Source organism: Paenibacillus sambharensis, assembly GCF_003233845.1.
Taxonomy (GTDB): Bacteria; Bacillota; Bacilli; order Paenibacillales; family Paenibacillaceae; genus Paenibacillus_I; species Paenibacillus_I sambharensis.
The window spans coordinates 57672-115342 of the sequence record NZ_QKRB01000041.1 but is presented as its reverse complement, the minus strand read 5'-3'; the positions used below and the strand labels follow the sequence as shown (position 1 = coordinate 115342).

General features: G+C 53.7%; 47 protein-coding genes (2 of these 47 cut by a window edge). 39 read left to right on the top strand and 8 right to left on the bottom strand.

The annotated features are described in order from the left end of the window. On the bottom strand, positions 1 to 56 hold the beginning of the coding sequence (locus DNH61_RS08855) for a nucleotidyl cyclase domain-containing protein (protein WP_111146293.1). It extends 709 nt beyond the left edge of the window; only the first 56 of its 765 coding nucleotides appear in the window; it begins with the start codon at positions 54 to 56; the stop codon falls past the left edge of the window. Between the two features lie 269 nt (positions 57 to 325). Between DNH61_RS08855 and DNH61_RS08850 the strand changes: the two genes are divergently transcribed. The 5 genes from DNH61_RS08850 (at position 326) to DNH61_RS08830 (ending at position 5251) form a co-directional block, all read left to right on the top strand. After that, on the top strand, positions 326 to 1132 hold the full coding sequence (locus tag DNH61_RS08850) for an alpha/beta hydrolase (protein WP_245948066.1): 807 nt from the start codon (positions 326 to 328) through the stop codon (positions 1130 to 1132). Positions 1133 to 1310: 178 nt separating this feature from the next. Further along, the gene (locus tag DNH61_RS08845) at positions 1311 to 2186 is read left to right on the top strand and encodes a hypothetical protein (protein WP_245948064.1); all 876 of its coding nucleotides are present in this window, start codon (positions 1311 to 1313) and stop codon (positions 2184 to 2186) included. A 2-nt stretch (positions 2187 to 2188) separates the two neighbouring features. Then, a complete protein-coding gene (locus tag DNH61_RS08840) occupies positions 2189 to 2377 on the top strand; it encodes a DUF4177 domain-containing protein (protein ID WP_111146292.1) in 189 nt (62 codons plus the stop codon). 82 nt (positions 2378 to 2459) lie between these two features. Further along, positions 2460 to 3923: a serine hydrolase domain-containing protein gene (locus tag DNH61_RS08835; protein WP_111146291.1), complete on the top strand. Its 1464-nt coding sequence runs from the start codon at positions 2460 to 2462 to the stop codon at positions 3921 to 3923. Next, positions 3923 to 5251 carry a multi antimicrobial extrusion protein MatE gene (locus tag DNH61_RS08830; protein ID WP_245948063.1) on the top strand — a complete coding sequence of 443 codons (1329 nt, stop codon included), beginning with the start codon at positions 3923 to 3925 and terminating at the stop codon, positions 5249 to 5251. Before DNH61_RS08835 ends, DNH61_RS08830 begins: the two co-directional genes overlap by 1 nt. A 120-nt stretch (positions 5252 to 5371) precedes the next feature. On the opposite strand, the gene DNH61_RS08825 is transcribed toward DNH61_RS08830, so the two are convergent. Beyond that, entirely contained in the window at positions 5372 to 6253 is an 882-nt protein-coding gene (locus DNH61_RS08825) for an AraC family transcriptional regulator (RefSeq protein WP_245948070.1), read from the bottom strand. A gap of 173 nt (positions 6254 to 6426) precedes the next feature. Between DNH61_RS08825 and DNH61_RS08820 the strand changes: the two genes are divergently transcribed. The 8 genes from DNH61_RS08820 (at position 6427) to DNH61_RS08785 (ending at position 14518) form a co-directional block, all read left to right on the top strand. Beyond that, positions 6427 to 7257: an amidohydrolase family protein gene (locus DNH61_RS08820; protein WP_111146289.1), complete on the top strand. Its 831-nt coding sequence runs from the start codon at positions 6427 to 6429 to the stop codon at positions 7255 to 7257. Beyond that, the gene (locus DNH61_RS08815; protein WP_111146288.1) at positions 7254 to 8732 is read left to right on the top strand and encodes a tagaturonate reductase; all 1479 of its coding nucleotides are present in this window, start codon (positions 7254 to 7256) and stop codon (positions 8730 to 8732) included. The genes DNH61_RS08820 and DNH61_RS08815 overlap by 4 nt, the downstream gene beginning before the upstream one ends. Positions 8733 to 8736: 4 nt before the next feature. After that, positions 8737 to 10347, top strand: a complete 1611-nt coding sequence (locus DNH61_RS08810; protein ID WP_111146287.1) for a UxaA family hydrolase — start codon at positions 8737 to 8739, stop codon at positions 10345 to 10347. 34 nt (positions 10348 to 10381) lie between these two features. Further along, a complete protein-coding gene (locus DNH61_RS08805; RefSeq protein ID WP_111146286.1) occupies positions 10382 to 11332 on the top strand; it encodes an aldo/keto reductase in 951 nt (316 codons plus the stop codon). Between the two features lie 42 nt (positions 11333 to 11374). Continuing rightward, positions 11375 to 12430: a zinc-binding alcohol dehydrogenase family protein gene (locus DNH61_RS08800; protein ID WP_111146285.1), complete on the top strand. Its 1056-nt coding sequence runs from the start codon at positions 11375 to 11377 to the stop codon at positions 12428 to 12430. Between the two features lie 143 nt (positions 12431 to 12573). Next, positions 12574 to 13344: an HAD family hydrolase gene (locus DNH61_RS08795; RefSeq protein WP_111146284.1), complete on the top strand. Its 771-nt coding sequence runs from the start codon at positions 12574 to 12576 to the stop codon at positions 13342 to 13344. Beyond that, the gene (locus DNH61_RS08790) at positions 13341 to 14150 is read left to right on the top strand and encodes an alpha/beta hydrolase (protein ID WP_245948061.1); all 810 of its coding nucleotides are present in this window, start codon (positions 13341 to 13343) and stop codon (positions 14148 to 14150) included. Before DNH61_RS08795 ends, DNH61_RS08790 begins: the two co-directional genes overlap by 4 nt. Before the next feature lie 101 nt (positions 14151 to 14251). Then, complete coding sequence (locus DNH61_RS08785; RefSeq protein ID WP_111146283.1) at positions 14252 to 14518, top strand: DUF6171 family protein; 267 nt, start codon at positions 14252 to 14254, stop codon at positions 14516 to 14518. Between the two features lie 143 nt (positions 14519 to 14661). On the opposite strand, the gene DNH61_RS08780 is transcribed toward DNH61_RS08785, so the two are convergent. Further along, complete coding sequence (locus tag DNH61_RS08780; protein ID WP_111146282.1) at positions 14662 to 15543, bottom strand: LysR family transcriptional regulator; 882 nt, start codon at positions 15541 to 15543, stop codon at positions 14662 to 14664. A 112-nt stretch (positions 15544 to 15655) separates the two neighbouring features. On the opposite strand from DNH61_RS08780, the gene tkt reads away from it, so the two are divergent. The 11 genes from tkt to DNH61_RS08725 all read left to right on the top strand — a co-directional run bounded on the left by tkt (position 15656) and on the right by DNH61_RS08725 (position 27617). Next, positions 15656 to 17677: a transketolase gene (gene tkt, locus DNH61_RS08775; protein WP_111146281.1), complete on the top strand. Its 2022-nt coding sequence runs from the start codon at positions 15656 to 15658 to the stop codon at positions 17675 to 17677. Positions 17678 to 17769: 92 nt separating this feature from the next. After that, positions 17770 to 18426 carry a fructose-6-phosphate aldolase gene (gene fsa / locus DNH61_RS08770; RefSeq protein WP_111146280.1) on the top strand — a complete coding sequence of 219 codons (657 nt, stop codon included), beginning with the start codon at positions 17770 to 17772 and terminating at the stop codon, positions 18424 to 18426. A gap of 194 nt (positions 18427 to 18620) precedes the next feature. Further along, entirely contained in the window at positions 18621 to 19667 is a 1047-nt protein-coding gene (locus DNH61_RS08765) for a LacI family DNA-binding transcriptional regulator (protein ID WP_111146279.1), read from the top strand. Between the two features lie 96 nt (positions 19668 to 19763). Beyond that, entirely contained in the window at positions 19764 to 21956 is a 2193-nt protein-coding gene (locus DNH61_RS08760) for an alpha-galactosidase (protein ID WP_111146278.1), read from the top strand. Between the two features lie 68 nt (positions 21957 to 22024). Beyond that, entirely contained in the window at positions 22025 to 22963 is a 939-nt protein-coding gene (locus tag DNH61_RS08755; RefSeq protein ID WP_111146277.1) for a hypothetical protein, read from the top strand. A 178-nt stretch (positions 22964 to 23141) separates the two neighbouring features. After that, entirely contained in the window at positions 23142 to 23681 is a 540-nt protein-coding gene (locus DNH61_RS08750; RefSeq protein ID WP_111146276.1) for an orotate phosphoribosyltransferase, read from the top strand. Between the two features lie 40 nt (positions 23682 to 23721). Further along, positions 23722 to 24282 carry an NUDIX hydrolase gene (locus DNH61_RS08745; protein WP_111146275.1) on the top strand — a complete coding sequence of 187 codons (561 nt, stop codon included), beginning with the start codon at positions 23722 to 23724 and terminating at the stop codon, positions 24280 to 24282. Between the two features lie 35 nt (positions 24283 to 24317). Beyond that, entirely contained in the window at positions 24318 to 25163 is an 846-nt protein-coding gene (locus tag DNH61_RS08740; protein WP_111146323.1) for a VanW family protein, read from the top strand. Positions 25164 to 25243: 80 nt separating this feature from the next. Beyond that, positions 25244 to 25996, top strand: coding sequence for a phosphoribosylformimino-5-aminoimidazole carboxamide ribotide isomerase (hisA, locus tag DNH61_RS08735; RefSeq protein ID WP_111146274.1), 753 nt, complete (start codon positions 25244 to 25246; stop codon positions 25994 to 25996). A 136-nt stretch (positions 25997 to 26132) separates the two neighbouring features. Next, positions 26133 to 26738, top strand: coding sequence for an esterase/lipase family protein (locus DNH61_RS08730; RefSeq protein ID WP_111146273.1), 606 nt, complete (start codon positions 26133 to 26135; stop codon positions 26736 to 26738). Positions 26739 to 26960: 222 nt separating this feature from the next. Continuing rightward, positions 26961 to 27617 (top strand): SGNH/GDSL hydrolase family protein, encoded by a 657-nt coding sequence (locus tag DNH61_RS08725; RefSeq protein WP_111146272.1) that lies wholly within the window; start codon positions 26961 to 26963, stop codon positions 27615 to 27617. A 107-nt stretch (positions 27618 to 27724) separates the two neighbouring features. Here the strand turns inward: DNH61_RS08725 and DNH61_RS08720 are convergent, their stop codons facing one another. After that, on the bottom strand, positions 27725 to 28618 hold the full coding sequence (locus tag DNH61_RS08720; RefSeq protein ID WP_111146271.1) for an AraC family transcriptional regulator: 894 nt from the start codon (positions 28616 to 28618) through the stop codon (positions 27725 to 27727). A 125-nt stretch (positions 28619 to 28743) separates the two neighbouring features. Here DNH61_RS08720 and yicI point away from each other — a divergent pair, with 125 nt between their 5' ends. Then, positions 28744 to 31059, top strand: coding sequence for an alpha-xylosidase (gene yicI / locus DNH61_RS08715; protein ID WP_111146270.1), 2316 nt, complete (start codon positions 28744 to 28746; stop codon positions 31057 to 31059). A 99-nt stretch (positions 31060 to 31158) separates the two neighbouring features. Here yicI and DNH61_RS08710 read toward each other — a convergent pair whose 3' ends face one another. Then, positions 31159 to 31623 carry a DUF421 domain-containing protein gene (locus tag DNH61_RS08710; RefSeq protein ID WP_111146269.1) on the bottom strand — a complete coding sequence of 155 codons (465 nt, stop codon included), beginning with the start codon at positions 31621 to 31623 and terminating at the stop codon, positions 31159 to 31161. Between the two features lie 195 nt (positions 31624 to 31818). Between DNH61_RS08710 and DNH61_RS08705 the strand changes: the two genes are divergently transcribed. After that, positions 31819 to 32289 carry a hypothetical protein gene (locus DNH61_RS08705; RefSeq protein WP_111146268.1) on the top strand — a complete coding sequence of 157 codons (471 nt, stop codon included), beginning with the start codon at positions 31819 to 31821 and terminating at the stop codon, positions 32287 to 32289. Between the two features lie 110 nt (positions 32290 to 32399). Here the strand turns inward: DNH61_RS08705 and DNH61_RS08700 are convergent, their stop codons facing one another. The 3 genes from DNH61_RS08700 to DNH61_RS08690 form a co-directional block, all read right to left on the bottom strand. Continuing rightward, the gene (locus DNH61_RS08700; RefSeq protein ID WP_111146267.1) at positions 32400 to 35234 is read right to left on the bottom strand and encodes a glycoside hydrolase family 3 protein; all 2835 of its coding nucleotides are present in this window, start codon (positions 35232 to 35234) and stop codon (positions 32400 to 32402) included. A 39-nt stretch (positions 35235 to 35273) separates the two neighbouring features. Further along, positions 35274 to 38132 (bottom strand): glycoside hydrolase family 3 C-terminal domain-containing protein, encoded by a 2859-nt coding sequence (locus DNH61_RS08695; protein WP_245948059.1) that lies wholly within the window; start codon positions 38130 to 38132, stop codon positions 35274 to 35276. Between the two features lie 197 nt (positions 38133 to 38329). After that, on the bottom strand, positions 38330 to 39175 hold the full coding sequence (locus DNH61_RS08690; RefSeq protein WP_111146266.1) for an AraC family transcriptional regulator: 846 nt from the start codon (positions 39173 to 39175) through the stop codon (positions 38330 to 38332). A 113-nt stretch (positions 39176 to 39288) separates the two neighbouring features. Here DNH61_RS08690 and DNH61_RS08685 point away from each other — a divergent pair, with 113 nt between their 5' ends. From DNH61_RS08685 to DNH61_RS08625, 13 genes are all read left to right on the top strand, one after another. Beyond that, positions 39289 to 41328: a beta-galactosidase gene (locus tag DNH61_RS08685; protein WP_111146265.1), complete on the top strand. Its 2040-nt coding sequence runs from the start codon at positions 39289 to 39291 to the stop codon at positions 41326 to 41328. Between the two features lie 160 nt (positions 41329 to 41488). Continuing rightward, positions 41489 to 43288 carry a cache domain-containing sensor histidine kinase gene (locus DNH61_RS08680; protein WP_111146264.1) on the top strand — a complete coding sequence of 600 codons (1800 nt, stop codon included), beginning with the start codon at positions 41489 to 41491 and terminating at the stop codon, positions 43286 to 43288. Further along, complete coding sequence (locus DNH61_RS08675; protein ID WP_181438628.1) at positions 43263 to 44801, top strand: response regulator transcription factor; 1539 nt, start codon at positions 43263 to 43265, stop codon at positions 44799 to 44801. Before DNH61_RS08680 ends, DNH61_RS08675 begins: the two co-directional genes overlap by 26 nt. Before the next feature lie 220 nt (positions 44802 to 45021). Continuing rightward, positions 45022 to 45984, top strand: a complete 963-nt coding sequence (locus DNH61_RS08670; protein ID WP_111146262.1) for an ABC transporter permease — start codon at positions 45022 to 45024, stop codon at positions 45982 to 45984. A gap of 12 nt (positions 45985 to 45996) precedes the next feature. Continuing rightward, positions 45997 to 46905 (top strand): carbohydrate ABC transporter permease, encoded by a 909-nt coding sequence (locus tag DNH61_RS08665; RefSeq protein ID WP_111146261.1) that lies wholly within the window; start codon positions 45997 to 45999, stop codon positions 46903 to 46905. A gap of 101 nt (positions 46906 to 47006) precedes the next feature. Continuing rightward, complete coding sequence (locus DNH61_RS08660) at positions 47007 to 48728, top strand: ABC transporter substrate-binding protein (protein WP_111146260.1); 1722 nt, start codon at positions 47007 to 47009, stop codon at positions 48726 to 48728. A 95-nt stretch (positions 48729 to 48823) separates the two neighbouring features. Next, entirely contained in the window at positions 48824 to 51196 is a 2373-nt protein-coding gene (locus DNH61_RS08655; protein ID WP_111146259.1) for a glycoside hydrolase family 95 protein, read from the top strand. Between the two features lie 184 nt (positions 51197 to 51380). Beyond that, positions 51381 to 52259 carry an ROK family protein gene (locus DNH61_RS08650; RefSeq protein ID WP_111146258.1) on the top strand — a complete coding sequence of 293 codons (879 nt, stop codon included), beginning with the start codon at positions 51381 to 51383 and terminating at the stop codon, positions 52257 to 52259. 66 nt (positions 52260 to 52325) lie between these two features. Then, positions 52326 to 53750 (top strand): cardiolipin synthase, encoded by a 1425-nt coding sequence (cls, locus tag DNH61_RS08645; RefSeq protein ID WP_111146257.1) that lies wholly within the window; start codon positions 52326 to 52328, stop codon positions 53748 to 53750. A 163-nt stretch (positions 53751 to 53913) separates the two neighbouring features. Continuing rightward, positions 53914 to 56160, top strand: a complete 2247-nt coding sequence (locus DNH61_RS08640; protein ID WP_111146256.1) for an alpha/beta hydrolase family protein — start codon at positions 53914 to 53916, stop codon at positions 56158 to 56160. A gap of 170 nt (positions 56161 to 56330) precedes the next feature. Beyond that, positions 56331 to 57164 carry an MBL fold metallo-hydrolase gene (locus DNH61_RS08635; RefSeq protein ID WP_111146255.1) on the top strand — a complete coding sequence of 278 codons (834 nt, stop codon included), beginning with the start codon at positions 56331 to 56333 and terminating at the stop codon, positions 57162 to 57164. Positions 57165 to 57242: 78 nt separating this feature from the next. Then, positions 57243 to 57473, top strand: a complete 231-nt coding sequence (locus DNH61_RS08630; RefSeq protein WP_181438627.1) for a DUF7667 family protein — start codon at positions 57243 to 57245, stop codon at positions 57471 to 57473. Between the two features lie 12 nt (positions 57474 to 57485). Next, positions 57486 to 57671 carry the 5' portion of a DUF421 domain-containing protein gene (locus DNH61_RS08625; protein ID WP_111146254.1) on the top strand. Its footprint extends 510 nt past the window's final position, so only the first 186 of its 696 coding nucleotides appear in the window; its start codon is at positions 57486 to 57488; its stop codon lies beyond the right edge, outside the window.

Here is a 57671-nt window from a genome sequence, read left to right as displayed (position 1 = left end):
ACAGCAGCACCTACAGTTAAAATAAACAGCCATACGATTAGTCTTTCACGTTTCATCCGGTCACCTTCTTCATGTTGAGAGTTCGAACCATATTATCCAGCTAATTATAAATGAAATAACACACAAATCCCATCATAATTCGACAATTATTATCATTTTTTGTGGGGTTGAATGACCTTCTGCTACCAAAGGTCTAGTGAATAATGCCATGTCTCCAAAACGTGGGGTGATTAACAATGCGTACTAACTTACAAGGGTTTTTAAGCCAATGTGTAGAAATCTTAAACACTAAGAATTATTCTCATTGAGATGGGGGGCAGCGGAGATGAGGACACTTGGACCAAACGATCCTCACAGAAAGGAAGAATGGCAATTCCAATCCAGGTTTATGGGCTGCAGTTATACAATTAAAACAGCTGTACCGCTTCATCCCGCGTCAGCGGAGGGTTACCCGGTAATCTATGTGCTTGACGGCCACCAGTATTTCACAATCACTCATGATGTGGTGAGGCTTCAATCCCGAAATTCTGCCAAGACGTTTATCAGCCCGTCCATTGTTGTCGGGATATGCTTATCGGGAGAAGACAGCAGCATGTCGAAGCAAAGGTTCTATGATTTTACACCGGCAGCAGACCAGTATAAGTACCCCGAACGGCTGCAAAATAGGGAGCTCGGCAAGCATGGCGGTGCAGAACGGTTTCTCGAATTTTTGACACAGGAGCTCCAGCCGGAAATTGTGGGGCGGTATCCGGTTAACAGGTCCAGACAGACCCTGTTTGGTCATTCACTGGGAGGCTTGTTCACGCTCTACACACTGCTGGCAAAGCCGGATTCCTTCCAGTATTACCTCGCCTTCAGTCCCTCGATCTGGTGGAATGAACAGGATATCTACCGTTATATGAACAATCCCGGAGCTTCTGTTTCCAGGCATTCGCGTATTCCAGGCATATTCCTCACGGTTGGGGGCGAGGAAGGCTTCATGGTTGATGACGCCCGGCAGTTTGCCGAGCGATTGAGGAGCAGTCCGCTGGTGCCTGACCGGTTCGATTATTACGTTGCAGCTGACGAGAATCATGCCTCAGTTGTTCCGGCCGTTATGAGCCGGGCGATTAGGTTTACCGTGCAGAGCTGATGTGAAAGCCCAAAGCCGTTCATAATAATATGAATCAAGATTCCGGCACTACTGGCCGCTGGTCGGGGCTGCCGCCATGCCTGGGGCTGATCTCAAGAACCAACCAAGGTCTGATTAAGACGTCTTATCCTTCCTATAAGATGGAATTGAATAATCTTACAGGAGGAGGGTGTTTTAATTGGCTAATCGGGCAGTGCCGGAACGTACAGATGCAGTTAAATTGTTTCAAGGCGAGAAGTGGCTTTTGCTGACTGGGGTGCTGGGTTTAATCCTTGCTGGAATCTGCGCGGTCTGGGTGATGCTCTATGGCGGCCCGGTCTCGCCAGACGGCGATGTATCCAAGGCAGCATCGTTTAACGCGGCTCTAGGGATATTCCTGATCTCAACAGCTGCCATTGCTCCCTTGTCAGGAATGGGAAGAAGAAGCCTTGCCATCTTCCGCTGGACCTACATTATATTAGGCTTGTATGGCTACTTTACGGAAACGATACAAAACTTTCGCGGATTAAACCCGAGATTTACGGAAGGCGGCACGGTTCTGGACAGCTATATCAGCTTGCTGTTTGTCATCGATGCCTTACTTTTGGTACTCGTATATGCCTGGTTTGCTGTCCCGTTCTTCAGCAGCAAGGCTGCGGGGAAGCGTCCGCTGCTGGTCTTGGCAGCGCGATATGCCATCATGGCTACGATGCTGTCGTTTGCGGCCGGGATCTGGCTCTCGGTTAACCAGGGCCGGTTCACCGGAGCGGAGGGCAATATCATCTGGCTGCACGGCATCGGATTTCATGCACTGCAGGCAATCCCCTTGACGGCCTGGCTGGGAGAGCGAGCCGCGTTAAGCGACACTGCCCGCCGCTCGTTTGTCCGCTGGACAGGAATTGCATACATACTCGGCCTGCTGTTTATCGGCTGGCAGACCTATCTCGGCCAAGCGGTATTCGAGTGGTCTCTCTTGCCGGTTCTGGGCGCGCTGAGCTTCCTGGCAGCCCTGCTGCCGGTATTTATGTTGCTGCGAAGTATACTGATGGCTAACCATCATGTCATGGAGGGTTGACGATGTATGAATATATATATGTAGAAACTTCACTTGGAGGCTTTTTTACCGAAGCGACACACCGGGGGACGATAGACAAGTACGCAAGAGAAGGCTGGCGGCTCGTACAGGTGCTGCCGACTGACTATAACGGTCATGGCAAACCAACTGCTTACGAGATCATTTTCGAGCGGCCGGTTGAGAGCTCATAAGACACAGCGCCGCCATTGCCTGTTGCTGCTGAAGAACGTACAATAGAGGGGTCTGGACTAACTAGTGATCGGAGGATGTTTCATGAGCGAATCAAATCAACTGCCTCGCTGTACCCCGGAAGAACAGGGAATATCATCTGCTGATGTTGAAGCTTTTCTTGACGCGGTGGAAGCCAGCGGACAGGAGCTTCACAGCTTCATGCTGCTGCGTGGAGGAAAGGTCACTGCCGAAGGCTGGTGGCATCCATATACACCGGATTGCCTTCACCAGATGTTCTCGGTGAGCAAGAGCTTTAATGCGACTGCGATCGGAATAGCCGTTGAAGAAGGTCTGCTGTCTGTAGATGACAAGGTCCTGTCGTTCTTTCCGGAGAAAGCGCCTTCAGACCCTTCGGAGAATCTGCAGGCGATGCGTGTGCATGATCTGCTTGCGATGGGAACCGGTCACGACACGGATGTGACGGGGCCGATGATCCAGTGTGAAGACGGCGATTGGGTCAAGGCATTTCTGGCGCAGCCGGTCCAGCATAAGCCGGGCACGCATTTTGCCTATAACAGCGGTGCAAGCCATATGCTATCCGCGATCCTGCAGAAGGTGGCCGGCGTAACGCTGTATGACTATCTGCAGACGAGGCTGTTCCAGCCGCTCGGGATCACGTCAGCGACATGGGATGCATGCCCGCAGGGGGTTACAGTAGGGGGCTATGGATTAAGGACAACAACAGAAGCGATAGCCAAGCTCGGACAGCTGTACCTGCAGGATGGTGTCTGGAATGGCCGGCAGCTGGTTCCTGCGGAATGGATCAGACAGTCTTCCATGAAGCAGATCGACAATGGCAGTGATCCGGATAATGACTGGCACCAGGGCTATGGCTACCAGTTTTGGCTGTGCCGCTATAACGTATACCGGGCCGCGGGCATGTTCGGTCAGTATATCTTTGTTATGCCCGAGCAGAATGCTGTCGTAGCCATAACCAGCGGACTGCAGGACGAGAAGCCGATTCTGGATGCTGTGTGGGAGCATCTGCTGCCTGCCATGAAGGATCAGCCTCTGCAGCCTGCGCAGGCTGCGTACAGCAGTTTGGCAGCCAGACTTCGCAGCCTGAGCCTTGATCAAGGTCCGGTATCTGCAGATGCTGGGGTGCCGGTTAACCAGCCGGATGATGTGAAATCGATACCTGCGGGACAGACCTATCATTTTGATGGTGAACAGGGCTTTATGAAGACGTTTGAGATTCAGGTTGATGGTAGCGTTATAACGCTAATCAAGGATGAGAATGAGCGCTACGCTTTCGGACTGGATGATTGGGAGGAAAGCCGTGTAGATGCTGGGGTGATGAAGGGTGAATGCACGCTTGGCCGTGCTTTCGTATACCGGCAGGCAGGTCGCTCAGTGCTTGAGCTGAACTTCCGGTTCATTGAAACGCCGATGAGTCTGCGGATGGTCTGCAGGTTTGAGGGGAGGGAGCTGCAGGCTGCGATTTCCCAGAATGTCGGGCTGCAGCATGGAGTACCTGAGACAGTTAACGGAAGGCTTGCAGAATAATGCAGCCTGCCCCCCGTACAGCTGAGGAACCAGACATACGCTCCGAAGAACGTGTCAGCCTGCGGCGCATGCTGGCGTTCTTCGTACCGCTTGGCTTATCGGCAAGCCTGGTAGCCTTGTCGCATGTAATTGTTAACGGGACATTATCCCGCTCGTTAAATCCGGAAGCTACAATCGCAGGCTATACGATCGCCATGAGCCTGTTCATTATTACCGAGCGTCCGGTCGTCTTCCTGAGACAGACCTGTTCAGCGCTGGCAGGCGACCGGGTCGCATTCCGGGCGGTCGGGTGGGTGACGCTGTACCTGCTGCTGTTCACGCTGGTGTTCGGCTCGGTCATGTCCTACACGCCTCTTGGGGCTGCCTTGTTTCGTGGGGTGTACACGATTGGCAATGAGCTTGTGACAGAGGTGCTTAAGGGGTACCGCATCCTCTTCCTGGTAACGGTATTTTCAGCGATACGCTGCTTGTACCACGGTATTATTATCCGCAATATGCAGACCAAATGGCTGACGATCGGCATGGTTGTGCGGCTTGCAGTTATGTACCTGTTGTCATTGTATTTTATTCATTCCGGTCATGAGATAGATGGCCGTACAGGGGCGCTTATCTTCCTCGCAGGAATGATGGTGGAGGCGCTGGTCAGCTGGCTGGAAGGCAGGCGCATCTATAGGATGATGCCTGAGAAGCACGCTTCCTCCGGCGTCAGCAGGGTACGGGATGTGTTCCCGTTTTACCGTCCGCTGATTATGACTTCGTTCCTGTCGGTTCTGATAGGACCGTCGATTAATGCCATGCTGGGCAAGACATCACAGATCGAGCTCGCTATTGCATCGTATGCGATTGCCCTCAGTGTTACCACGCTGATTACGAGCTTTTATACGTATGTGCATCAGATTGTGCTTAATTTCTATCAAGCGGACCCCCGTGGGGTTTGGCGGTTCGCCATGCTGTTTCATGCCGTTCCGGCTCTGCTCGTAGCCCTGCTGGCTTTCACGCCTGTTGGTCCTGTTGTGGTGGGCTTTGTGATCGGTGGGGAAGGACAGCTGCTGGATGAAAGCCTTCGTGTGCTGCGCGTCTTCGTGCTGTTTGCGCTGGTATTCCCCTGGGTGGACTTCGGGAACGGGCTTGTCATGCTGCGCAAACGGACCCGGCTGATGGCGTTCTCCCAGCTTGGGAATGTCATCGTGACAATCGCGGCTCTGCTGGCAGTGGCTGCTGCTGTTCCCGGCTGGAACGGCATGGTCGGCGCTTTGGCGCAGTCCTGCGGCCTCGCTGCAGAAGGGCTTGTACTGCTTGTGCTGCTTCGGCGGATGGGGAGTAGATAATATATAGGTAGGAGGCCGCATCCGGTCCGTGAGAACTAATCATGGTCCCGATGCGGCTTCTTGCGCTTGGGCTTGAGGCCTTGAGGCGTAATAGGTTCAGGGAGCTTTGCCTTGGCGTGCTTACAGAGCGGGAGGCTGCGGCAGCGGAGCAAGATGCGACCGCTTGTATGCTGAAGGGGTCATGCCGCTAACCTTCTTGAACATCCGGTGAAAATGCGGCAGGCTCTCAAATCCGCACCGCTCAGCAATCTGGCTGACATTGTCATCGGTTGCAATCAGCAGCTCCTTCGCCAGAATAACCCGTTTGGCCGTCACATATTCAGTCACATTCATACCGGTCAGCTGCTTGAAGACCCTGGAAAAATGGGCTGGCGTGACAGCAGCCCGCCGGGCTAGCTCGTTCAAGCCCAGCTGGCCGCTCGGATTCTCATCAATATACTGCAGCATGCTTCTCATCCACAGCGGCCGGATTACATGCTCGGTTGAGAGCTCGCTGCCTGCTGGAGCCACCTGCCTGTTGATGAAGAGCAGAATCTGCTGAAGCAGCAGAAGCACGGCCTGCCGGTAGCCGGTCAGCTGCTGCTTATGCTCGGAATGGATAGCGTCAATCCACTGCTCAAGCTGCCGCTGGTCATCTGACTGCAGACGCAGGCGGTAGCTCTGCCGCTTGCGGGCATGCTCAAAGCAGCGCAGATAGGTAAAGGCTTCGCCAAGGGCGGGCTGCTGTACAAGGGCGCCGCTGAAGAAGATGGCGGTAGAGATTATCCGGTCATGCGGGTCCGGGAGGGAGCGGTGGATGGTATTGGACGGAAGCAGGAACAAGTCACCCTGCCGCATGTCATACAAGGTCCGGTCGACAAAGAACGAACCGCTGCCCGTATAGATATATACCAGCTCATACCACTCATGCAGATGGTCCGGCAGCTCGGTGAGCGGATGCTTCGGATCACGGTAGTTATATTCAAATGGAAAAGGAGTCTGCAGGTCAAACTGCTTGCGCATCGGCTTCAACAGACTAAACCTCCTTCGGAGTTAGCGGGATTACATCTAGGATATCAAAAAAGAGTATAAATGTGCGAGAATTCGTTATTTTATCCTGAATTTATTGCTTTATAATGAAGGTAGTTAAGTTAGTAAAGCGCTATCATGGCTGGGAAAGGAGCTGGAATGCCGCTATGCGTATTGATGCCCATCAGCATTACTGGTTGATTGAACGCGGTGATTACGGTTGGATAACGCCGGATATTCCGGTACTGTACCGGGATTATCTACCGGTGCATCTGGAGCCGGAGCTTGCCCGCCACCGGATCGACCGGACGGTACTCGTTCAGGCAGCGCCGACCGAAGCGGAGACGGAATATTTGCTTGGATTGGCTGAGCAGAGCGATTCCATCGGCGGAGTGGTCGGCTGGCTGGATCCGGCAGATCCAGCCTGTCTCTCTCTATGTAGCCGGCTTAGGCAGCATCCGAAGCTGGTCGGGTTTAGAGTCATGATACAGGAGATGAAGGATGCGGCGGATGTGCTGACTCCCATGTTTGTCGATCACATGAGCTATCTCGCCGAACAGAAAATTCCGGTTGATCTGCTTGTGACCGCATCCCAGCTGGATGATACGCTGCGGCTCCTCGAGCTGGTCCCTGGTCTTCATGGTGTGCTGGATCACTTAGGCAAGCCGCATATTGCGGCAGGGGAGCTGGAGCCGTGGCGCAGCCAGCTGGCCGCTGTTGCTGCCCACCCGGGCATGTACTGCAAGCTCTCGGGAATGGTTACCGAAGCGGATCACGCGGCATGGCAGCCGGATGATTTTGTCCCGTATGTGCGTCATGCGACTGAAGTATTCGGCTCTAACCGTGTCTTATTCGGCAGCGACTGGCCGGTATGCCGGATGGCGGCTGAATATGAAGAAGTGATGAGTGCACTGCTGTATGCTCTGCCGGAGAGCTGGGGAGAAGCCGAACACAGCCGTTTATTCGGACTAAACGCAAAGGAGTTCTACCAATTATGAGCGAACAGGTTCTGACGAAAAAGCTGCTGGATGCCGGTCAGCAGGGGCTGCACCCTGCAGTGAAGGACAGCCCGGTTACGATTTTGCAGATTGGGGAAGGCAACTTCCTGCGCGGGTTTGTGGACTGGATGATTCATGAGGCCCGCAGGCAGGGGCGGTATGAGGGAAGCATTGCTGTAACGCAGCCCCGTCCGTCAGGAAGCGCCAAGCTCGCTCAGCTGGCAGAGCAGGATGGCTTGTACACCCTTGTGACCCGGGGACTGGAGAATGGCAAGCAGGTGGAGCGGAAGGATGTCATCTCGGTTTTCTCGCAGGTCATTGACCCGTATGCGGATTGGGAAAGGTTCCTGTCACTGGCGGAGAGTGATGAGCTGCAGGTAGTCGTATCCAATACGACGGAAGCGGGCCTTGTCTACCGACAGGAAGAGCTGAAGGAGGGTGAGCCCATCCTCTCGTTCCCCGGGAAAATGGCTTGCTTCCTGTACCGGCGTTACCAGGCTTTGGGCGGAGCGCCTGACAAGGGGCTGGTGTTTCTGCCGTGCGAGCTGCTTGAACGCAATGGAGATGAGCTCAAGGCCTGCATCCTTCGCTACTGTGAGGATTGGCAGCTGCCGGAGGCTTTCATTCAGTGGGTGAACAGCTCCTGCCGCTTCCTGAACTCGCTGGTCGACCGGATTGTCACCGGTTACCCCGATGAGCAGGCAGAGCAGTGGTTCGAAGAGTGGGGCTACCGGGATGCGATGCTGAATACGGCAGAGCCGTATCACTTCTGGGCGATTGAAGCCGAGCCGGAGCTGGAGCGTCTGCTGCCTCTGCAGGCCGCTGGCTTTAATGTGGTATGGACCGATGATCTGAAGCCTTACCAGCAGCGGAAGGTGCGGATTCTGAATGGCGCCCACACCCTGATGACGCCAATTGCCATCCTGCACGGCTTCCATTATGTGCGTGAAGTGATGGAGGATGATACTTTTGGGCGCTATGTCCGTGAAGCGGTAAAGGAGGACATCATCCCGTCGATGCCGATGGACCGGGCTGAGCTGCTTGACTATGCGGAGACCGTATTTGAGAGGTTTGGCAACCCGTTCATCAAGCACCGGCTTGCGGATATTGCGATGAACAGCGTGAGCAAGTTTAAGGTGCGCCTGCTGCCGAGCATTGCCTACTATGCCGAGCAGGGCAAGCCGGTGCCTGACAGGCTGGCGCGTACACTGGCAGGCCTGCTCCGTTACGGTAAGGTTAAGCAGACTGGTGACGCTTATGAGGGGCGTACACTGGCAGGCGGGGTCTATATAATACGGGACGACGCACAGGTGCTTGAGCAGCTTGCAGCAGCTTGGAAGCGGGCGGAAGAAGCGGGACTTCCAGCAGATAAAACGGCTCGTGAGCTTCTGAGGCTGCCGATATGGGACGCAGATCTGTCTGAGTGGCCGGGACTTTCAGAAGCTGTCGGCCGCTGCCTGGAAGAATGGAGCTGATGAGATGAGCAGATGGATTCGTCTACACGATCAAGATCATGTCGTCATTGCGCTGGAGGAAATTCCTGCCGGATCAGTATTGGAAGGGCTAACTGCAGAAGAGGTGAGCAGCGAGGGCAGGCTGACTGCAGCTGATACCATCCCCAAAGGACATAAGATGCTGACACGCCGGGTGAGTGCAGGAGAGCATATCCTAAAATTCGGCTATTCCATCGGCGTCGCCAAGCAGGATATTGAGCCGGGCAGCTGGGTGCATACGCATAACATAACAAGCGGTCTGAAGGGTGTGCTGGACTACACATATGAGCCGGGTCAGGATGGGGCCAGCCGGTCCGCTGCAGAGACAGCAGCGGGCGTTTCGGCAGAGGCTTCGACCGGATCTGCTGACAGTACTGGAAGCACTGCTGCTGCCGATCCTTCGACTCTTGCGAACAGGCTGGCTTCCCGGACCTTTCAGGGGTACGTGCGCAGCAATGGCGAGGTCGGTATCCGTAATGAAATCTGGATCATTAATACGGTGGGCTGCATCAATAAGACCTGCGAGATTTTGGCACGGCGCGCCAGCACAATGTACGAAGGCCGGGTGGACGGGATACACCATTTTGCACATCCGTTCGGCTGCTCGCAGCTAGGGGATGACTTGACGTATACGCAGAAGCTGCTGGCTTCCCTTGTCAACCATCCGAATGCCGTAGGCGTGCTTGTGGTCGGGCTTGGCTGCGAGAACAACCAGATTGATTCATTCAAGGCTGTGATCGGCGATGCTGATCCCGAGCGGGTTAAATTTATGAGGTCGCAGGATGAAGAGGATGAGCTGGAAGCGGGACTTGAACTGCTGGAGGAGCTGGTTGCTTACGCAGAACGCTATCAGCGTGAGCCTGTGCCGGTCTCCAAGCTTAAGCTGGGGCTCAAATGCGGAGGTTCAGACGGCTTGTCGGGTATCACCGCCAATCCGCTCGTAGGCGCTGTATCCGACAAGCTGATTGCAGCCGGCGGAACAGCGATCCTGACCGAGGTGCCGGAAATGTTCGGCGCGGAGACCATCCTGATGAACCGGGCCGCGAATGAGCAGGTGTTCAGCCGGATCGTGGATCTGGTTAACGATTTCAAGCAGTATTTTATCCGCCATGGCCAGGAGGTCTACGAGAATCCGTCACCGGGAAACAAAGCGGGCGGAATCAGCACACTCGAGGAAAAATCACTCGGCTGCACACAGAAGGGCGGCCATGCGGCTGTTACGGATGTTCTGCCATATGGCGGCCGTGCTTCGCTTCCTGGTCTTACACTGCTTGAAGCGCCGGGCAACGATCTGGTCTCCGTCACCGCGCTGTCCGCAGCCGGTGCTCATATTGTGCTGTTCACAACAGGGCGCGGCACGCCGTTCGGCGGACCGGTTCCTACTGTGAAAATTTCGACGAACAGCGAGCTGGCGGCACGCAAGCGCAACTGGATTGATTTTAACGCAGGCAGGCTGCTGGAAGGGGAATCGATGGCATCGTTGACTGAATCGCTGTGGGATTACCTGATTTCACTCGCTTCCGGCGAGGCACAAACGCACAATGAAACCAACGGCTTCAAGGAAATTGCGATCTTCAAGGACGGCGTTATTCTATAGCGCAAGAACAGCATGACAGCGGGAGGGGTAACGGATGAAATACAGACCGCTCGGAAGCACGGGCGAGAAGGTGTCGGTTCTCAGCTTCGGGGCTTCATCACTGGGCTCCGTATTCCGGGAAACCGACGACCTGGAGAGCATAAGAACCGTGCATGCGGCGCTTGATGGCGGTATCAATCTGATTGATGTATCTCCCTATTATGGTTTAACAAAGGCGGAGACGGTGCTCGGTGAGGCGCTGAGTCAGGTGGCGCGTGACAGGTACCTGCTTGCAACCAAGGCCGGCAGGTATGGCGAGCGGGAATTCGATTACAGCCGGGAGCGTATTCTGCGCAGTGTGGAGGAGAGCTGCAGACGGCTGCATACCGATTATCTGGATATACTCTTCCTGCATGATATCGAGTTTGTTCCTTATGAAGAAGTGGCAGCAGAAGCGTTCGAGACACTGCGGGAGCTGAAGCGGCAGGGTGTGATAAGATTCAGCGGCATCTCAGGCCTTCCGCTGTCTGTCTTGGCAAGGTCGCTGGAGGACGAGGCGGCGCCTGCCGATGTCATTCTCTCCTACTGCCATTACTCGCTGAATGATACAACGCTGCTGGAACTCCTGCCGCTGCTTGAAGCGAAGCGGGCCGGCTTAGTCAACGCTTCACCGCTGTCCATGGGGCTGCTCAGCATGCGCCCGGCTCCTGAATGGCATCCGGCTTCCGAGGATATCCGGCGCGCCTGCCATGAGGCAGCCCGCTGCTGCGAGTCGCACGGCAGCGACATCGCGAAGCTTGCCATCCAGTTCGCTACGGCTGATGAGCGGATTCCCACGACACTCGTGAGTACCGCCAGCAGCGCCAATATCACCCGCAACATCAGCTGGACGGATGAGCCGATGGATCGGGAGCTGCTGCGGAAGGTGCTCGCCATATTGGCACCCGTGCAGGGAAGGAGCTGGCCGAGCGGGCGGGAGGAATATAACCAAACGATTAGAGCCTGATCCTTATGTGAATAGGGGCCAGGGATGAAGGAGCTGGAATAGATGCAGGCCATCATATGTGAAAAGGCGGGGCGGCTCGTGAATGCCGAGCGTCCGGTGCCCGTTCCGGCAGCCGGTGAAGCGCTGATACGCATTCGCCGGATCGGGGTTTGCGGCACGGATTTGCATGCTTACCAGGGCAACCAGCCCTATTTTACTTATCCGCGTGTGCTCGGACATGAGCTTGCAGGCGTAGTGGAAGCGGTAGGTCCCGACGGCTGGGATCAAGAGGGTAAGGTGATGGGGCTCGACGGGAAGCAATCGGTACTTCATGCCGGGGACCAGGTCTGCATCATTCCTTATCTGCACTGCGGGTCCTGTATGGCCTGTCGTTCCGGCAAGATGAACTGCTGCAGCAGCATGCGGGTCATGGGCGTGCATGCGGACGGCGGGATGCAGGAACGGGTGACGGTTCCGCTCACTAATCTGATCCGCACGAGCGGATTGACGCTGGACCAGACTGCTGTTATGGAGCCGCTCAGCATCGGGATGCATGCTGTCAGACGGGCTGCTCTAGAGCACGGGGAGAACGTCCTGGTCATTGGCGGCGGTCCTATCGGGCTTGGCGTCATGGCCGCTGCAAGGAGGGCGGGGGCGAGGGTTATCGCCATGGATTTGAGCATGGACAGGTTGGCGCACTGCAGGGAGTGGGCGGGAGCGGATGAGACGGTTGTTGCCGGTGATGATGCCGAGCGGCGCATTGCGGAGCTTACGGACGGAGACTTTCCGGCAGCTGTCTTCGATGCTACGGGCAGCAGGCATTCCATGACCGCGGCCTTCCGTTATGTAGCTCATGGCGGAAGGCTGGTGTATGTAGGGCTGGTGAAGGGCGATCTAACCTTCAGCGACCCGGAGTTTCACAAGCGAGAGATGACTCTGATGGGAAGCCGCAATGCAACCATAGAGGACTTTTTGCTGGTTGCGGAGACGCTGCGTACGGGGCAAGCCGATGCGGGTTCCTACATATCGCACCGGTGTCCGTTTGGCGAGGCTGCGGAACAGTTCCAGGAATGGACCAGCCCGGCCTCCAGCGTGCTGAAGGCGATGATCGAGCTTTAAGAGGAACAGACTTAAGTCTAGCAATCTTGAGGAATCGGGCGGATGAATGTGAGGAAATGCTTCGATAACGGCTGAAGGTCAGGTATACTGATAGAAAACAAGCCAGGGTATCAACAAGGGCACCTGAGAGGAGTTTTCTAGTCATGAACCAACCAAACGCAAACCGTAAAGCCGTATTTTTCGATCTGGATGATACACTCTACGACCAGCTGATCCCGTTCCAGACAGCCGCCGAGCGTCATGTCCCCGGCGAGCTGCTGGCCAAGGTGCCGGCAGCTGATCTGTTCCGCACCGTACGCAAGCACAGCGATGAATTATGGGAGCCGTATTTGCGCGGCGAGCTGCCGCTTGATGTTATGCGGGTGCTGCGGATTCAAAAGGCATTCGCCGAGTTTGATATTCATCTCGAGGAGGATGCCTGCTCCAAGATTCAGGACGAGTACCTGGCGGAGCAGGGGCGTATCAAGCTGCTGCCCGGCGTTGCGGACTGCTTGATCGAGCTGGAGCGGAGCGGCTGGACCATCGGCGTCATTACGAACGGTCCGGCGGAGCATCAGCGCCGCAAGGCGGCCGCGCTGCAGATCGACTGGTTTATTCCGGATGAGCATATCTTCATCTCTGGGGCAGTCGGCATTGCCAAGCCAGATGCACGCATTTTCGAGCATGCGAACCGGGTAACGGGCACACGTCCGGAGAACAGCATCTATATCGGGGATTCGTGGGCTAATGATGTAGTGGGCGCACGGGTGGCCGGCTGGCAGTGCATTTGGTATAACAAGCGGAATGCCGAGCCGGGCGAGGGGCAGATGCCGGAGATGACAGTAACAACATTCGAAGGGCTTGCTTCCCGTTTGTACGGCCTTGCTGCCGGAAGGGAAGCGGCTCTGGCGGAAGGAAGGTTGAAGCAGGAATGATGGACAGAGAAGAGATTGTATTGTGGCCGGAAGGGGCACCGCTCGCGGAAGGAACCGGGCTGGAGCATGAGCCTGCTCTTACGGTGTACCCGGCTCAGGGAAAGCCCAGCGGAGCAGCGGTTATTGTATGCCCTGGCGGCGGGTATGTATACCGGGCAGAGCATGAGGGAGGACCAATCGCGGAACGGCTAAGCGAGATGGGAATTGCTGCCTTCGTGCTTCGCTACCGGGTGGCGCCTTACCGTTATCCGTGTGCCAAGCTGGATGTACAGCGCGCAATCCGGACGGTCAGGCACCGCGCTTCTGCGCTTGGGGTCGACCCGGCGCGTGTAGGTGTGCTGGGATTCTCGGCGGGCGGACATGTTGCGTCCACGGCAGGTGTTCATTATGACGCGGGCCAGTCTGACGCGAAGGATGCGGTAGAACGGCTTTCCAGCCGTCCTGACCTGACTATGCTGTGTTATCCGGTCATTACGATGCAGGATAATTATACGCATCAGGGTTCCCGTGAAAGCCTGCTTGGGACCGATCCAGACCCTGAGCTCATAGAACTGCTCTCCAATGAACGGCATGTCACCCCGGATACGCCGCCTGCTTTCCTATGGCACACTTCCGATGATGGCGCTGTTCCGGTGGATAACAGCCTGGCGTTTGCCACAGCTCTCCGGCGTAACGGGGTGCTGTTTGACCTGCATGTCTATGCAAGCGGCCGGCATGGAATGGGTCTGGCTGAGGACAGCCGGCATGTCAGCGGCTGGAGCGCGGCTCTTGAATCATGGCTGAGGACGAACGGGTTTGTTGAATGACACCGCTTCCCGGCCTGCTTGTTTCCTGTATAATAGGGTACATATAGACTGCTGCTTATCTTAATATTAACAGGCGCCAGCATGGTTGGGAGGCATAAGAGATGGAGAAAACGGACGGCTGCAAAGGCTGCTCCAGAGATGTGCAGGTCAGTGAGGCACAGATTGAGGCCATGGTTAACAAGCTGGCATCAAGAGGCTTCGACTGCGTTGCGGATGATGTGTATGAAAGCAGGCTTGCTTCCTGCAGCGGCTGCGAGTCGCTGTCATTTGGGCATACGTGCAAGTTTTGCGGGTGCATTGTAAGGGTCAGAGCGAAGCTGGCGGACAAGAGCTGTCCCAATCCGGACGGAAGCAGATGGCAATCATAGATTACTCGAATCAGGGGCGCCCGGTGCTATACAGGACAGGGTGCCCATTCATGTTTGGGGGCTGGTTCAGGGCGGCAAACAGGCTGTCTGTTGAGCACTTCCGCAGCTGAGAGCCGGCAGTCAGCCGCGGGCATGGCAGCAGATCAATCCAGTGGAATACGGTCTATGAAGGCAGAGGCCGCACTGGTCAGAGGCATGTTCTTGAGCGTGATGATGCCAACCCTCGATTGCGGAATCGGCACATCCAGCTTGATCTCGAACAGGCTCTCCTCTTCAAGCTCCTTCCTTACGAATTGCTTGGTTACATATGAGATTCCGAGACCCGTCTTGGCAAATTCGATCAGCAGGTCAACACTGCCCAGTTCAAATTCCGGCGCCAATACCAGACCGTGATCACGGAACAAGCCGGTTATCGCATAGCGGGAATGGCTGTTGCGGGAGAAGAGAATGATCGGATAGTCGAGCAGCTTCTCAAGGGAAAGCACTTGCCCGGACAGCTCCCTGTATTTCGAACCGGCGACGAAGCAGTCCTGGATTAGGATGCCTTCCCGAACCTCTAACTGAATATCGTTGACCGGCATGCGGACAACACCCAAGTCGATTTTGCCTTCCTTCAGGTAGGAGACGATTTCGGGTGTGGTGCCGTGAACGAGATGGATCTTAACATTCGGATGCTGGGCGTGAAAGACTTCAAGATAGGGCAGCAGATAATGCTTGCACAGCGAATCACTGCCCCCGATGCGGAGCTCTCCGCCCTCCAGGTTCTTCAGCTCGGCCATCTTGTCTTCGGCAAGAGAGAGAAAGTTAAAGGCCTGTTCGACGTAAGAATGCAGCACTTGACCTTCCTTGGTGAGCACGACACCCTTCGAGGTGCGGGAGAATAGCTCCAAGCCGAAACCCTCCTCCAGCTGCTTGATGGCATGGCTGACACTTGGCTGTGTAATATATAACGCTTTAGCGGCTTTGGACAGGCTTCCCAGCTGGGCCGTCAAATAAAACACCTTGTATAACTCAAAGTTAATCATATAGACACCTTCTATAGCGGGTATTTGAATTATTAATTACGTATATAGCTAATGCAATCATTATAATAGAGGCAGGAGTGGTGCATCAACAGCTGTTAAAGGAGGAAACAAGTTGATTTCAACAAGCTCGATTGAAACATTAAGCATCAATGCGATCCGGACTCTGACGATCGACGCGGTAGAGAAGGCACAGATGGGACACCCCGGCATGCCGATGGGGGCTGCGCCTATGGGCTATACGCTGTGGACCCGTCAGATGAAGCATAATCCGGCTAACCCGGAGTGGTTTAACCGCGACCGGTTCGTGCTGTCTGCTGGACATGGCTCCATGCTGCTGTACAGCTTGCTGCATCTGAGCGGTTACGACCTGACTCTGGACGATTTGAAAGCGTTTCGCCAGTGGGGAAGCAGAACACCGGGCCATCCGGAATTTGGACACACGGCCGGTGTGGAAGCGACGACTGGTCCGCTTGGGCAGGGCTTTGCGATGGCTGTCGGCATGGCGATGGCTGAAGCGCATCTAGGTGCCGTATATAACCGTGAAGGCTACCAGCTGGTTGACCATTACACGTATACGATCTGCGGAGACGGTGATCTGATGGAAGGTGTGGCGGGCGAAGCCGCTTCACTGGCCGGCCATCTGAAGCTGGGCAAGCTGGTCGTTCTGTATGACTCAAACGATATTTCACTCGACGGCGAGCTGAACATGTCCTTCTCTGAAGATATTAAAGGCCGGTTCGAATCGTACGGCTGGCATTATCTGCGGGTGGATGAGCAGAACGATGTAGCTGCAATCTCGGCGGCAATCGAGCAGGCCAAAGCGGAGACCGGCCGTCCGACTCTGATTGAGATCAAGACAACAATCGGATACGGCAGCCCGAACAAAGCAGGCAAGGGCGGACATGGCGGCACACACGGCAGCCCGCTCGGAGAGGAAGAGCTCAAGCTGACCAAGGAAGCGCTCGGCTGGCCGCTTGAACCTGACTTCCATGTGCCTGATGAAGTCTATCAGGATTTCGCCAAGGTGAAGGAAACCGGCGCTGCAGAGCAGGCGAAATGGGAGGAGCTGCTGAACCGTTACCGTCAAGCGTTCCCTGAAGAAGCTGCGAAGTTCGAGCAGCTTGTCAAGGGTGAGCTGCCGGAGGGCTGGGATACCGATCTGCCGGTCTATGAAGCTGATGGCAGCCAAATCTCGACCCGTGTAGCTTCAGGAAAAGCCATCCAGGCTCTCGCTGACCGTGTTCCACAGCTTGTAGGCGGATCGGCTGACCTTGCGAGCTCGAACATGACGGCCATGAACAAGTACGGCAACTTCAGCTCGGACAGCTACGAAGGCCGCAATCTCTGGTTCGGCGTACGGGAATTTGCAATGGGCACCGCACTTAACGGCATGGCGCTGCACGGCGGCTTGAAGGTATACGGCGGTACGTTCCTTGTCTTCAGTGACTACCTGCGGGGGGCAATCCGGCTGTCGGCATTGATGAAGCAGCCTGTTGTCTATGTGTTTACACATGACAGCATTGCAGTTGGCGAAGACGGTCCTACCCACCAGCCGATTGAACAGATCCCGTCCCTGCGGATGATCCCTGATCTGACGCTGTTCCGTCCGGCTGATGCGAATGAAACTTCGGCCGCATGGCATTATGCCCTGCAGGCGAAGGAGGGCCCGTTCGTTATGGCGCTTACCCGACAGAATCTACCAGTGCTGGAAGGCACGAAGACACTGGCGCGCGAAGGCGTTGCGAAAGGCGGTTATGTGCTCGCAGATGCAGAGAACGGCAAGCCTGAGGTGCAAATCGTGGCCACTGGCTCTGAAGTCAGTCTGGCGATGGATGTTCGTGCGAAGCTTGCTGAAGAAGGCATTGGCGTACGTGTCATCAGCATGCCAAGCCGTGAGCTCTTTGAAGCACAGTCCGTTGAGTACCGCAATTCCGTTGTCTTGCCGGAGGTTGAGAAGAACGTTGTGATCGAGATGGCATATCCGGCTGGCTGGGATGACGTCATCAGCGGCAGCAAGCTTCAGATCGGCATCCGCAAATTCGGCGCCTCGGCGAAAGCGGCTCGCGTTATTTCCGAGTACGGCTTTACAGTTGAGGGCGTTATCGGGCAGATCAAATCTCGTTTCTATCATTAGTATTTCGAATAGGACTTTAGCAGCCTTTGCATCTTGATGAAGTTGTCCTAGAATAATAGGTGACCATAATAATTGGAAAAGAGGGATAAACCATGAAATTGTTTATTGATACGGCTAATGTAGAGGAAATCCGCAAGGCACACGAGCTGGGCGTTATCTCCGGTGTAACAACGAACCCTTCCCTGATCGCGAAGGAAGGCCGAGACTTCTTCACCGTCGTAAAAGAAATCATTTCTATTGTTGGCGACATTCCAGTGAGCGCCGAAGTTATCTCCCTTAAAGCCGATGAAATGGTTGAGCAGGGCAAGAAGCTGGCAGAAATCGGCCCTGGCATCGTAATCAAGCTCCCTATGACTCTTGAGGGCTTGAAGGCGACTTCGCAATTCAGAGATCTTGGCATCAAGACGAACGTAACCCTGATCTTCAGCTCGCCGCAGGCGCTTCTGGCTGCCCGTGCAGGCGCAACGTATGTATCGCCGTTCATCGGCCGTCTGGATGACATCAACCAGGTCGGTATCAACCTGATCAAGGAAATCCGTCAGATCTTCGTAGCGGGCGGCATTGAGAGCGAGATCATCTCTGCGAGCGTTCGCAACACGACACATATTATTGAAGCGGCTGCTGTTGGTGCGGATATCGCGACAGTGCCTTACAAAGTAATTGAATCGATGGCTAACCATCCGCTGACCGATGCGGGCATCGAACGCTTCCTGAAAGACTGGGAAGGCGCTAAGCAGAGCCAGTTCTAATCACGCATTTGCATAGATAACTGATAGAGAGCTTCACCTAAGCTGTCCCATGAAGGATTTAATCCGGATTGGGACAGCTTTTATTATTTTCACGTAACCGCTTGCAGAAGAAGAGGCTGTTTGATAAAATGGACTCAGTTTTTAGTAAATTTATTAACTAAACAAAAGCGCGGCATAGATTGGCGGTGAATGATTTGGCAACGATCAAAGACATTGCGATCAAGGCCGGGGTATCGACGGCGACCGTATCACGGGTGCTGAACAACGACCCGGCGCTCTCGGTAAGCGAGGAGACAAGGGGCAGAATCTTCTCCATCGCGGAAGAGATGGGGTATAAGCCGTCCAGACTGCGCAGGCAGAAACGGGTTAAGGAGCTGGCTAGACAGGAGATTGGTCTGCTCATGTGGTCTTCACCGGAGCAGGAGAGGGAGGACCCCTACTTCTCAGCCATTAGGCGCGGTATTGAGTTCAATGGTGAGGAGCTTGGGATTGCCGTCAGCAAGATCATCCGGGGCAGTGCGCCTCTTGATCCCCTGCCGTTCCAGCAGCTTGACGGGCTGATTGTTATCGGGTCAATTGACCATGATGATGTGATCAGGCAGCTTGGCCGTGAAGACCGTGTCGTCTTCGTAAACCATTCTATCCAGCGGCCGGGGTGTGATTCGGTTAATCTGCATTTCGGGGAAGCTGTGGAGTCGGTCATCCGGCATCTCATATCCCTTGGACATCGGAGGATCGGCTATATCGGCGGACACGATTGGATTCACAAGCTGGGTGATGAGGCAGGAGGCCGCCCGATTGCGGAGGCAAGACGGTTATATCTGGAGCGCATGCTGTCTGAGCAAGGATTGCTGCAGCCAGAGCTTGTGCTGGAGGGAGACTGGACCACAACGAGCGGCTACAGACTGATGAAGCAGCTGCTTGCCTTGGATGAGCGGCCAACAGCCTGCTTCATTGCAAGTGATCCCATGGCGATTGGGGCTTTGAAGGCTCTGCATGAGGAAGGCGTTCAGGTACCATCGGAGATGGCTATTGTCGGGTTCGACGACATTGAGGTATCGGCCTTCGTTAACCCTCCGCTCACAACCGTGAAGGTGTATACCGACCAGATGGGCCGCACGGCGGTTCAACTTCTACTGGAGCGGCTGGAGGGAAGGGAGGCTGCCGTCCATGCAACAGTGGGCACGAGGCTCATCATCCGGGAAAGCTGCGGAGGGGACAGAAGGTCGGGAGAAGCTTGACGGGTGTCAGAACGGCCAGTGTTCAGGTATCATCGGCGGACTGTCTTCTAACCATACGGACTGTCCCCGTAAATCCACATAAATGGAGGAATTAAAATGGGTATTCATATTGATTCACACCGACAGTTGTTTCACCTTCAGGCCCGCAATACCAGCTATGTGTTCCAGATTGTTGGCAGGGGCTATCCGGCGCATCTGTATTGGGGCAGACGGGTACGGGGCACACAGCTCACGCATCTGCTGGAGATGACTCCGCGCGCTTCGTTCAGCCCTAGTACAGATGATGAGAATCCGGCGCTTACCCTTGACACCCTGCCACAGGAGTATCCGGGGTACGGCAGCTCGGATTTTCGAAGTCCTGCTTACCACGTAGAGCTGCCTGATGGTTCAGCCGTCGCAGAGCTGATCTACGACTCTCATGTCATCCATAAGGGCAAGCCTGCTCTTGAGGGTCTGCCGTCTACTTATGCGGAGTCCGAAGACGAGGCGGAGACGCTGGAACTGACGCTTAAGGATACACACAGCGGACTGCGCGTAATGTTGTCCTATACCGTATTCGAAAACATGGATGTTATAACCCGCTCCGCCAGGCTTGTGAACGACGGCAATGGAGTGCTTCAGCTCAAGCGGGCGCTCAGCATGAGTCTGGATTTTGCGGGCGACCAATTCGAAATGGTGCAGCTGTCGGGGGCCTGGGCGCGGGAGCGCTATATGCACAAGCGCAGGCTGGTGCCGGGCATGCAGTCCGTCGAGAGCCGCAGAGGCTCAAGCAGCCATGTGCAAAATCCGTTCCTCGCTCTGATGGCTGACGGCGCGGATGAGGATCATGGCGATGTGTACGGTATCAGCTTTGTGTACAGCGGCAGCTTCCTTGCGGGGGTTGAAGTGGACCAGTTTCACAGCGCCCGGCTGTTCATGGGGCTGAACCCGTTTGATTTTGGCTGGCGGCTGGAGCCAGGAGAATCACTGCAGACACCGGAGGTCGTCATGGTACATTCCCATGAAGGGCTTGGCGGGATGTCGCGGACCTACCATGATATCTATCGTTCCAGGCTCTGCAGAGGGGCTTTCCGGGATCAGACCAGACCAATTCTGGTCAACAATTGGGAAGCCACGTATTTCAACTTCAATGCGGACAAAATTGAGTCCATTGCTAAGGCGGGCAAGGAGCTCGGGATTGAGCTGTTCGTGCTTGATGACGGGTGGTTCGGCAAGCGGGATGATGACACGACATCGCTCGGTGACTGGTTCGTAGACCGGAACAAGCTGCCGAATGGCCTGGAGGATCTTGTGAAACGGGTGCGGGACATGGGCATGCAGTTCGGGCTATGGTTTGAGCCGGAGATGGTTTCAACAGAGAGCGAGCTGTACCGCAAGCATCCGGACTGGTGCCTGCATGTGGAAGGCCGCCGCCGGACGAAGGCGCGCCATCAGCTGATTCTTGATCTGTCGCGGCAGGATGTACAGGATTACATCGTTCAGTCTGTATCAGATATTTTGGCAAGTGCCCCTATTACGTATGTGAAATGGGATATGAACCGGAATATGACGGAGATCGGCTCCGCTCTCCTCCCGCCGGAGCGTCAGCGCGAAACGGCACACCGCTATATGCTTGGCCTGTACAGTGTGCTGGAGCGTATTACAAGCACATTCCCTGATATCTTGTTTGAGAGCTGCTCGGGCGGCGGCGGACGCTTCGATCCGGGAATGCTGTATTACATGCCTCAGACCTGGACCAGTGACAATACAGATGCCGTCTCCCGGCTAAAAATTCAGTACGGCACCAGCCTTGTCTATCCGGTGAGTGCAATGGGCGCACACGTGTCAGCCGTACCGAATCATCAAGTGGGACGCATAACGCCTCTGGAAACACGCGGTCATGTCGCGTTATCCGGAAACTTCGGCTACGAGCTGGATCTGACGAAGTTCTCCGAGAAGGATAACGAGATCGTGAAGCAGCAGGTGGAGCTTTACAAGGAAATCCGCCACCTGGTACAGTTTGGTGACTTTTACCGCCTGCTGAGTCCATTCGAGGGGAATGATACGGCGTGGATGTTTATCTCGAAGGATAAAAGGGAAGCCTTCGCGGTATATGTGTCCGTGCTTAAAGAGCCTTATGCTCCGCTTTCGCGATTCCGCTTAAAAGGAATGGACCCGGGTATGAATTACCGGCTTGACCTGGATGGGGAGCATTATGGCGGTGACGAGCTCATGTATGCAGGTCTTCCCGCACCGCAGTTCCACGGGGATTTTGAGAGCCGAGTCTACCGGCTGACTGCTGTGGACTAAGTTAAGCGAGCACAGTCTGCAACTTTTTGTGGGCACATTCGTTAATAGTTACGGAGGTGTTCATACCGATGAACAAACACAACAGATGGATGATTATGGGGGTAACCATGCTGCTGGCTGTATCCTTGTCGGCCTGCAGCGGAGACAATAAGGAGACCGCTCCTGCTGCAAACAACGGCAGCAGCCAGAACACTCCGGCACCGGCAGAACAGCCGGCAGAGCAGCCGGACGAGCAAGCCGGAGAAGACACGGTCCTTCAAGGAAGCGGCATTTATAACGGACAGCAGGACAGCCACTCGATTGAAATCGAGACGGAGGATGGTCCCAACACCTATGAGATTGCAGAGGGCATGGAAGAAGTGCTCACGGAGCTGAGTGAAGGCGATAAGGTGAAGTTCGAATATACAGAGCTTACGGTCCAGGGCAGCGAGTCGGTTAAGCAAAGACAGCTTACTAAGCTGTGGAAGGACTCGGAAACCGGTTCAGCTGGCGGTAAAGCGGGTGCCGGAGCTGCGACCGGTTCGGCTGACAGCGGCCAAGCCGCGAGCCTGCCTGCAGAGCAAACCTTCGAGCTGGAGATGGAAGGGATGACCGAGAGCCGGACTGCGAAGCTGGCTGAAGCGGACGGATACTCGCTGTATGTCTTCGATGGCTTCACCTTCAAGCCTGAGGAGGACCGGCTTGTTATGGATATCGATAACGACTATTATGTGGATATCACCAAGCTGCCTTCCGACTATAATCTGGATGAGCTGCGCCGGGAGGCAACTGCCGACTTGAAGGAAAACGGGGACGTCCGGGAGCTGACAGGAGACGAAATACATCCGGCTATGCGGGATGCTTCCCTGTTTCTGATGAGTTCAAGCGACAATCTGACGAGGGAAATGATTGTGAAGGAAGTGGATGGCCAAGGTTACATCTTCCATGTCAACATGCCGCATGAGGAAGCATCGGCGGGATTTGGCACACTTGCCTTCACATCGCTGGATTCGCTGGTCAGTTCCTAGCAAAGTCCGTATCAATGTAATCATGCACGATTTAAGACCGTTCAGCAGTGTGAATCTCACAAGGCTGCACGGTCTTCTGTCTATTAACTGCCCAGCTGGTCATATAACGTATATAAGGGTAATAAATGCTAGGCATCACATCTTGCCTTAAGATAGGATGAACACGAGGAGGGATCCGATGGATAAACAAAATCTGGCGAAAGAAATTTGCAGTATGTCCAAACTAACCGGCCAATACCGCTTGAAGACAGGCGGTTTGGCCGAGACTTATATCGACCATTACATGTTTCAATCTGATCCCAAGCTGCTGAAGCGGGCGGCAGGTTACCTGGAGCCGTTGATTCCGCCTGGGGTTGATGTGTTGGCTGGAATCGCAGTCCGTGGTATCCCAATCGCTACAGCACTTTCTCTGCAATCCCAAATTCCGGCGGCCTTTGTCCGTAAGCATGCGGAGCCCTATGGCACCTGCAGGCAGGCAGAGGGCATGCGGATTGAAGGCAAGCGGGTAAGCCTGATTACAGATCTCGTGGATGAAACGGATGAACTGATCCAGCGGGCTTCAGAGCTGCGCCAAGGCGGGGCTGACGTAAAGGATGTGATCGCTGTTATTGCATGGAATCCTGCTGCAGCAGAAGAGCTGAAGCGGGAAGGGCTGCAGCTGCATGCCTTGTATGAGAAGGATGAACTGCTGAATGTCCCAAAGCAGATCGAGGACTAGTACTTGAAAGACTTGGACCGGGAGAGGGTAGGTATAGAGAATGAATAAGGTGGACATGATGCAGCGGCTCGCTAATTATCCCGTGCTGTCGAGGCCGATGGATCAAGGGTATATTGAGGCCCGGTTTGTCCCGGTTGAAGGGATAGAAGCGGTAGATGAGTCACTGGTAAGCAATGTAAGCATTATCCCTGTAGTAGGGGGCCAGTACGCGGTCATGCAGCTGTCCGACGGCCGTTGGGAGCTTGCTGGCGGTACGCTGGAACCGGGTGAGCATTATATGAATGCTTTGAGGCGGGAGGTTATGGAAGAGCTTGGTGCTGAACTGGTGTCCTTTCGGCTGATGGCCCAGATTATTAATCATTCCAGCGCCCCAAAGCCTTATAGGCCGCATATTCCGCATCCTGTATGCATCCGGTTAATCGGCTACGGAGAGATACAGGTGGTCTGCAGCCCGTTGAACCCGCCTGACGGAGAGCAGGTCGCCGCAGTGGAAACGGTAAGTATCGACGAGGCTGTCCGTCGCTTTCGTTCGATCGGCAGGGAGGACATCGCGGAATATTACTTGTACGCTCACCAGCTGCGGACAGCTGGACAGGCCTAGGGGAGGAGAAGCACGGCGTGGACAATCCGAGAGTAATGTCTGCCTTAAAACCAGTCAAGCGGTCCGTTCTGCGGTTAACTCTTGGCAAATGGTTCTACCGAACCCGGCGCTATGCCAGCTGGTATTGGCCTGGGAAGCGCTATGCTGACAAGCCGGCTCTTCACGCGGGACGTCTTCCCTACACGATCTTCACTCACCGGACGCCAACCCTTCGCAAGCTGAAGGATGTAGACATGTGGCTGCAGCATAACAAGGTCCATAATCTGAAGCTGGCATGCAGCAAGCTGGACGGGGTGATCATCAGACCGGGCGAAACCCTGTCTTACTGGCGGACAATCGGCAATCCGAGTAAGCGCCGCGGTTATGTGGAGGGAATGGTCCTTTACTTTGGCACCTTCAAGCCAGGTTATGGCGGCGGGCTCTGTCAGCTCTCCAATCTGATCTATTGGATGACGCTGCATTCCCCGCTAACAGTCACCGAGCGCCACAGGCACAGCTATGATGTATTTCCGGACGCCAACCGGAAGCTTCCGTTCGGCTCGGGAGCAACCTGTGCTTATAATTATCTGGATCTTCAAATATGCAACACAACAGAAGCCTGCTACCAGTTATGTCTGCGGGTGGCAGACAATGAGCTGGTCGGCTCCTGGCGGTCAGATGCGGTGCCTGTCCACACCTACAAGGTATATGAGAAGGCGCACAGAATGCAGGCTGAGCCTTGGGGCGCGTATACCCGTCATAACGAAATTTGGCGGCATGTTTATAACATGGACGCTGGACTGGTTAAGGACGAATACATAACTGAGAATCATGCCTTAATGATGTATGAGCCGCTTCTGGCCGAAGCAGCCGGGCCTGCAGCTGATGTACAGCAGGCTTAGGCCATGGACAATCCGCTGCGGTATGGAGTAAGGTAATATAAGATGAAGTCAGCACAGGATTAGGAAAGGTTGAGAGGCAGTTGAAATTCAGACCATGCATTGATCTTCACCAAGGGAAAGTCAAGCAGATCGTAGGGGAAACACTGCAGGAGGATGCCAGCCAGGTAGTAGAAAACTTTGTATCCGAACATACGCCTGCCTATTATGCGGACCGGTTCAAGCAGGATGGCCTGACGGGCGGTCATGTCATTATGCTCGGCAGCGGCAACGAGGAAGCGGCCGGGGAAGCGCTACGTGCATACCCGGGAGGCTTGCAGATAGGCGGCGGCATCAAGGCCGACAATGCTGCAGCATGGCTTGAGCGTGGTGCTTCGCATGTTATCGTCACCTCCTATGTGTTTCAGGATGGAAGGTTGCGAATGGACCATCTGGACCAGCTTGTGTCGGAAATTGGCAGAGAGAAGCTGGTAATTGATCTCAGCTGCAAGCAGAAGGACGGGACTTGGTATGTCGTGACTAATCAGTGGCGCACATTCAGTGATTTTGAGCTGAACCAGGACAACATTCGCATGCTGGAGCAGTACTGTGACGAGTTCCTGGTCCATGCTGTTGATGTGGAAGGTAAGCGTACCGGCATTCTAGAGCCGCTGGTATCCAAATTGACGGAGTGGGTATCGATACCGACTACCTATGCCGGGGGAGCCAGATCCTTGGAGGACCTGGCACGATTCCATGAATTGGCAGAGGGTAAGATGGACATTACAGTCGGAAGTGCGCTGGATCTGTTCGGCGGCAGTCTGCCTTATAAGGAAGTGCTGGCCTACTGCAGGTAAGACTGGGGTTATACAGAAGATCATTTTACAGGGTCCTGAGTCATATATTGTAAAATAGTGCTGCGGCTCCTACAGTTATTGTTGCCGCTTGGTATGATTAATTAGGTTTCTAATTACATACTGGGAGGATGAATTAATGAGAAGGAGCAAGTGGTTTGCAGCATTGGTATTGAGTTTTGTAATGATGGTAACGGTAGCAGCTGGTTACAAGCCTTCGGAGGCTTCCGCTGCGACTGCCCGGACACCTGTGGTGTTCGTACACGGTTTATCAGGATCTGACTCCAATTTCTCTTATATCAAGAGATATCTGCTGAGCCAGGGCTGGACGAGCAGTGAATTGTATGCGATTGATCTCCCTAGCAAGCAGGGCAATCAGCTGCTAAATTCTGCAGCCATTGAGAACTTTGTAGATGATGTTCTGAGAAGAACGGGCCACAGTGAGGTTCACCTAATCGGACACAGTATGGGCGGAGCGAACAGCCTGTACTACATCCTGAACCGTGGCGGAGCGGCCAAAGTGGACAAGCTGATCACGCTTGGCGGCGCTAACCGTCTGACAACAAGCTATGCTCCAGCCGGAGTAGACGTTACATCCATCTACTCGACAAGCGACACAATCGTTTCACCTACGCTTTCGAGACTCTATGGCGCTAACAACATTCAGATTTCGGGCGTTTCGCATATTGGCCTTATCTTCAGTTCCTACGTAAATGGTCTTGTGAAAGCAGCTCTTCTGGAGTAGTTATTACCTTTTTTGTTGATTTGAAGCTCCTGGTATTGTGCGGCGGATAAGCTGCATAATACCAGGATTTTTGCCGTCATAAGCACAATATTGCTTGTAGATACCGTGGACGGCACCCGTTGTAATGGAGTAAAGTAGGGTTGAACGGTACTTGGCAGTTGAGTAATTGTAAGCGGTTAACCCAACTGGCAGGTTAACAAGTGCAGAGAGAGGAGCATACATATGAAGCTGGAGCAGGGACAGAAGCTGTTGTTCATCGGCGATTCAATCACAGATTGCGAAAGGGCAAAGCCGGAAGGGGAAGGGCTCTTCGGTGCACTCGGCAAAGGCTACGTGTCACTGGTTGACGCGATGCTGCAGGCCGTCTATCCGGAGCTTGGCATCCGGGTTGTCAACAAAGGAATCGGCGGCAATACGGTCCGTGACCTGAAGGCCAGATGGCAGGAGGATGTTATTAACCAGGAGCCGGACTGGCTGGCAGTGATGATCGGGATCAATGATGTGTGGCGGCAGTTCGATGTGCCGAATATTAAGGAATGGCATGTCTATATGGATGAGTATGAACATACGCTTCGGGAATTGACATCTGCCGTCAAGCCGCGGGTGAAGCAGCTGGTTCTGATGACTCCGTTCTATCTGGAGTCTAATGAACAGGACAAGATGCGGCAGAAGATGAATGAGTACGGCTTGGTGGTCAAGCGAATAGCAGAGGAGCAAGGTGCGCTGTTTATCGACACCCAAGCTGCCTTTAATAAGGTATTAAAGGAGCTGTATTCCGCTACTCTAGCATGGGACAGGGTACATCCCACTCAGGCCGGTCATATGGTGCTTGCCCGTGCCTTCCTGAATGCAGTGGGATTTGATTGGCAGCGCAGCTAAGGTTATCTGCATTACATGTTCTATAATAACAAAATGAAGCGGCAGTCTGACACGCATATTAGGGGGCGGGAGCATTCTAATACTAGTACAGTCTGCCGCTTCTGTCGTCATAACGGCTCTGTATCCTGTTCACGCTTGCGGTACGTAACAGGCGTGCAGCCGAAGCGCTGCTTGAACATAGTGTTGAAGTAGCTAAGATTGTTGAAGCCGACATCAAGTGCGACTTCCATTACCTTCTTGTCGGTTTGGCGAAGCAGCAGCGCTGCTTGCTGTACGCGGTAATCATTAATGTACGATACAGGGCTCTTGGTCGTGATGTTCTTAAAGAACCGGCAGAAGTACGCTTCGCTCATAGATACCTGGCCTGCCAGTTCCTTAAGCAGAATAGGCTCCGGGTAATGCTGTTCAATATATTGAATGACCTTCTTCAGCCGGTCGATCCGGTAGCTGCCCGTTCGTGCTTTCTTGCCTAGATCGCCCGGAACGCCAAGCAGCAGAAGCTTGGAGAGGATCAGGCACAGCAGGCCTTTGGTTGTCAGCTCATATACAGGGGACTTTGACCTGTTGACGGCAAACAGGCTGTTAAGCATCCCGAGTATATCGCGGCCTTCTCCCGTCTGTCCCGTGATATGGACGGGAACAGTGTAATTTTTCCGCATAAGAGGCTGTATATATTGATCGTGCACAATATCGATTGCACCGCCGCCCAGCAGCTCCGCATGAAAGACGACCGCCTCGAAGGAGCAGGCTGAACTGCCTGCCACATAACCCGAATGAAGCTCGCCAGAATTGACGAAGATGGCTTCGCCTGCTTTCACCTCGTAATCATGAACATCCACCCGGAAGACGGCCTGCCCCTCCGTGACCAGCAGCAGCTCAAGCTCATCATGCCAATGCAGGTCCAGCAGCGGCTCGTCAGAGGCAACATGTATATCATAGGTGCTCACCGGATAGACCGGGTCGCCGTGCTTGCGGTTTTCCTTCAGCGTTGCCTTGTTCATAGACCCGCCTCCTGGCGTGTAATAATAGTTAAATGTCAAAATCGTGATAAAGAAAGGCAAAATCGGGTGAGAAATGATCGCGGATTGTCAATATCATTATAAGCATAGACAGGGAGGGATCTCAAATGAAGTTTACCGACGGTTATTGGCAAATTCGTGAAGGCGTTACCATTTCCTATCCGATCGATGTTCGTGATGTGCAGGTCAGCGGCAGCGATTTATCCGTATACTCCGCCTGCAAGTTTGTGGAGAAGAAAGGCGATACCCTCAACGGTACGATGCTTACGGCGGAATTCAGCTCGCCGCTTAAGGATGTTATCCGGGTGCGCTGGACGCATCATGCCGGAATACGCAAGGTTGGGCCGGAGTTTGAAACAGCACATGACGCTTCAGTACAAGCAGATATTGCCAATCATGGCAATCATGTTATGTACCAGAACGGCTCGCTAACTGCCAAGATCCGTACCAAGGGCGGATTTGCACTGGATTTTCTATATGGCGGCAAACGTCTGACAGGTACCTCAATCAAAGGAGCGGCTTATCTTCAGGATGAGAAGGGACAGCCGTATTTCCGTGAAATGCTGGACTTAGGCGTAGGGGAACAAATCTATGGTCTCGGCGAACGCTTCACTCCGTTCGTCAAGAATGGCCAAGTGGTTGATATCTGGAACGAGGACGGCGGCACAAGCAGTGAGCAGGCTTACAAGAATGTGCCGTTCTACCTGTCTAGTGCCGGCTATGGCGTATTCGTCAATCACCCGGAACGCGTATCCTTTGAGGTGGGCTCCGAGGTTGTATCCAAGGTTGGCTTCAGCGTTCCGGGCGAGAGCCTGGAGTACTTCATTATTGGCGGCGACACGCTGAAGGACGTGCTTGACAACTACACGGCGCTGACAGGCAAGCCCGCGCTTCCTCCGGCATGGTCGTTCGGCCTCTGGCTGACCACATCGTTCACGACCGATTATGACGAGGCGACGGTTAACAGCTTTATCGAAGGCATGGCAGAGCGCAATATTCCGCTGCATGTGTTCCATTTTGACTGCTTCTGGATGAAGGAATATCAGTGGTGCGATTTTGAGTGGGACCCGGACATGTTCCCGGACCCGGAAGGCATGCTGCGCCGTCTGAAGGACCGCGGCCTGAAGATCTGCGTATGGATCAACTCGTATATTGCCCAGAAGTCGCCGCTGTTCAAGGAAGGCGCCGAGAAGGGTTATCTTGTGAAGAAGCCAAACGGCGATGTGTGGCAGTGGGACAAGTGGCAGGCCGGCATGGGGCTGGTTGATTTTACGAATCCGGATGCCGTCCGCTGGTATAAGTCGCATCTGGAGCGTCTAGTCGATATGGGTGTCGACTGCTTCAAGACAGACTTCGGCGAACGCATTCCGACTGATGTCGTTTATTATGATGGCTCTAATCCGCAGAAGATGCATAATTATTACACGTTCCTGTACAACAAGGCGGTATTCGAGGTGCTCGAAGACAAGCTCGGCAAGAACGAGGCGATGCTGTTCGCACGTTCTGCGACAGCCGGCGGTCAGCAGTTCCCGGTTCACTGGGGCGGCGACTGCTCGGCGACGTACGATTCCATGGCGGAAACGCTGCGCGGCGGCCTGTCGCTCGGCCTGTCGGGCTTTGGCTTCTGGAGTCATGATATAAGCGGATTCGAGGCGACTGCTCCGCCGGATATTTACAAGCGCTGGGTAGCCTTTGGCTTGATGTCCTCACACAGCCGCCTTCACGGGAATGAGTCGTACCGGGTGCCATGGCTGTTCGACGAGGAGTCTGTTGATGTCCTCCGCTATTTCACGGAGCTGAAGAGTGCACTGATGCCGCATCTATTCCCGTATGCGGTCGAAGCGAGCAAACGCGGCCTGCCGATGATGCGGGCAATGGTTCTGGAATTCCCTGAGGACCGCACAACCCACCATCTGGACCGGCAGTATATGCTGGGCGAGCAGCTGCTTGTAGCGCCGATCTTCAATACAGAAGGCTTGGCTGATTACTACGTGCCGGCTGGCCGCTGGACGAATCTGATCACTGGTGAAGTGATTGAAGGCGGCAGATGGGTGCAGGAGCAGCACGGCTACATGACAATGCCGCTGCTGGTACGCCCGAACAGCCTGATTGCGATCGGCAAGGACAACCAGCGTCCGGATTATGATTTTGCCGATGACGTAACGCTCCATCTGTTCGAGCTTGAAGATGGTGCTGAAGCGAGGACAGTTGTCTGCGGAATGGACGGCAGGGAAGAGCTGACAGTTCGTGCAGTTCGCACAGGCAGTACGATTGAAGTAACCGCAGAGGGCGCATCGAAGCCTTGGCATCTCGTGCTGCGCGGCATCTCAAGCATCACATCGGCTGAAGGCGCTTCGCAGGCACAATCGGCTGAAGGCGTGAAGCTGACGCCGAGTGCTGGAAGCCTGATCATCCAGCTGTAACCGAATATATACTCCTGCAGCTTACAGGGCTGCAGGGAGCAAGAGGACTGCCACACCGGGAATTCCGGCGGCAGTCCTCTTCTTTTGTGACTAGCCGTCTTACTTCTTAATAACGGACATCTTGCCATTCGTCTCTAGAATGACTGCCTCAACTTGATCTAGCTCCATCATTCCCTGGGTGCGTACATACTGCATGACCTCGTTCTCGACTACCCGTTCCTTGCGCATGGCCTCCCGCCTGAATTCCCCCTTGTAATACAGCAGCTGCGGCTCCGATTTAATCATTTCCTCGAAACGGTCACTTCGTACAGCCGACCAGGCGACCAGGTACTGCAGGCCGACCAGCAGGGTCAATGCCAGTATGCCTTCCGTAAGTGAGATATCCTTATTAAGCACTACTGTCGCCAGCGTGGAACCGATCGCCACGGTCACGACGAGGTCAAAGGCATTCATCTTCGAGAGGGTACGCTTGCCGGCAACCCGCACGAGAATGACCAAGTAGACGTAAGCTAGCACCCCGATCACCAGGATACGCAGCAGATCCATCCAAGAGTCAAAAAACATACCAATCTCCTCTCTTCACCGTTAAGTTTCCTTTAGGTTACGTTTACCCCTGACAGACATGATCTAAAAAGCTCAGGCTGAAACGATAATGAAAGGAATTTGCAAAATGTCGTGAACGAAAACATCTTCAATAACCTTTAACCGCTTCCGATATAAAACATAGCTGCCTAGTCGTATTGGAATGGGGAGGACCTAATGGAGGTTTTAACACTTGTCTATGCTGTCTGTTTTTTTGGTGCAGCCGTATTTGGCGTTAGTCCTGCAGATTTAGTATTGCAGCTTGTAATTGGTACGATTTTACTGGGGATTTACTTGGTTCTGCGGCATGACCGGCGCGAGCAGGAGAAGTTTCGAATGTGGCTGGACGCGAACCGGCTCCAGATATTATCGGACCGAGCCTTTTATAACCATATCGAGATTGACCGTCATACGAAGTTTGTACAATTTGATGCAGCGGTCTCTTTTGGCATATTCAGTACACGGCGGACGAGCCGCTTGTTTGTGAGAGAAGTTCATTTCACTCTACTGCAGGGAATGCTGTTCAGTTTGATAACGCTGATGTTTGGATGGTGGGCCTTGCCAGTCGGTCCGTTCAGGTCCATCTCGGTACTATGGCGCAACGTAAGAGGCGGTCACAAGATAACAGCTCAGGAGCTTATAGGCTAAATAGCTTTAATCCTATATCCATTACAACAGGAGGCAGTACGAACAACAAATAACAGCGCCTTGAAGCCGACTGGCTTAAGGCGCTGTTTGCTGTGAGCTGGAGTTCTTTATTATACAGTGAATCGGAACCAGCTAAGCTTAACTGGTGCTTGAGCGATCAGATAAACGGATTGTCTGCCTGCAGCTCCTTCGATTGCGCAGGTGAAGGACTGCCATTGCTCAGCGCCGCCTGTAGCGGGCACTGTGCATGTGCCTGCCAGCTTGCCGTCAGGACGGCCTATCCGGATCTCAACGATCGTGTCAGTGCTGCTTGCTGCACGCAGTTCAAGGGAGGTAATGCCTTCGCCAAGCTCAGCATCATGGAAGGCAATCCAGCCGCCTGCAGAGAAGCTGGCGCTGCTGCCGCCTTCCCGGCACTCATCAATGATTACACCTGCGAATCCGGCATAGTCATCATAGTTGACGGCACGGGTAACCTGGCGCAGGTCACGCGGCGGTATCACTTCGCCGTCCACCTCGAATTCGGCCTGCAGACGGACATCGGCAGAGCTTGCGCCGATCATGATGCTGTAAGTTCCGGTTTCCACACAGTAACGTTCACGAGTCACATCCCAGAAGGCGAGCTCTGAAGCGTTCAGCTTCATGGTAACTTCTCTTGTTTCGCCAGGCTGCAGGTATAGGCGATCAAAGCCTTTCAGCTGCTTCAACGGGCGCTTGACGCGTGAATTATTGGCCTTCACGTAGAGCTGTACAACCTCTTCGCCTGCCGTGCTGCTGTCATTCGTTACCTGGAACTGCACGGTCACTTGACCTTCAGCGCTTATCCGGCTGTTATCCAGCTTCAGGCTTCCGTAACGGAAGGTGGAGTAGGAGAGTCCATATCCGAACGGATAGAGCACATCGCCGTCAAAATATTGATAGGTCCGCTTGCCCTTGATAATATCGTAGTCCATGAAATCCGGGAGCTGCTCGACCGATTGGTACCAGGTCATATTCAGGCGGCCTGCCGGGTTATAGTCGCCGAAGAGCACATCGGCGATCGCTGTGCCGAGCTCCGAGCCGGCGTGAGAAGTGTACATTACAGCCGGGATGTTCGCATCCACCCAGTTGATGGCATACGGATAGCTGCCGACAATGACCACTACGGTGTTCGGATTTACGGCGTGCACTTCACGGATCAGACGCTCTTGCGACTCAGCAAGTGTGATGTCAGGCCGGTCAATCGTTTCTTTGCCGTTAATCAGCGGATGGTTGCCGACGACAACAACAGCCACTTCAGCAGAGCGTGCTGCCTCAACCGCTTCCTTAAGACCATCGGTCACCTTGTCAACATGGAAGGTATCCGCTTCTTCACGCGAGCCATCCTGCACGCTAAGGATGCCAGCGGAGCTGTCTACTTTAACCGGCCGGTCATTCCAGGTCGTCAGCTGCACTTGGCCAACCTGCGAACCAGGACGAACATGGAACACTTCCTTGGTGAACCACTCCCAGATCTGGGTGGAGGAAGCGGTAACCTTCTCGTCGTCAGTGGTTAAATATTTGCCGTTCTCTTCCGCGATCAGCGTATGGCTGGCCCAGCCCCAATCCGTTGCTTCGAATACAGAGGCCTGCCCGGGGGCGGCTGCGTCAGCTGCAAGCGGATTGGTTTCCGAATCAGTCAGGCGCACATACTTGCCGTTTGCTGCGGACTTTAACTTTATTCTGTCACAGGCGTTATGGAAGACAACCTCCTTACCCGGCAGCTTCGATTGAATGCCTGCAAGTGGTGTTACGGCATATGGCAGCGTGCCGCTGTACCAGTCGCGGTACACGATGCCGCCGAGAGAACCAACCACCGCAACCTTGTTCAGCTTGTCAGCAGACAGAGGGAGCAAGTTATTCTCATTTTTCAACAGAACGATGTTCTTCTGCGTTGCTTCAAGAGAAAGTGCTTTGTGTTCAGGACTTAATATGATGGACTCGTCAATTGCGGCATACGGGTTACGGTCATCCGGATCGAACTCGCCAAGGCGGAAGCGGACCCGGAAGGTATTGCGGAGTGCAATATCCAGGTCGTTCTCTGTCAGCAACCCTTCAGCGAGGGCATCGCGGATGGCCTGCTTGGAGATGTCTGCATCATCTGTAATGGAATCAATGCCGCTCTTGATGGTGAGGGCGACGGACTCCTTGTAGGTTTCATGATACTTATGGTCGTTAACCGTACCCAGAACATCGCCAGCATCACTAACGATGAAGCCGTTCATGCCCCACTGCTGCTTGACGATGCGAACGACGTCCGGATTAAGGTTGGCCGGAACGCCATTGACCGAGTTGTAAGCTGTCATCATGGACTGGGCGCCGCCTTCCTTGAACGGCATTTCGAAGGCCGGGAGGTAATACTCATACATATTGCGCGGGTCGATGCTGACCGAGCATTCGCCGCGGTCAATTTCGTTGTTGTTGCCAAGGAAGTGCTTGAGGGACGCAACAGCCTTTAGATAAAAGGGATGGTCGCCCTGAAGGCCTTTGACAAGCTCAGTGGCCAGGCGTCCGGTGAGATAAGGGTCTTCACCATAGGCTTCCTCGGTCCGGCCCCAGCGCGGGTCGCGTTCCATATCCACTGTTGGTGCCCAGAGGGTCAGACCATTGACTGCCGGATTGCGTTTATAGAAGGCTCGTGCTTCATCGCCGATTGCCGCTCCTACCCGCTTCAGCAGCTCTTCATCCCAGGTGCAGGCAAGGCCGATCGGCTGCGGATAGGTCGTTGCTTCGCCAAGCCAGGCAATGCCGTGGGCAGCTTCAGTTCCATGCTTGTAAGGTTTAACACCCAGGTGAGGGATTTCATCCTGGTACTGGCACATCTGATTGATCTTCTCATCCAGCGTCATCCGGGATACGAGATCATTAATGCGGGTCTCTACCGGAAGATCGGGATTCTGGAACGGATACTTGTTCGTAGTGGACATTCGTTCTTCACTCCTTATAATGATTGCATTTGCTAATGTTTAGTGTGAAATCTGGAACCAACTGAGTTTAATTCTGCCTCGCAGCCGCAGGTAGACATCCGCGGTACCGGCTTCAGCTATGGCGAAGCTGCCGGAGACTGTTTGCCACTGCTGGTCTCCGCTGCATGCCACCTGGCAGGAAAGCACAGCGGAGGAGTTCAGATCCCCAAGGTGGAGGTCCAGTGCTCCAGACCCAGACAGGTCCGCACTGGAGCAGCGTGCCTGTAACGTTAATAAACCGCTGCCCAGCTGTACGTTGCGGAACAGCAGCCAGCCCTCCGTACCGCTGACCATCGTACAGGTTCCGCCTTCCTTGCTTTCACCAAGGCGGAAGCCTTCATAGTCATCATAATTCTCGGCCCGGGTCTGATGAGTTATATCCCTTGCGGGTATTGCCTCGCCTATTACATCAAGCTTTGCAGTACAGCGGATATCAGCAGAAGAGGCGCCTGCCATAATGACGTATGGCCCGCCCTCCACACAGTATCTGTCCCGGCTGACATCCCAGATGGCAAGGTCAGATACGCGGAAGGTTATCGGCACACGAGCCGACTCGCCAGCCTCCAGACAAATCCGCTTGTATCCGATTAACTGCTTGGCCGGACGGGGGATGAGGGATTGTTCACACCGTGCATACAGCTGAAGGACTTCTTCTCCGGCGGCAGGGCCGGAATTTTGCACTTCAATATAAGCTGTTACCAACTCATCCGGCGATGCTCGCAGCTCGTTCAGGCTCAAACTCAGATAGTGGAAGGATGTATAGCTTAAGCCGTGTCCGAACGGATAGAGCGGATCACCGTCAAAATACATATACGTCCGTTTGCCTTTGCGTATATCGTATTCCATCATGTCCGGGAGCTGGTCTTTGGAGCGGTACCAGGTCATACTCAGCCTGCCTGCCGGATTATAGTCGCCGAACAGTATGTCAGCAGCTGCACGCCCGTGCTCCTGGCCGCCGTGCGCCATATACAGAATTGAAGGGGCGAGTTCGGCCAGGTCGCCCAGCGCGAACGGATAGCTGCCTACTATGACAATGACTGTGTTGGGATTCACTGCGCACACTTCGCGGATAAGCTTCTGCTGGGAAGCGGGAAGCGTTAGATCCGGACGGTCAATCTCTTCCTTGCCGTTAATAAGCGGATGGTTGCCGACGAACACAATGGCTGCGTCTGCATGACGGGCTGTCTCTGCGGCGGCAGCTGTTCCATCCGAAATGACATGCTTGTAAAAAGCTGCATTAGCCATGGTTGAGCTGGCATCATTCTCATCTTCCTCAACCCGCAGCAGCTCGCTTCCATCCCCGTGAGCAGTCACAACGCCTCCGTTCCAGGTGCGAAGGCTGCATATCCCGCCAGGCTGATCCACAATAGAGAACTGCTCCTTCACGAACCATCCCCATATGTCATCGGCATTGGCGCCGACGGTCAAATCATCTCCAGTGGTCATGTACTTGCCGTTGGCCAGCGAGCGGAAGGTTGACTGGCCAAATCCCCAATCGGTATGAACAAACCGCTCGGCAGGCTCGGGGGACAGCTTATCTGCCGCCAAGCTGCCATTATTCCAGTCGCGGGTTCCAATATACCGCCCGTTGACTGCGCTCTGGAAGGCCACTCTGTCACATCCGTCATGGAAGACTACCGCTTCGGCTGGCAGCTTGGCTGCTATGCCGGCCAGCGGCGTCACTTTATAAGGCGGATTGCCGGTATACCAGTCCCGGTATACGGCATCTGCCAGCGGTCCGATTACGGCGAGCTTGCGTACTGCACATTTGTCCAGCGGCAGCAGGCTCTGGTCATTCTTCAGCAGAACAGCAGATTTACGAGCCGCCTCAAGCGCCAGTTCGCGATGTGCCGGACTGTAAAGCACGGCATCTGGAATGCCGGCATAGGGATTCCGGCTATCAGGGTCAAACTGGCCGAGCCGGATTCGAATCCGGAACACGTTCGCGATCGCCCGGTCAAGGTCCGCTGTCTCTAGCAGTCCTTGTTCAAGTGCTTCCCGTACCGATTGCTTGACCAGCTCGCTGTCATCGGTTACACAGTCAATGCCTGCCTTGATGGCGAGGGCGACAGCTTCTGCATACGTGCGGCAGTATTGATGGTCATCCACAGTCTGGTGCATGTCCGCTCCGTCACAGACAACGAAGCCGTCCAGCTGCCATTCACCCTTCAGCACGCCTTGAACATCGGGATGTACGATGGCAGGGGTGCCGTTGATTTCGTTATAAGCCGTCATGATCGAATGGACGCGGCCTTCACGTACGGCCGGCTCGAAGGCCTTCAAATAATATTCTCGCTTGTTGCGCGGATCGATGCTGGAAGAGCTGCTAAGCCGGTCTTTCTCATTATTGTTGGCATAGAAGTGCTTCAGGGTCGGTACCGATTTCAGGTAAAAGGGATCATCCCCCTGCATGCCTTTCACATAGGCTGTAGACATCGTACCGGTCAAATGAGGATCTTCCCCGTAAGCCTCTTCCGTACGTCCCCAGCGAGGGTCGCGCTCCATATCCACGGTAGGAGCCCACAGTGTCAGCCCGCCCATGCCATCCTTGCGGCGGCTGTATACACGGGCTTCATTGCCGACTGCATTCCCGATTCGAACCATCAGATCCGGGTCCCATGTGCTGGACAAGCCGATCGTTTGCGGAAATACGGTGGTGCTGCCTTCACGGGCTACCAGTCCATGGGCGGCCTCGCCTCCAACCCAGAATTCGGGAACGCCGAGCCGCGGAACAGCAGCCTGCTTGGTCGGCATCAGGCCGATCTTCTCCTCTGTGGTTAAGGCAGCAAGGAGACTTTGAACCCGTTCCTCGATGGTCAGGTCGGGATTATGCAGAGCTAATAGCGATTTATCTGCCACATTAAACGCTCCTTCCAAGAGCTGTAATCGCATACATTTTGGGGTGCTTGCCGGGTATGTAAGGACGGCATTGAGGCCAATGCCGAATGTAAACGTCCTCATTTTAACATGGACCCGCGGCCTAACATACCCGCATAATCTCGACAGAAATCCGGGCTAAATTAGTTTATTTTTCGCAAGTTGTTTTCATTGCTTAATCAATGCAGCTTGCGAAACTGCTCGGGGGGCATGCCGACATGCTTGTGAAAGGTGGCGACAAAATGGCTTGCATCCCGGAATCCGACCTGCTCGGCAATACGCCTGACGGTAAGCTCTGGACTGCTGACAAGCAGCTCCTTGGCCTTGCCGATGCGAACCTGAATGAAGTATGCATAGGGTGAGAGGCCAAACAGCTCACGAAACAGATCATTGAGGCGGCGGACAGACAAGGGGAGCACCTCCGCTATGTCCTTGAGCCCGATATCGGGATTGCTGTAATTGCCCTCCATCCATTCAATCATTATACGGACGCGCGCTATGTTGCCGCTGCTTCCGGCCGTTGAAGTGGGGCTGCCGTAACGGCTGAGCATCAGGAGGAAACGGTAGCAGTCCGAGGAAACATCATGGCCGAATACATCCCCGCTGGACTCCAGTCTGCCCAGCATGCCAGCTATATAGGAATGAATGGGAGAGAGTGCGTCCCAGCGGAAGAAGGCGGTCTGCCGGATATGAAGGGTCCCGAGTATGCTGTCAGCCGCAGGGCCGCCAAATGTCAGGTAGACAGTTTCCCATATTTCACTGGCTGCTGAATAGCTGTGCGGGACATTCGGGAAGAGCAGGAGGCCTGTTCCGGCAGGCAGCCGGACCGTCTGGTCCTCAAAGTGAATAACCCCTTCACCTGAGGCGGTTTGCAGCCAGTGATACACATGGTAGCCATCCGGCCGGGTAATCGCTTCCTGATCCGGATTCAGGCCGAGGCTCTCGACGAGCAGGGGAAGCGGATGATTCTCGGATGGAGAGGGTACAAAACGTCGGTGCGGCTTAAGGCCATCAAGGTCAGGCATGTGCTACATCTCCTTGCCAGATTCTTATATGCGGATTCTATAATATTATATTTAATCGTATATTGTGAGCGATTACAATGATATTAAATTTATACACGAGGGGATGAACGGATTTGATTAATGATAAATTGCCTAAGATCTGGTACGGCGGCGACTATAACCCTGAGCAGTGGGAGGCTGATATTTGGGATGAGGATGTACGGATGTTCAAGCTGGCCGGCATCGATGTGGCTACCCTGAATGTGTTCTCGTGGGCGCTGAATCAGCCAAATGAAGAAACGTATGATTTTGCCTGGCTGGACGAGACGATTGACCGGCTTCACAAGAATGGTATCTATACCTGCCTGGCGACAAGCACAGGCGCCCATCCAGCCTGGATGGCGAAGAAGTATCCGGATGTCCTGCGTGTTGATTATCAGGGGCGCAAGCGCAAATTCGGGGGCCGGCATAATTCCTGTCCGAACAGTCCCACTTACCGCAAGTATTCCAAGCTGATAGCCGGCAAGCTCGCGGAAAGATACAAGGATCACCCGGCTGTTCTGATCTGGCACGTGTCGAACGAATACGGCGGGTACTGCTACTGCGACAACTGCGCGGCAGGCTTCCGCACCTGGCTGCAGCAGCGCTACGGTACGATTGAGAAGCTTAATAAGGCATGGAACACACGCTTCTGGGGTCATACCTTCTACGAATGGGACGAAATCGTGGTACCGAATGAGCTGAGCGAGGAGTGGGCCGGCAACCGGACAAACTTCCAGGGAATATCACTGGATTACCGCCGCTTCATGTCGAACAGCCTGCTGGAATGCTACCGGATCGAGTATGAGGAGCTGAAGAAGCATACGCCGGACCTGCCGGTCACGACTAATCTAATGGGCTTCTATCCGGAACTGGATTATTTTGAGTGGGCCAAATATTTGGATGTGGTGTCGTGGGATAATTATCCGTCCTTCAACACGCCGTTCAGCTTTACCGCCATGACCCATGATCTGATGCGCGGCCTGAAGAGCGGGCAGCCGTTCATGCTGATGGAGCAGACGCCAAGCCAGCAGAACTGGCAGCCGTACAACTCCCTTAAGCGTCCGGGTGTTATGCGTCTGTGGAGCTATCAGGCGGTGGCGCGCGGGGCAGACACGGTCATGTTCTTCCAGCTCCGCCGGTCAATCGGGGCCTGTGAGAAGTACCACGGAGCAGTAATCGAGCACGTCGGGCATGAGCATACAAGAGTATTCCGCGAATGCGCCGAGCTTGGCGGCGAGCTGAAGCAGCTGTCAGACAGTGTGCTGGACGCCCGTGTGGATGCGAAGGTCGGTATTATCTACGACTGGGAGAACCGGTGGGCGGTCGAGCTGTCAAGCGGACCTTCGGTCGGACTGAATTATGTGGACGAAGTGCATAAGTACTATGCAGCACTGTTCAATCGCAATGTCCAGACCGATATGATCGGCGTGGAAGAAGACCTCGGCAGGTATGATGTCGTAATCGCCCCTGTCATGTATATGGTTAAGCCGGGCTTTGCGGATAAGGTGGAGGCATTCGTCAAGGATGGCGGCACGTTCCTGACAACCTTCTTCAGCGGCATTGTTAACGAGAACGATCTCGTGACCACAGGCGGTTATCCGGGCGAGCTGCGCAAGGTGCTCGGCATCTGGGCGGAGGAAATCGACTCCTTGTTCCCGGACCAGCGCAATCAGATTGTGATGAAGAGCAAGCTCGGCAGCCTCGAAGGCAGCTATGAATGCGGGCTGTTGTGTGATCTGATCCATACAGAGGGAGCAGAGGTTATAGCGGAGTATGGAGATGATTTTTATGCCGGGATGCCGGTAGTTACGGTGAATAAATTCGGTAAGGGCGAGGCTTGGTATGTAGCGTCAAGTCCTGATCAGGCGTTCCTTGATGGACTGCTTAAGCACATCTGTGATGCCAAGGGTATCCGCCCAACGCTGGATAATGTGCCGGAGCAGGTAGAGGTAGCACGGAGAGTGAAGGATGGCAAGGAGATTCTGTTCCTGATGAATCACGGCAAGCAGCCGGCTGTTGTTCCAGTCGGCGACTCCCCGGCGGTTAATTTGCTGGATGGAACGGAGCAGCATGGAAGTATTGAACTCCCGGCCCATGGGGTGACGATACTTCAGCGTACTGTACAAGCGTAGTGCAAGCTTGCCTAGGATGAATATCTCCCGGCCACTAACGGCCGGGAGGTTTCGTCTTTTTCTGGAGGATCTGTAGTGAAGTGGAATTGCGTTCAGGACAGGAACATGGGATAGTATAGGATATGAGTAGTGTAAACGCTTGCTTATACGGGGTGAAGAGATGTTTAACAGCTTGGTACGCAAATTCAACAGTATAAAGCTCCGGAACAAGATGATATTGTCCTATGTGCTTGTGATCGTAATTCCACTCATTATTGTCGGTCTCTTCCTGGTTGAACAGTATCGCCAGCTGGCACTGGACAGCGCGATCGAGCAGACGGAAAATAATGTCCTTCGCGTTAAGCAGCGTACCGCGGAGGTGCTGAGTGTTGCCATCGATCTGTCCAGCCGGCTGTCTCTTGACTCCCGTCTTGAGGATATCGCCAACCGTCGCTATACAAACACGATGGAGGTATTTCAGGCCTACCGCGACTATGATACGATCCGCAATTATCTGGACTTCAACTCGGAGGTCTCGCGTATCAAGATGTACGTGGATAATCCTACCCTGATCAACAATTGGGAGCTGATTCCTCTGGACGGCAAAACCAGGGACTCCTTCTGGCATCAGGCTGCCATGAAGAATAGAGGGACAATCGGGTGGTTCTACTTCGAGGATGAGGCCCGCAGCTGGAACAGCAGACTCAGCATGGTCAGAAGGGTACAATTTCCGGAGTATTTGACTGCAGGCGCTCTTGTCATTGACATTAATACCAATCACCTGAATGCTTCTCTTAACCAGGAGCCGTTCGAAACCTACATTATGGATAACAATGACGTGATTGTGGCTTCTAATGTCTCTTCGGTTATCGGTAAGGAGCTGTCCGACACGCATCTTGGACAGGAGGTCGCCATGGCAGGGGTCGGTGCTCATGAAATTTCCATAGGGGGTAAAGCCTCCAAGGTGTTCGTTGAAGAGTTCAGACCGGAAACAAGCTTTAACTCCCTGAAGTTTGTGTCGATCTTTTCTATTGAAAGCATTGTTGCGGAAGCTAACCGGATCAGCAGGTTCGGCATGACCATCATCGCTATCAGCTTCATGATAGCGCTTGGTCTGATTTATGTCATATGTACCATTCTCGCCAATCGGCTGCTTATGCTGAACAAGCAGATCAGCAAGGTGTCGAAGGGGAACCTGAACACGGTCGTCACGGTGGACGGAAACGATGAAATCGGCCTTCTGTCCAGACAATTCAACCAGATGGTGACCAATGTGAAGGATTTAATGGAAGAAGTCCAGCATTCCCATGAGCAGAAGAATCAACTGGAACTCAAGCAGAACGAGATTAAGTTGAAGATGCTGGCTAACCAGATTAATCCGCATTTTCTCTATAACGCGCTGGAATCCATCAGGATGAAGGCCCATCTTAACGGGGAGAAGGAAATCGCGCAGACGGTCAAGCTTCTTGGCAAGCTAATGCGGAAGAATCTGGAGATTACAGGCAAGTTCATTATGCTGAAGGATGAGATTGAGATTAGCCGGTGTTACCTGGAAATTCAGAAGTTCCGTCATGATGAGCGGCTGGACTATGAGCTTGATATAGACCCGGAAGCTGAGCAAGTCCATCTGCCTCCGCTTATTATTCAGCCGCTTGTCGAGAATGCCGTCATTCACGGTCTTGAGCGGACAAGCAGAGGAGGCAAGGTAGCGGTTAAGGCGCGTGTCTGTCAGGGCAATGTTCATATAACGGTAACGGATAACGGCGCAGGTATTACGCCGGAGAAGATGAAGCGGATACAAGCATTCCTGGAGGATCAGGACGGCGACCGGATTGGCCTTACCAATGTGCAGCAGCGGCTGCAGCTCACCTATGGCGAGCAATACGGCCTGGAGATCACGAGTACGCCAGACCAGGGTACGAGCATTCATTTTGTCATTCCGACGGAGGTTGACCATGTACAAAGTGTTAATTGCAGATGACGAAAAATTAATTCGCGAGGGTCTAACCTCGATTGTGGACTGGGAAGAGCAAGGATTTGAAATTGTAGGAACGGCAGCTGATGGAAATGACGCCTACGCGAAATATAAGGAGCTGCATCCGCATCTTATGCTGGTCGACATCCGTATGCCCGAGATGAATGGTCTGCGCTTGATTGAGCTGATCCGGGAGCAGGATGAGCAGATGCATTTTATTATCTTGAGCGGCTATGCCGATTTCGACTATGCCAAGAAAGCAATTACGAGCCGGGTGGATGGGTATATTCTGAAGCCGGTTGACGAGGATGAGCTGCTGGATTATGTCGGCAAGGTGAAGGCGGAGCTGGACAAGCAAGCCGTTTCAGCCGGTCAGGATAATGAGGAAGATAAACGTAATCGGCTCCTGCAGGCGCTGCTCGGCGGAGATGTTCCAGACCGGGCCGTTGTGCAGTCGCTCGCAGTCGAACTTGATCTAAAGGCCGATTCGTACCAGGTCCTGCTGGTTTCGATTGAACCGGATCATAATGGCAGGGATCAAACCGCGGAAGCCAAGCGGCACTTCACTGCCGCTAATGAACAGCAGAACTGGGGAGCTGCGACGGTGATAGACGGGGTCATGGCACTTCTGCTTCGTGAAACATGCCAATCGGAGGCAGCGCTTAACCGTCTGTATTCCTCCATCGCGGAAGCCTTGGTTCGGTTTGATGTCCGCCTTACGCTCTCACTGGGCAACCCGGTACAGAGCCTAGAGCATATCAATCAATCGTATGAGCAGGCCAGCCAGCGGATGAGCCGAAAATTTTTTGAACCGGAAGGCCGGATCATCTATCATAGCCGATTCAGCCAGCCGGAGGACAAGGACGACGATACAGGAAAGCGGGAGTTCCAGCCTGCTGTGTTCTCCGAGAATCTCTATTATGCCCTGGATATCGGGAATAAGCAGAGCCTGGCTAATGTGCTGGAGCAAGCCGGGGATTCGATGATCAGAGCGGGGCTAGATGAAGAAGCCATTAAGGGCACCTATGCCCAGATGGTCACCACGACGCTTACCAAGGTTGCCCAAAGTTACCCGGAGCTGCGGGCGGATGTGCAGGAAGCGATTGCCTGGGTCATCAACTTGTATAAGCAGCCGTCCATGAGACGTCTGCAGGTAGCGGTTCTGGAACGGTTAGAGCCGCTTGCGGACAAACTCGGGAGTGCGGACTCAGATCAGCTTGTCAAGAAGATGACAGATTTAATTCAGCGCAACTATGGGGAGAATCTCAAGCTTGAGCAGCTGGCTGAGGTGTTCAACTATAACAGCGCTTATCTCGGCAAGCTGTTCAAGAACTTCACAGGCGAATATTTCAACACGTATCTGGACAAGGTAAGAATTGAAAAAGCCAAGGAGCTGCTGGATCAGGGCCTGAAGGTTTATGCGGTAGCAGAACGCGTAGGCTATACAAATGTAGATTATTTCCACAGCAAGTTTAAGAAATACGTCGGTCTCTCGCCGTCGGCATATAAGAAGAAATAGCACGAAAGCAGGGTATCCCGCAGGACTTGAGCCTGTCAAGGATGCCCTGTTTTGTCATCTGGAAGCGAAACGGCCCCTGCTGTACACCACACTGGAGCAGTCTTGAAAATATTAATGAAAGCGCATGCAATTTATATATGATTTTTGTGCAAATCTACATGGTACTAGGGATCGACAAAATGCACTACCATAGAGCTATAGCAGTTTAGGAGGGAGCCAGATGGAAACGATTACACAACCATCCAAGCCGGCCAGCGCAAAAAAGATAAAGTCGCGGCGGTTTTGGAAAACAGCAGTTCAACAGCGGTACTTGTACCTCATGTCACTGCCATTCGTCATTTGGGTTTTTGTATTCAGCTACATCCCGATCTGGGGATGGACGATGGCATTCCAGAAGTACAGACCGAACAAGACATTTTTCGAACAGGAATGGGTCGGCTTTCAGTATTTCCAGGAGCTTCTGAGTGATGACAGGTTCTACATGGTGCTTCGCAATACATTGGCCATGAGCTTTCTGGGCCTGCTGGTGGGCTTTACTGTACCGATCTTGTTCGCAGTGTTAATTAATGAGCTCAAGGGGCGCTTCTTCAAACGGTCGCTTCAGACGATTTCGTACCTGCCTCACTTTGTATCATGGGTTGTCGTTGCAGGTATCGTGTACAAAATGCTGTCAACTGAGAGCGGAGGCGTTAATGACCTTCTGATGTGGTTAGGGTTAATTGATGAGCCGATTCAGTTCATGGCCAAGGGCTCATGGTTCTGGGGAATTGTAACGGTGTCCGACCTATGGAAGGAAATGGGATGGAATTCAATTATCTTCCTTGCAGCCATTACAGGCATTGACCCTGAACAATTCGAAGCAGCCAAGGTAGACGGTGCAGGACGCTGGAGACAAATTTGGCACATTACGCTTCCGGGAATCCGCAGTGTTATCATTGTTCTGCTGATTCTGTCCATCGGCAACCTGATTTCCATCGGTTTCGAGAAGCAGATGCTTTTGAGCAACCCGATCGTCATAGATTACGCTGAAGTGCTGGATCTCTATGCCCTTAACTATGGTATCGGACTTAACCGGTTCTCATTCGGTACGGCAGTCGGGATATTCAACTCATTCGTCAGTATTATCCTGCTGTTCACGGCTAATGGCATCTTTAAGCGCTACAGCAAAGAAAGCGTAATGTAGGGGGGAGCACAAATGGCAAAACTATCCGCATCATATGGCAGACAGACGTTAGGTGACCGCGTATTTGATATCGGCAACGTCATCTTCATGACGCTTGTGCTGATCGCCACGCTGTACCCGTTCTTGAACGTACTGGCCGTTTCCTTCAACGATTCAGCCGATACGGTTCGCGGCGGCATCACGATATGGCCGCGCGAATTCACGCTTGAGAACTACAAGGTTATTTTCTCATACGGAACGTTGGTTACAGCATTCCAGATTTCTGTACTCCGGACAATTGTGGGTACGATTCTGAGTCTTACAGCATGCTCAATGGTTGCTTATACATTGAGCAGGCGCGATTTTCAGGGGCGCAAGTTCATCTCCGTGTTTCTGGTCCTGACACTGTACGTATCGGGCGGTCTGATTCCAGGCTTCCTGCTGATGAAGAATCTCGGCCTGATGAACTCCTTCTGGGTTTACGTGCTGCCGGGGATGGTCAACGCATTTTATATCTTCATGATCCGTTCATTCATGGATAACCTGCCGTATGCGCTTCAGGAATCGGCTAAGCTGGACGGAGCCAATGACTTTACGATCTTCTGGAGGGTCATTCTGCCGCTCTGTAAGCCGGTGCTGGCGACGATTGCGCTGTTCGTGGCGGTCGGTCAGTGGAATGCATGGTTTGATACCTATCTGTACAACGGCTCTAACTCAAGTCTTACGACACTGCAGTTCGAGTTGATGAAGATTTTGCAGAGCACAACTTCTGGTGCAGACCAGGCAAGGGGAAGCAACATAGTGGAGCAAATGCGAAGTGTATCGCCTGATTCTGTCAAGATGGCGATCACGATCGTTACCATCGTGCCGATCCTGCTGGTATATCCGTTCCTGCAGCGTTACTTTGTGCAGGGTATGACGCTGGGCGCGGTGAAGAGCTAATAAAGCAGAGCGTGCTGCTAAGACACTAGTCACAATGGTAGTTACAGGGCAACCTGTTCTTACAATATACACTCGCAAGATCAAAAGGGGAGGAAATACAAATGAAGAAGAGATTCTCCAAATTGGCTGGATCGATTGTCATCGCTTCGCTGCTTGCATCCGTGATTGGCTGCAGCAACTCGGGTACAAGCAATACATCACCTGGCAGCACTGGCAGCAATTCTGGCGGGAACAATGCAGAAGCAGTCAGCAATGAACCGATGACGATAACAGGGTTTTTCAGCGATCCGAATACGAATTGGAATAACATGCAGGATGATACGGGCAAATTTATTACAGAAAAGACGGGTATTACACTCAAGCCTGAATTCGCGGTTGGTGACCCCGAGCAGAAGATTAACCTGATTGCCGCTTCCGGTGAATATCCGGACGTTATTTCTCCGAAGGGAGCGTCTGGCGCTCTGATTGATGCAGGCGCTCTGCTTGACTTGACAGACCTGATCGAGGAGCATGCTCCGAACATTAAGGCAATGCTGGGCGATCAAATTGACCGTCTTCGTCACAGCAATGATGATCCTTCTATTTACTTCGTTCCGAGCCTGGAGGCAATTGACCAGTTCTACTTTGATGCCGGAGGCCCATTCAATCTCCAGCATGCGGTAGTGAAAGAGCTTGGCTATCCACAGATGAGAACGCTTCAGGACTACGAGAATGCAATCAAAGCATATAAAGAAAAGTATCCGACTATTGATGGACAACCAACGATCGGTCTTTCCCTGCTGGCGGATGACTGGCGGATTATGATTTCGACAACGAACCCGGCGTTCTGGGCAACAGGCGCACCGGATGACGGCGAGTTCTACATTGATCCAGAAACACATGAAGCGATTCTTCATTACAAGCGTCCGGAAGAGCGCGAGTATTTCCGCTGGCTGAATCACATGAATGATATCGGTCTTCTGGATAAAGAGAGCTTCGTACAAAAATATGACCAGTACAAAGCAAAAATCGCTTCCGGCCGTGTTCTGGCTACAATCGATCAGCAGTGGGAGATTGATGAGCCTGAAGCTGCACTGAAAGCTGCTGGCAAGCATGAGCGCGCTTACGGCCACTATCCGATCACCCTTGACGAAACGTATAAAGCGGCGAATTTCCAACAAACAGGCTTTAACGGCGGATGGGGATTGGCCATCACCACTGCTGCCAAGGATCCGGTCCGTATTATCAAATTCCTTGACTACCTTGCTTCTGAAGAAGGCCAAATCCTTGTCAACTGGGGTATTGAAGGAAAGCACTACGAGTATGTTGATGGAAAACGCGTGTTTCTGCCGGAAATCGAGAATATTCGAGTCAATGACAACAACCGCTTCAAAAAGGAATTCGGTATAGGCAACTATCTGCTGTCCCTGCGCTATGGCGATGGCGTGAAGGATTCAACTGGCAACTACTTCACGACGAACAATCCCGAGCAAGTGCTTGAAAATTACTCTGACATTGAGAAGGAAGTTCTGGCAGGATACGACGCTACCTACTGGAAAGATCTCTTCCCGAAAGAAGATGAATTCGAAGTGAAGGCTTGGGGCGCTGCGTGGAACATTCCAGTTCCTAATGACTCGATCATTACTGTAACTCAACAGAAGTCGAATGACATTGTCCGTAAGCGCATTCCGGAAGCGATTCTGGCGAAGCCGGCTGATTTTGACAAGGTGTATGATACGATGCTTGCCGAGCTTGATAAGGCTGGCGCGAAGAAAATGGAAGAAGAGTATACGAAGCTTGTTAAAGCAAGGATTGAACTCTGGAGCGGTCAAGTTACGGAATAAGTAACGAAACAGTCGGGAGGGCTCGAGTTATTTCGGGCTCTCCCTTGTTTTAGTTATAATTATGTATATAATAGCTGGCTGAAGGAGGACTTAACATGAAGGAGCAAGAGTTGGAACGAACCGGCCAATTAGGCTGGCGGCTCTGGTATGAGCAGCCGGCTGAGATTTGGGAGCAGGCACTGCCAATTGGCAACGGCCGCCTGGGAGCGATGATATTCGGCGGCACCGCCAAGGAGCGGCTTCAGCTGAACGAGGATACGCTATGGGCCGGTTTTCCGCGTGATACCGTTAACTATGAGGTGCGCAGGAATCTGGATAAAGTGAGGGAGATGATCTTTGCGGGCCGTAACGTTGAGGCTCAGGAAATGATAGAATCGCACATGCTGGCGCGAAATACCGAGCCCTATCTGCCGGCAGGTGATCTGGTGATTGAACAGCTGGAGGACCCGGGGGAAATCACCGGCTATTACCGCGATCTTCACCTTAACGACGGGGTTGCGATTGTTCGATATCGGGCGGGGCAGACAAGTATCAAGAGAGAATACATAGCCAGCGCACCTGATCAGGTTATTGCAGTGCGCTGCACTGCTGAAGGCGGAGTTATGAATGTGCGCCTATCGCTTTCCTCGCCGCTGCAGCATCAATGTGAGGCGGATGAATCAGGTAATGTGCGGCTAATGGGCAGGGCACCAAGCCATGTCGCGGATAATTACCGGGGCGACCATCCGCAGTCTGTCCTGTACGAAGAAGGACGCGGAATGGGCTACACGGTATCAGCGAGTGTCAATACAGACGGTATTCTCTCCGTTACCGGGCAGCAGCAGATTGAGGTGCGGGATGCCAGACAACTGACCGTATATATTACAGCAGCAACCAGCTTTGCGGGGTATGGCAAAGATCCAGAAACAGCTGCAAGCGCGTATATCGAGCTGAGCCGCCAGTGGATCAGCAATGCGGTTTCGTTGGGCTTTGACCGTTTGAAGGCACGTCACGTGGAGGATCATCGTCTGCTGTTTGGCAGGGTGGAGCTGATGCTTGAAGGGCGGCAGCAGGCAGTAGTAGAGCAGCCTACAGACCGTCGCCTGGAAGCTTATCAGGAGCATAGAGACGACCCTCAGCTTGAAGCCCTGTACTTTCATTATGGCCGCTATCTGCTGATGGCCTGCTCCCGGCCGGGAACACAGCCCGCAAACCTCCAGGGAATTTGGAATCCGCATGTTCAGCCGCCCTGGAACAGCAATTATACCATCAATATTAATACGCAGATGAACTATTGGCCCGCTGAGGTATGCAACCTGAGCGAATGCCATGAGCCGCTGTTCGACCTTCTGGATGAATTAAGCCAGACGGGCGGAAGAACGGCGCTCATTCATTACGGGGCCAGAGGGTGGACCGCTCATCACAACGTGGATTTGTGGAGGATGTCTACACCTTCTGCCGGCAGTGCCAGCTGGGCATTCTGGCCGCTGGGCGGCGCTTGGCTGGCGAGGCACCTGTGGGAGCACTATGCATACAGCCTGAACCTTCCATTCCTTAGAGACCGTGCCTATCCGGTCATGAAGGGAGCGGCCTTGTTTGCACTGGACTGGCTGGTTGAAGGGAAAGATGGCAGGCTAGTCACCAATCCGGCGACCTCCCCGGAGAATGTATTCCTGACCCCGGAAGGCCAGCCGTGCAGCGTGTCGGCCGGTTCTGCCATGGATCTCAGCATTATCAGGGAATTGTTTACCCACTGCATTGAAGCAAGCCGTCTGCTCGGAATCGACGATGCTCTGCGCGTGGAGATGGCTACCGCACTTGGCCGGCTGCCTGAGCTGCAGATCGGGAAGCATGGACAGCTTCAGGAATGGCTGGAGGATTATGAAGAGCATGAGCCGGGTCACCGGCATGTTTCCCATCTCTACGGTTTATACCCAGGCAATGCCATTCATTCCGGTACACCAGAGCTGCTGGAAGCAAGCCGTATGACGCTAAGACGCAGGCTTGATAATGGGGGAGGCCACACAGGCTGGAGCTGTGCCTGGCTGATCAACTTGTTCGCAAGGCTGCGGGATGCGGAGCAGGCGCATCATTTTATCTCTACCCTGCTCGCGAGATCAACCTATCCGAACTTGTTCGACGCACATCCCCCTTTCCAGATTGACGGAAACTTCGGCGGGACATCAGGTATGGCGGAGCTGCTGCTCCAAAGCCACCTGGACCGTATTGACCTGCTTCCGGCGCTACCGGCTCAATGGAGTGCCGGCAGGGTCATTGGTCTCCGCGCCCGCGGCGGATTCACCGTCGATATAAGCTGGAAGGAAGGCCGGCTTGAGCAAGCCGTTATCCATTCGTCCGCAGGGGCCCGATGTTCGTTGAAAGATGGAGAGCGCTACCTGGTAACGAACTCTACTGGCGGGACTGTGCAGCTGTCTCACGGCGGATTCGATACGCAGCCGGGCTCCAGCTACAGCGTGATGCTGCGGTAACCGGCAGAACATGAAGTGTTGCATTATGGTGTAACTTGTACCGTCCGGCATGCAGGCTGCTGCATACGGACGGTATTTTTGTTGTGGCTGGTTTGAAGAGGACGAATCTGGGTTTATTGGCGGTTGGTATGCTATAATCTTGGCAATGAATGCTTACATTGAACTCGGCGGGGGGCTGTCTAAAATGCGAATCGGGGCAATTGAGGCGGGAGGCACTAAGTTTGTATGCGGTTACGGCAATGAGCAAGGTTTAATAGAGGAGAGGGTAAGCTTCCCGACGCGGATGCCGGCTGAAACTCTTGCCGATGTCATCGAATATTTTCAGGACAAGCAGGTAGAAGCCATTGGCATCGGAACCTTTGGGCCGATTGATATCGATCCTGCAAGCCCTTCTTATGGCTTTGTAACAACAACACCGAAAGCCGGCTGGTCCGGTTATAACTTTCTGGGTGAAATGAAGAAGGTATTTCCGGTTCCAATTGGCTGGGATACAGATGTTAATGCGGCTGCCTACGGGGAAGCGGTATGGGGAGCGGCTCAAGGTCTGGACAGCTGCGTCTATTACACAATAGGAACCGGGATCGGGGTAGGCGTGTTTGCAGAGGGAAGGCTGGTCCATGGCATGGTGCATCCGGAAGGCGGGCACGTGCTTGTTCGCAGGCACCCTGACGATACCTACGAAGGTTTCTGCCCCTATCATGGTGACTGTCTGGAAGGTATTGCGGCAGGTCCGGCGCTGGAGAAGCGCTGGAAGATGCAGGGAAGCGAGCTTCCGCCTGATCATCCTGCCTGGGCCATGGAGGCTTACTATATCGCTCAGGCTGTAAGTACCTCCATCCTGATGCTGTCCCCCAAGAAGGTCATTCTGGGCGGCGGTGTTATGCATCAGCAGCAGCTGTTTCCGATGATCCGGAAGGAGGCAGCCCGCCTGCTTAACGGCTACGTGAGCCATCCGTTCCTTAGAGAGGGGATCGATCACTATATCGTACCCCCAGGACTAGGGGATAACGCGGGACTGAGCGGTGCGCTCGCGCTTGGTCTTGCGGCATACAAGCAGGGTTAATGACAGCAGAAAAGCAATAAGGGGCAGCCGGGAGAGGGGGTTACGGGCATCTATAATAATTTATACATGATTATCTCGGTTCTCAACCTGTTCTTTGCAGCCGTTATTGTTTTTCTGGAACGCCGTAATGTCGTCGTCACCTGGGCATGGATTATGGTGCTGCTCTTTTTGCCTGGTGCCGGGTTTGTGCTATATCTTATCCTCGGACAGAACTTGAGCCGGCGCAAGCTGTATAAGATGAAGGAAGAGAAGCGGGGAAGATTCCATGCGCTTATCGAGGCGCAGCGGGAACGCTTCAGGGAAAGCCGGATTAATTTCCACGACCCGCAGATGGCCTATTACAAGGATATGATGTTCATGAATCTCACAAGCGGCAATGCGTTTTACACGCAGGATAACAAGCTGGATATTTTCCCTGACGGACTGTCCAAGTTTGATGCGCTGCTCCAGGATATCGGGAAGGCGGAACACCATATCCATCTGATGTATTTCATCGTACGCAACGATCTGATCGGGAGGAAAATCGTAGACGCCCTGGCCTGCCGCGCCCGCGAAGGGGTGAAGGTGCGGTTCCTGTATGATCATATCGGCTGCTCCTCGCTGCCGAGAGGATTCTTCGATCAGCTGATCGCTGCTGGCGGGCATGTTGCCGCGTTCTTCCCGTCCAAGCTGCGTTATATCAACTTCCGTGTGAATTACCGCAATCACAGGAAGCTTGCCATTATTGACGGCCGATACGGGTATATCGGCGGGCTCAATATCGGAGATGAATACATGGGCCTCGTTCCCCGCTTCGGTTACTGGCGGGATACTCATCTTCGCTTCCAGGGAAGCGCCGTCCTGCAGATGCAGGCCCAATTCATGATGGACTGGAACCTGGCGGCACCCTACCGGGCATTTTATGAAAATGACCAGTATTACCCGCAGCATCAATACGACGGGAAGATCGGCGCCCAGATCGTGGCCAGCGGTCCGGATGAAGAGCTTGAGCAGATCAAGAACGGTTATATCAAGATGATTCTAGCGGCCAAAGAGTCAATCTATATTCAGACCCCATATTTTATTCCGGATGAGAGTCTGCTTACAGCTCTGCGTATGGCGGCATTTGCGGGTGTGGACATCCGTTTTATGATTCCAAGCAAGCCGGATCACAAGATGGTTTACTGGGCGACCTATTCATACCTTCACGATCTGCTTGAGGTCGGGATCAAGTGTTATCTGTACGAACGGGGATTCCTTCACGCTAAGACGATCGTCGTCGACGGCAGGGTAGCCTCGGTTGGAACAGCTAATGTGGATATCCGCAGCTTCAAGCTGAATTTCGAGGTCAATGCGTTTATCTATGATACGGCAGCCGCACACCGGCTCCAAAGGATTTTTGAAGCGGATCAGGAAAACTGCAGGGAGCTCACGCTCGAAATATACCGGCAGCGTCCGCTCCTTCACCGGGTGGAAGAATCGTGCGCCAGACTGCTGTCGCCTATATTGTAAAACCGGAACACGCTGCCATCAGGCAGCGTTTTTGTTCGTGTTCAGTTACAGGCGTTATATAACCGGATGAAATTGCCTTGCTCGCCCGGTTGGTCTTTTAATAGGAAGCGTCTATAATGAACAGTAAGTCTAATAGAACGTTATCGGATACAGGGGGAAGTAGATGAACAGCTTAACACCACAGCCTGCCCCGCAGCCCGGTCCTGGTCGTTTAGCTGGCCTGTGGCGGCGTCTGGTTGACCGCGCGGCGGCTGCATACCGCTACGATTCCTTCATGTGGAAGGCTGGATCCCTTGGGATTGCAGCATGCTTTGCCGTGCTGCTTGCGGTCACAGCGATGGGAGTGCCCACCGGTCTCGGATACGGGACGGATGCCGTTATACTAGTTTCACTAGGCCTGCTGGCCCTGTGGCTTGTGTCCCGGTGTATTGCGCTGCTGCTTGCGATTATGTGTGTACCGATCCCTCGTTTATTTACCGGCTGCTACCTGTCGGCAGCCGGGGGAATATATGGCATGTTTCATTTTGCCGAGATTGGTTGGCTGCCTGCTCTTCTGCTGTCTATATTAGCTGTTGGCTGCGGCGCGCTTGCGGGCTGGGTTGCCGGAATGCTGGTACACCCGAGAATTAGAATGGGCTGGAAATGGGCAGCGGCTGGGTTGGCAGTGGTCGTTGTGATGGGCTTGATGCAATCAAGCTGGTACCGTTCCGAGGAGGCAGGAGGCATACCTGCAGCGGACAGCAGTGCCGGTATTACTGCTATACAAGCCGCAAATCCGGCTGATAAGGGCCCGTATGAGGTGGATTTTTACACCTATGGCAGCGGAAAGGACCGGCATCGGAAGGAGTTTGGAAGCGGCGTGGACTGGGTCAGTGAAACAGTCGATGCAGACGCTTATATAACCAGGTGGCCGAAGCTCAGATCCTGGTTCTGGGGCTTTGACCAATCAAGGCTTCCGCTTAACGGCCGTTTATGGATGCCGGAGGGCGAGGGACCCTTTCCGCTGGTCCTTATCGTGCATGGCAACCATCTGATGGAGGACTGGTCGGACGACGGCTACCGTTATATTGGCGAGCTACTGGCAAGCCGCGGATTTATTGCGGTATCAGTGGATGAGAATTTCCTTAATTATTCTGTATGGACAGGAATTCCGAATCAGGATATGAAGATGCGCGCTTGGATTCTGCTCCAGCATCTGCAGCAGATCCAGGCGTTCAGCCTGATTGACGAACATCCGCTTGGCGGCAAGGTTGATCTGGACCGAGTAGGCTTAATTGGCCACTCCCGTGGCGGCCAGGCTGTGGCCATGGCGGCAGATGCGAGCAGGTGGTTTGATGAAGACCCGCTGCTGGAAAGCCTGCAGAATGTTCATATCAAGGCAGTAGCCGCACTTGCACCGACGGACCGGACAGTTGACAAGAAGTCTGCTTATCTTCGAGACATTCATTACTTGACCCTTCAGGGCGCCAGAGATGCGGATGTTAACAACTTCTATGGAGATCAGCAGTATAACCGGACTTCATTCTCGAAGAATTCCAATATTTTCAAATCTGCTGTCTATTTGCCGGATGCCAACCACAGCCGGTTCAATACGGACTGGGGCTCCTATGACCTCAGCATGCCGGGCGGGATATTGCTGGATACAGGTAATGTGATGAGTGCCGAAGAGCAGCGCCTGGCAGCTCAAGTTTACCTGTCCGCCTTTATGGAGACTGCTCTGCACGGCAAGGAAGAGTACGAGAGGCTGTTTGAAGATTACCGGTCAGGCATGGAGTGGCTGCCGGCTGCCGGGTACATTACCCGTTATGAGAGCTGCGCCTTCAAGGCCATCAGCCGATTTGAGCAGCCTGCTCTTGAATCTATCAATGCAGGCGTTACTGCGTATGCGGACGGTGTTGAAGCCTGGTACCACGGCAGTGTTCTGAACCGTGACGGCAAGGATAAGGGAACAGATGCGCTGGTGCTTAAATGGAAGTCGGCAGCATCCTATACCATCTCTTTTGTTGGCCGTTACTGGCAAACGGTAAGCCCGGAGTCCATAACAGCCGTTACCTTCTCGGCTGCCGATCTCAGCCATGAGGTTAAGGATGCTGCAGCTCCAGATCTGATCATCGAGTTGGAAGACCAGGATGGGAATACTGCATCAGTGCCGCTCCGTGAATATGACAACTTTCGAACTCCGCCCTCTATAAAGTATACGATTCATCCTTTCCTGGAGAACAGACTCAAGAAGGGAAAATACAAAGAATCCATAGAGCCCGTCTTCCAGACGTATACGATTCCAGTATCTTATTTCAAGAAAGCGAAGTCCGATTTGTTCGCAGGAGGGTTGTCTCGCCTCACCATCCGTTTCACGAACGGACCAGGCAAAATCATGATCGATGATCTGGGGTTTACTGCGAATGACTGAAGGATTCATATCACCGCCTACCCGTTTATTAGTTGACGAGGAGCTATTTCATCTTGCGGATACGGTCCTAGGAGGCTGCAAGGTGAAATAGAGCCGCCGGGGGGCGGTTTTTTTGGCTTCTGCCGGGAAAACTATGATTGTTTCAATCCTTACTAAAGAGGAGGATTATCATGGACAATATCTTTGAGAAGGCGCCGCTGCCGCTAACATCGAAGGCAAGCGGCAAGGGGGCATTTTTCGCGCCTGAGGTCTATGCTTTAACCGTTCAAATTGTAAATGTGTGTTATGTCGGACAAGACCCTTCTAATTGGTTCCTGGTTGATGCGGGTGTTACCAAGTCGGAGAATGATATCGTGGAGCAGGCGGAAAGGCTGTATGGAAAAGGCTGCAAGCCCAAGGCGATTCTGCTGACTCACGGTCATTTTGACCATATCGGCGCCTTGCCGGAGCTGCTAAAGATTTGGGATGTTCCGGTCTATGCGCACGCTGCTGAACTGCCTTACTTAACAGGAGAGCAGTCTTACCCGCCGGGTGATCCTTCGGTTGATAACGGAATGGTCAGCAAGATGTCTCCGATGTTTCCGCATGACGGGCTTGATCTGACTGGCCGTGTTCAGGCTTATAACACAGACGGGACGATCCCGGACTTGCCCGACTGGAGGGTGATTCACACACCGGGACATACACCGGGTCATGTTTCATTGTTCCGTGAGAAGGACCGGACACTCATCGCGGGTGACGCTTTTGTTACCGTGCAGCAGGAGTCGCTGTACAAGGTGGTAACCCAGAAGCAGGAAATCAGCGGTCCTCCCAAATATATGACTACAGACTGGGATGCTTCCCGTACATCCGTTAAGAAGCTTTTGGCCTTGCGGCCAAAGACAGCGGTAACCGGTCATGGACTGCCGATGGAAGGTTCCGCGCTGATTGAGGGACTTGAGAATCTGGCTTCACATTTCGACGAGATAGCAGTGCCCGAGAAGGGCCGTTTTGTAAATAAGTAAGACAAGTCCAAATCGCCCCCTAGCGGGTTTCGGCATCCGTACACCTGGCCATAATGGTAAGGAAAGGAGGGGTTACGGATGCCGATTCTTCCTGTTCACGAGCGGCTCGCGGAGCTGTGGGTGCTGCGGCAGTCCAGGCAGCTGACAGCTGCAGAGCAGACGGATTATGAGCACTGTCTGGCTTTCAATGCTTCTTATTGCCGGGAGCTGGCTCATCTGAAGAATATGTCGCTGCTCGCATCAATGACCTCTGACACGCAGTGGCAGCATGAGCTGTGTGGCAAAATTGAGAAGCTTTCGAGACGGTAGGGGATTAGCATAGTGAACTTAGAGTGGCAGTGGCTGTGGAAGACGATTTTGATCGTCGTGGCAGGAGCTGGCCTGCTGCGGATCGCCGGACGGAAGTCCATTTCGCAGATGACCACCTCACAGACGGTTATCATGATTGCGATAGGCTCTTTGCTCATCCAGCCTGTGTCAGGCAAGAGCATATGGGTCGCTTTTTCC

What these genes read in the sequence shown, in the direction of transcription:
- DNH61_RS08755 (WP_111146277.1), top strand. Translation starts at nt 22,025, where the DNA reads ATGAACAAACACAACAGATGGATGATTATGGGGGTAACCATGCTGCTG.
- cls (WP_111146257.1), top strand. Translation starts at nt 52,326, where the DNA reads ATGATTATCTCGGTTCTCAACCTGTTCTTTGCAGCCGTTATTGTTTTT.
- DNH61_RS08850 (WP_245948066.1), top strand. Translation starts at nt 326, where the DNA reads ATGAGGACACTTGGACCAAACGATCCTCACAGAAAGGAAGAATGGCAA.
- DNH61_RS08675 (WP_181438628.1), top strand. Translation starts at nt 43,263, where the DNA reads ATGTACAAAGTGTTAATTGCAGATGACGAAAAATTAATTCGCGAGGGT.
- DNH61_RS08720 (WP_111146271.1), bottom strand. Translation starts at nt 28,618, where the DNA reads ATGAACAAGGCAACGCTGAAGGAAAACCGCAAGCACGGCGACCCGGTC.
- DNH61_RS08800 (WP_111146285.1), top strand. Translation starts at nt 11,375, where the DNA reads ATGCAGGCCATCATATGTGAAAAGGCGGGGCGGCTCGTGAATGCCGAG.
- DNH61_RS08780 (WP_111146282.1), bottom strand. Translation starts at nt 15,543, where the DNA reads ATGATTAACTTTGAGTTATACAAGGTGTTTTATTTGACGGCCCAGCTG.
- DNH61_RS08805 (WP_111146286.1), top strand. Translation starts at nt 10,382, where the DNA reads ATGAAATACAGACCGCTCGGAAGCACGGGCGAGAAGGTGTCGGTTCTC.
- DNH61_RS08785 (WP_111146283.1), top strand. Translation starts at nt 14,252, where the DNA reads ATGGAGAAAACGGACGGCTGCAAAGGCTGCTCCAGAGATGTGCAGGTC.
- DNH61_RS08790 (WP_245948061.1), top strand. Translation starts at nt 13,341, where the DNA reads ATGATGGACAGAGAAGAGATTGTATTGTGGCCGGAAGGGGCACCGCTC.
- DNH61_RS08665 (WP_111146261.1), top strand. Translation starts at nt 45,997, where the DNA reads ATGGCAAAACTATCCGCATCATATGGCAGACAGACGTTAGGTGACCGC.
- DNH61_RS08835 (WP_111146291.1), top strand. Translation starts at nt 2,460, where the DNA reads ATGAGCGAATCAAATCAACTGCCTCGCTGTACCCCGGAAGAACAGGGA.
- DNH61_RS08650 (WP_111146258.1), top strand. Translation starts at nt 51,381, where the DNA reads ATGCGAATCGGGGCAATTGAGGCGGGAGGCACTAAGTTTGTATGCGGT.
- DNH61_RS08820 (WP_111146289.1), top strand. Translation starts at nt 6,427, where the DNA reads ATGCGTATTGATGCCCATCAGCATTACTGGTTGATTGAACGCGGTGAT.
- DNH61_RS08690 (WP_111146266.1), bottom strand. Translation starts at nt 39,175, where the DNA reads ATGCCTGACCTTGATGGCCTTAAGCCGCACCGACGTTTTGTACCCTCT.
- DNH61_RS08760 (WP_111146278.1), top strand. Translation starts at nt 19,764, where the DNA reads ATGGGTATTCATATTGATTCACACCGACAGTTGTTTCACCTTCAGGCC.
- DNH61_RS08630 (WP_181438627.1), top strand. Translation starts at nt 57,243, where the DNA reads ATGCCGATTCTTCCTGTTCACGAGCGGCTCGCGGAGCTGTGGGTGCTG.
- DNH61_RS08730 (WP_111146273.1), top strand. Translation starts at nt 26,133, where the DNA reads ATGAGAAGGAGCAAGTGGTTTGCAGCATTGGTATTGAGTTTTGTAATG.
- DNH61_RS08670 (WP_111146262.1), top strand. Translation starts at nt 45,022, where the DNA reads ATGGAAACGATTACACAACCATCCAAGCCGGCCAGCGCAAAAAAGATA.
- DNH61_RS08710 (WP_111146269.1), bottom strand. Translation starts at nt 31,623, where the DNA reads ATGTTTTTTGACTCTTGGATGGATCTGCTGCGTATCCTGGTGATCGGG.
- yicI (WP_111146270.1), top strand. Translation starts at nt 28,744, where the DNA reads ATGAAGTTTACCGACGGTTATTGGCAAATTCGTGAAGGCGTTACCATT.
- DNH61_RS08745 (WP_111146275.1), top strand. Translation starts at nt 23,722, where the DNA reads ATGAATAAGGTGGACATGATGCAGCGGCTCGCTAATTATCCCGTGCTG.
- DNH61_RS08740 (WP_111146323.1), top strand. Translation starts at nt 24,318, where the DNA reads ATGTCTGCCTTAAAACCAGTCAAGCGGTCCGTTCTGCGGTTAACTCTT.
- DNH61_RS08830 (WP_245948063.1), top strand. Translation starts at nt 3,923, where the DNA reads ATGCAGCCTGCCCCCCGTACAGCTGAGGAACCAGACATACGCTCCGAA.
- DNH61_RS08810 (WP_111146287.1), top strand. Translation starts at nt 8,737, where the DNA reads ATGAGCAGATGGATTCGTCTACACGATCAAGATCATGTCGTCATTGCG.
- DNH61_RS08815 (WP_111146288.1), top strand. Translation starts at nt 7,254, where the DNA reads ATGAGCGAACAGGTTCTGACGAAAAAGCTGCTGGATGCCGGTCAGCAG.
- DNH61_RS08750 (WP_111146276.1), top strand. Translation starts at nt 23,142, where the DNA reads ATGGATAAACAAAATCTGGCGAAAGAAATTTGCAGTATGTCCAAACTA.
- DNH61_RS08680 (WP_111146264.1), top strand. Translation starts at nt 41,489, where the DNA reads ATGTTTAACAGCTTGGTACGCAAATTCAACAGTATAAAGCTCCGGAAC.
- fsa (WP_111146280.1), top strand. Translation starts at nt 17,770, where the DNA reads ATGAAATTGTTTATTGATACGGCTAATGTAGAGGAAATCCGCAAGGCA.
- DNH61_RS08840 (WP_111146292.1), top strand. Translation starts at nt 2,189, where the DNA reads ATGTATGAATATATATATGTAGAAACTTCACTTGGAGGCTTTTTTACC.
- DNH61_RS08700 (WP_111146267.1), bottom strand. Translation starts at nt 35,234, where the DNA reads ATGTCCACTACGAACAAGTATCCGTTCCAGAATCCCGATCTTCCGGTA.
- DNH61_RS08705 (WP_111146268.1), top strand. Translation starts at nt 31,819, where the DNA reads ATGGAGGTTTTAACACTTGTCTATGCTGTCTGTTTTTTTGGTGCAGCC.
- DNH61_RS08640 (WP_111146256.1), top strand. Translation starts at nt 53,914, where the DNA reads ATGAACAGCTTAACACCACAGCCTGCCCCGCAGCCCGGTCCTGGTCGT.
- DNH61_RS08635 (WP_111146255.1), top strand. Translation starts at nt 56,331, where the DNA reads ATGGACAATATCTTTGAGAAGGCGCCGCTGCCGCTAACATCGAAGGCA.
- DNH61_RS08795 (WP_111146284.1), top strand. Translation starts at nt 12,574, where the DNA reads ATGAACCAACCAAACGCAAACCGTAAAGCCGTATTTTTCGATCTGGAT.
- DNH61_RS08660 (WP_111146260.1), top strand. Translation starts at nt 47,007, where the DNA reads ATGAAGAAGAGATTCTCCAAATTGGCTGGATCGATTGTCATCGCTTCG.
- DNH61_RS08825 (WP_245948070.1), bottom strand. Translation starts at nt 6,253, where the DNA reads ATGCGCAAGCAGTTTGACCTGCAGACTCCTTTTCCATTTGAATATAAC.
- DNH61_RS08725 (WP_111146272.1), top strand. Translation starts at nt 26,961, where the DNA reads ATGAAGCTGGAGCAGGGACAGAAGCTGTTGTTCATCGGCGATTCAATC.
- DNH61_RS08655 (WP_111146259.1), top strand. Translation starts at nt 48,824, where the DNA reads ATGAAGGAGCAAGAGTTGGAACGAACCGGCCAATTAGGCTGGCGGCTC.